This window comes from Marinobacter sp. (genome assembly GCF_048266785.1).
GTDB lineage: Bacteria > Pseudomonadota > Gammaproteobacteria > Pseudomonadales > Oleiphilaceae > Marinobacter.
In genome coordinates, this window is the sequence record NZ_JBLWYX010000009.1 from 1 (window position 1) to 57,671 (window position 57,671).

Below are 57,671 nucleotides of genomic sequence, written 5' to 3' on the forward strand. Positions count from 1 at the left end.
CCTGGTCATCAGACACCTCACTTATGGTGGCGATATTACCACCTACGTTGGTGTCCGGAATCATTGAACCACTACACAGAGCACCTTAAAACGTTATCGTTTAAGGAGGCGTCGATCTTTTACCAGGCTTTGAACTTACCCCCAGATTCATGCTTTTCGCATCCAGCGGAAGTGATTACTACCGGTCTTCCATACCTGATCCTGCCAGTTGACGGAAACCTGGAGGCCATTGAATTTATGGTTCAGGATCTGAGTTCACTTCTTTCTAAACACGGCGCCAAATTCATTTATGTCCTGGATACAGGCACCTTTGAAGGGCGAACCTGGGACAACGCCGGGAAAGTTGAGGACATAGCAACGGGAAGCGCTGCTGGGCCAGCGGCCGTCTACCTTTTTCGCCAAGGTTTGATCAGGAAAAATCCGGTTACGATTCATCAAGGACGCTTCTCAGAAAGGCCAAGTGAGATTGAAGTGGCGCTGGAATTCGAAGGGCACGACATAACGAATGTCCAGGTTTCCGGGCATGTTGTGGATGTGGCCGAGATTAGATTCGCTAAGCGATAGACCTACGAAAGGAGAGAGTCATGCAATCAGAACAATTAGTTGCCTTCACATTTAAGGGCACGCATAAGCAAGATTTTATGGGCATTCCCGCCACTGGGAAGTCTGTAGAGGTTCAGGGCATGGTCATTAGTCGAATTAAGGACAGCAAAATTCTGGAAGATAGAGAGATCATTGATAATTTGACCTTCTTCCAACAGCTTGGTGTCGTAGCAGAAATGTCGTAGCCGAGTGCCTCAGGAACATTTTGATCGACTTTGCCGCCAGCATCCTGCCCTATGGGACAAACGGTGATACAAGGTGCTAAAAGTTGGCACCACGCCATAAGCAATAATCGGTACGATAATGCCCACCGCAGTTATGACATGCAGTAGCTTGTTGGCCGGTAAAAAAGGTTCAATAAGCTCCGGGATCCAGTACACCAGAGGCACCAGAGCAATAAAAGTAACCAAAGCCATCAGATGTTGGTTGGGTGTATTGGTATTCATCATGAGATACTTTTTTCGTTGATAAAAAAGGGGCACCCGGCTATTGCTAACACTGATACCGTTCGTGATCAGGCTCGGATAACCAGCATATTTACAGGGTCTTTGGCTTCAATCCGCAAGTCGTTAGCTCGAATCAGATCGCCATCTTTTACCTCAGTGCTTTGTTGCTTTTCACTGACTTGGGCGCTACCTGAGTAAACATATACCAAGGTCTCGCCGCCGAGTTGTGCGATGTGCCCTGGTTGCAGACGTACGATATCTATTTTGGTTTGGCTATCGAAGGTCTGTTCCTGAGCTTTGTCGCCACCATAGATGCGGGTTGTTTCACCATCGGCAGGGCTGTAGTGCTTGTAACCGGCAGGCTGGCCCGCTTGCTCTGGTAATACCCAGATCTGCAGCAGACGGCTGCGGAAATCGTCGGGGTTGATTTCATTATGGGCAAATCCTTCACCGCCAGCCCTTTGAGCCTGAACCTCGCCAGCCAGCAAATCTCGACCGTGCTCCAATGAACCTTCATGGGCGATGCGACCTTCAACCATGACAGAGATAACATCCAGTTCTTTATGTGAGTGCATGCCTGTTTCACCAAAAGGCTGGTATCTGGCATCTGCCAGGTAGACAAAGTTGCCTAAACCTTCCCAGGTTTGCGGGGGCTTTCGGCCGTTAAATACGTGCGAATCTGTCACCAGTCTGTGCTCGGTTAAACCCGCGAAGCCGCCCAGGGGTAGGGTGTCTCTTGATAGTATTTTCATCGGTTTTTTTCCACTTGTTGATTGCTATGGTGAAATCATAGGCCTCGCCCATTGTTTGATAAATAGTCAAAATTGGATAAGATTATCTCCATTATGACAACAGTATGGAAAGGTTGAGGGGAAATCGGTGGCACTGGATATTAATGATATGTTGATTTTCCTGACGGTCGTGGAAGCCGGTAGTTTTACTCTTGCTGCTGACCGGCTGGATATGCCCAAAGCCAATGTCAGTCGCAAGGTTTCGCGGCTGGAAGACAGATTGGGCGTGCGGCTGCTGGAGCGTACCACCCGTTCCCAGCATCTGACGGAGGCTGGTAAACGCTACCTCGCGCACTGCAAACGTATTCAGGAGCAAGTGGATCTGGCCGAAGCGTCTGTCTCCGAACTGATGAGTTCATATAAAGGTTCGTTGCGCATCGGTACTTCCGTCGGCATAGGACAGGAAATTCTCAAACCTGAGCTAGGACGTTTTCTGCATCAGTATCCGGAGCTGAATCTGCAGTTGAGCCTGCTTAATCGCCGGGTCGATCTGATTGAAGAAGGTTTTGATATGCTGATCAGGGTCGGTCAGTTGGATGATTCCCGGTTAATCGCCAAGCGCCTGGGCAGGGTGGAGCGTAAACTCTATGCCAGCCCCGACTATTTTAAGGACAAAGCCCTTCCCAAGCGTGTCGATCAGTTGCTTGATTGCGATATCCTGATGATGACTGATAGTCAGAGGCGACATCAGCTTAAGTTGAGCAAGGGGAACAAGCGCCAACAACTGGAGATCCAGCCGCGTATGTTAGTGGATGATTTTAATATCGTCAGACAAGGCGTGCTGGATGGTTTAGGTGTGGCGGTCTTTCCTACCTATATGTGTGGCGAAGCAGTGTCAGCCGGGCGACTGATCAATATTTTGCCCGAGTGGCACATGGATGCTGTGGATGTTCATGCCTTGTACACGCCACACAGGGTTAAAATCCCCAAGGTAAGGGCGTTTCTGGATTTTATTTTGGATATCTTTCAGGAGAGGCTTGCGCAATGAAAGCCTGACAGTTCAGCACCTATTACAAAAGATACTCATCCTCATACGCCACATTTTCATGAGCTATCTGTCGATGAAAAAATCAAGAGGCCAGGAGACATTCTCGTTAAGCCAAAACCAAATGTCACATATTCCACATAAAGTGCTAAATTCTTCGTCCACCGCAAGAGCCGAATTTTGCTTACTCTGGACGAACCTAACACGGGGTCAGGGTCAGCACAGTCAAACAACTTTATGCGCGTGTTCTCCGCTAGGGAGAACATGATAAGCAACAGACACTTAAGTACCGCTAGAAAACGATTTCCTTTATCTCCTTGATCGCGCCTCGGCCGCCAGCGTAGAGGTTTTTGATCTTACCGTCGGCGTCTAGCGCCAGCCGCACAGTAATAACGCTGGGAGAGGGCGGTGACATCCAGTGTCCCTGCTCGATGGCGAATTCCTGTTTGTCGATGCCGAGATTATCGTGGAGGTAACAGGCAAGTGGGCCAGCAGCCATACCGGTTGCAGACTCTTCCCGAATTCCATATCGAGGTGCAAACATTCGAGCCCCAGCGTCTCTTCCATGCCCGACGCCATCGTAAGAAAAAACGTAGAACCCGATCAGATCAAGAGCGTCACTGATTTTCTCGATCAACCCGAAGTCCGGTTGAAGACGCATAATTGTCTCGACATCGCGAATGCCGACCAGAAGAAAACTATTCCCCGTGTTTACGATTTTTGGATCAGCGCCATCAATCAGATCAGACTGAGTTATCCCGAGGGCCAGTAGCGTTGATCGTAGATCCACATCGCTGAGTGGCTCAGAGCGGGGCGCCATCTGCTCCATAAACGCGGCGTCGCTCTCCATATGGATTGACCTGCAACCGTCAATAGTTTCTTTCGACGAACGATCGCTTGTTAACAGACCGTTTTGACGCAGGTAACTGAATGCGGCAATCGTCGCGTGACCGCAGTGAGCGATCTGCTGGGTTGGCGTAAAAAATTCGAGTTTTATATCGGCTGAATCCGATGGAGACACGAACGCCGTCTCTGACAAACCAACTGCTGCTGCAATGCACTGTTTTTGTTCAACAGTGAAACTCTTGGCGTTCAGGACAACTCCCGCCGGATTTCCGCCTGAATCGCCGTCAACAAAAGCACTTACAATTGGGACTTCAATTTTCATGGTAGTTGTTCCTTCAGTTTTCCCAGAATGACTTAGCGTATTCCTGTTCGACCTGGCTCCTGGAAATTCCTAGATCCTTAAGCACGAAATCTGGCAGGGTGGCGAGCTGTTTACGGCCTCGGTAGTTCATTCGCCATTTTGTAAGCATAGCGGTTACGTTGAATTTAACTGCGTTCGCCCGTGATGGAGCTCCAGCTCCTAGCATTGAGTGGCATTTGGTGTTCCTCTAATTGTTTGTGTCCCTTGAATTCTTTCAACGACTGGTACCTGGAACAAACAGATAAAAACCGTCTATGCTTAAATAAAAATTAACCGTAAGCAGAATGGAGCCAATGCAAAAACTACCTCCGCTAAGGGCATTGCAGGCATTTCGATACGCTGCGAGAGAACTAAGCTTCAAGTCGGCCGCTGAGGCCCTGAACATTTCCCAGGCAGCCGTCAGCACCCACATTCGTGGCCTAGAAGATTTTCTGGGTTTGAAGCTCTTTGTTCGTTTAACCCGCGAAGTGAAATTGACGCATGAAGGCAGGGCGCTTTCAGGGTATGTGGAGACGGGCTTTCAGGAGCTGGAAAGGGGCATAGCGCTGTTTGCGCCAAACTCTGATCCCGGACGTTTAACGGTGGCAACTGTGCCATCCTTTGCCAGTCGGTGGCTTGTACCCAGAATTGATTCGTTTCAGAAAGCTCACCCTGAGATCCAGCTAAGTCTGCAACCCAACCTTCAGTTGGTCAGTTTTCAGGGTGATGGTGTCGATCTCGCGATCCGTTTTGGTAGCGGTGATTACTCCGGGCTCGAATCTAGGCTGTTGCTCGAAGAAAAACTGCTGCCGGTGTGTCACAGCATGCTCGTTGATAATAGGCCTGTGACGCCCGAGAGTTTGGCAGGACTTCCTTGGCTTATCGATGAATCGATGGACATGCAAAGCTCTTGGATAGCGTTTCAGGAAGAACTCGGCATCAAAATACCTGACAGCTCCATAACCCTTCGAGTTACAGAGGGAACGACGCTTGTAGAAGCAGTGCTTGCCGGCAGAGGTATTGCTTTGATGCGATACAGCCTCGTTGCCAATCTCCTTAAAGCCGGCTTGCTTCAGTGCCCGATCGACATTTCGGTCCCGGCGGAATACCAATATTACCTGATTGCACCAGAAGCAAAATTTCGCACGGATAAAGTTCGTGCATTTGTTTCGTGGATTATCGGGGAAGTACGTTCCGGGTAAGACTTTACGAGTGCGTCCTCCAACATCCGTGCTCGGAAAATGATATTTGCTCTCGAAGACTAAAGAAAGTGCTAGGCAGCATTGTCGCCACAATGACCGGCCGCACTCATGCTACTCACCAGGCGGTTGTTGCCGAGATATCGCTGGTAGTCGCCGCTGGTAAATTGACTGCCTCAATCGGAGTGTAAGACCACCGGGACTTTCCCCTGGCGCTGCCAAACGGCCATCGATTGTTGCTTTTGTGTTCACGCCGTTCTTTTAGAGATCAGCTCTGATTCCGGGTTTCCCATTCTAAGCAGGCGGTTTGCCTCTCAGAATCAGAACAGTTGAGCCGAAAGTCTTTAGGTAATAACCCCGTGTTCCAAGCGGCCTATTAACGTTCGAAGCTTTTCGACACCCTCGCACGCAGATCAACTGTACTTTCCAGTGGGGTACTCATAATCGATCCAGCCTTATGTGAAGTTACTCTTGGTATTCATTTCTCTTTTATAGCCGCATTGGGGCGTACGAAGCAATCATGGAGGAGCGATTCCTTTGGACGACCACAGAAAGTGCCAAACTCACGCAACCAAATATCAGTGACTTAGCCGTCAAGTTCCACGCAAAGTGCTAAAAAAACTTAAAGTAATTTCTAGAATAGGGAGCTGATTCCGATTTTCACACAAAGTACTCAATTTGTCGTCCTCGCCAATAGTTAAAGCTTTTCCAAATTTGAGTTGACCTTGTGCGGGTCCGTACGGGTTCAGGTCGATTCCCGCATTCTCAGATCCGAAGAATTCCTCGATTTGAAGCTTTTCGTCCAAACGCCTCACTGAGAGAAATTGGCACCACCCTGATCTGTCTTTTATTAAGCTAGCGGCTCAACCGACGGAAAATCAACATCAGTCGCTAAAACCCGGTTGATGTAGTTTGTCAGAACGTTAAGGGCGACATTGCCGATGATTTCGACCAACTCGGCGTCGCTATATCCAGCGTCACGAACCTTTTCAGCGCCAGCAGGTTCCCCGTTCACCAAGTCTTTAATGCATCATCCACACCAGCATCTTGGCATAACCAACCATATGTCGGGTCATCCCGCCAAAGATTTGCTCATGAACTCTTCGGTGGGTAAAGGCGCCCATAACGATAAGATCACATCCAATAGATTCTGAAAGACGCAAAAGTCCGTCGCCCGCAGAGTAGCGACGACTATCGAATTTCTTGCCAACAGCCGTTACCCCATGATGGGCGAGGTAATGAACAAGCTTATCAATACCTGGTTCACGAAAAGCGGAGCGATTACTGCATGCAACTACAACTTCTTTTGCTTGTTTTAGTACTGTAAGGGCGCTTGTTACAGCGCGCGCGCTCTCAGTACTACCATTCCATGCGACCAGAACGCGATCTGCCGAAAAAGTCGTCAAGGTACGGGGAACCAAGAGCACGGGCTTTCCACTGAGCATAATAGCGGCTTCGAATGTTGATGTCGGGTTACCGGACTTGGGTTGAGGAACAATGATCAGGTCACTGACTTTGCCCCGTTCACCCACAAGCTCACTTCGTAAGCCATTTATCTCATGCCAGTACGCTGACGGACCGTCATGGGAGAAACGTTCACTGTGAAGAATATGATGCTGCTCGCATAATGACAGAAATAACTGTTTAAGGTCGGAAGCTTCGGTTACCGAATGCTTTTTAGCCAATGTTTCCAGTTCATGCAGTAAATGCCGCGGCATGCGCCTTGCAACGACCTCGTCCGGAATGAACTGACGCGGGTTCAGGGTTGCGTGAAGGATTTCCAGGTGTGCGTTGAAGTGCGCTGCCACGGATAACGCACTGAGAATCCGTTCTCTTTCCTGGCCGCTGCTGGACAGCGGCATAAGGATCAATTTCGGTACTGACATTCTGTTCTCCAGGTCCGGATTCAACGAATTTTGCAAAGGGTTCAGCCAAGTGGCCAAGGCAACTCAACAGCACTTTGCAGCAGTCCATGTGGCAGATCCAAAACCAGGATGTGCGCCAGGCTAGCCATGAATACCACGATTGTGGATGTCAGAACGGCAGTCCTCACCAATGAGGTTCTGGCTTTTACCAACAGGAAGGTGACAAAAAATCCGATGATAGATATCAGGAAGCCGAGCAGGTAACAGCTAACCACCAATCCGGTAATCCAGTAGAGATAGTGGAATAGACTAGCGATACCTTGATTGCCGATGTGCCCTTCTATGACCTCATTATCGTGGTTAACGGGATCATCGACGCGGCCTATCGCCAGCTTGAACAGCACGGCGCCACTTATTACCAGCATGACAGCACATAGAGATGCGGTGAATACGCTACCAAGAAATGATTGCTGGAAGGAATCGTAAAGACCGTAACTGAACGTAACGAACACACCGCCAGCAAACAAAACCTGTGGTTGTAAGTTAGTAGCTCGCACTGGTCGTGACCCAGTACCTTCCTGCTCTTCGCTTTTGACAGTTTTGTTCTTCGATTTCCCGGACGCATGGCGCGCGGCGAAGTAAATGGAGATCAGGGTAAGAGCACCGATAACGAGTACGCCGGGCTTGGTCAGGAATCCCCAACCGTCGAACTGCACCGCCTGATAGAGATAGGTTTCCATACCGCTGGCCAATACGAAGCCAATCAGGAATGCGGGCCGGGGCCAATCGAATCGCTTCATCAAAACGCCGAGCGCTCCGATTCCGACCAGTGCCACAAGGTCATTCAGATCACGTGTCGCCTGAAAGGCAGCGAAGCAGATAATGGTGATCATGAATGGCGCCATCAGGGCGTAAGGTATGGTAGTAATCTTCGCTACCCATTTCGAAAGGAGCAGGCAGGCACCGGCGCCAACAAGATTAGCCAATGCCAGGGACCACACGATGGTGTAGGTAATGTCCAGGTTTGTAGTGACCATGGAGGGGCCGGGCTCAATACCAATAAGCACCATTCCACCCAGAAACACAGCCATACTGCCTGACCCGGGGATACCGAACAGCAGCGTTGGGATTAACGCACCACCTTCCTTCGCATTGTTAGAGGATTCCGGCGCAATAACGCCGCGCACATCGCCATTTCCGAAGTTGTCCTTGTTTTTGGTGGTTTGCACCGCATGACCGTAGGAAATCCAGTCAACAACACTTCCTCCAAGGCCGGGAAGAGCACCAACGATACACCCCAGAACGGCACATCGTAACGCGAGCCATTTGTTCTTTATCAGGTCACGGACACCTGTTAACCAACCCTTGCCCAGCTCAGAAGCTTCTGAGATGGCGCGATTCTGGCGCAACAGGTCGACAATTTCCGGTAAGGCAAAAATGCCGAGGCCAACGACCACTAGAGGAAGGCCGTCCATCAGGTAAAAGTTACCGAAGGTCATTCGGTACTCTCCGGTTGCCGGAGCACCGCCAACGCTTCCGAGCAACAATCCAATTCCACAGGCACCCAGGCCCTTGAGCAAGCTATTGCCGGCCAACACACCAACCATGCTCAAACCCAGCAGTGTCAGCATGAATAATTCGGCTGAGCCAAAAGCGAGAATCACAGGGCGAGCTATAAGAACAAAACCTGTAAGGACAATGGCGCCGAAAACTCCGCCAAAAAGCGAAGAAGAAAACGCTGCCGCCAATGCCCGGGCAGCTTCTCCACGCTTCGCCATCGGGAAGCCGTCAAGAACCGTTGCCTGTGACCCGCTGGAGCCCGGTATCCCCATCAGTACGGATGTGAATGTATCGGATGTTGGAATCACTGCGACCAGACCGATCAGCATTGCAAGAGCGGTAGTTGGCTCCATGCCGTAGAGGAAAGGAAGTAATAGCGATAGGCCGGCTATTCCTCCTAATCCCGGGAAAATGCCAATTGCGAGCCCCAGTGCTACACCACCGGCAAGATACAGCAAATGGGCGCCGGTAGTAGCCGTTGCCAGAGCAGCCAAGAATGCGTCAATCATGGTGCATTACCTCAAGGTTGCGTTGAGGCGGGCTCCAAGGGGCCCGCCCGCAAGACGATTGTTGGAGAGTCGTTTAGAACCGAACGTGATAACGGGTACTGAGCCAATCGCGGACCCACGCACGTTCAGACTCATCCATGTCCAGTGCAACCTGAAAAGCCTTGGCGGCTTTCGCCTGAACCGCTTGCGGGTAATTTCCCAGAACCGCTTCGGACCGGCTCTTAAACTCTTCAGAGGCCACAGTGTCCTTAACCGCCTTGGCCCACGCTTCAATCACTTCGGGGTTAGTATCGCGTGGCAGGAATATCCCTTTCTGAGCGGCAAAGCCGGCCACGAAGAACGCCTTCCAGACCTTGAAAGCGGTGCCTTCTGGCTTCGTGCCGTGGATCATCTCGTAGACTTCGGCAAAGTGGGGAAGATCCGGAAAGGTTGGATCCCGTTGCAGGTTGCCATCTTCATCAAGAACGCCCCAGGACATAATTGGCACTGCTTTGCCTTCCTCAACCAGGGGGGCGACTTTCTGCAGGTAGGCGGAGGTTGTCTGATAGTCAACATTCACCTCACCCCGTTCAAATGCCAGCCGACCAGCACCACGGCCCTTCATGCCGAAGATTGCATGAACATCAATATCCAGAATCTCAAGAGCGAGAAGGGGGACCAGGTCGAGGGAAGTAGCGCCCTGGCTGGCATACTTGATCGACTCGCCGCGAAGCTTGACCAGGTCTTTTGCGGAATCGATTCCCAGTTCCGGGCTCACATAGAACACGCCGCCAGTGGGAGACGCCAGTACGGGGGTCCAATTCTTGTAATCGTAGTTCACCCGGCGATCACCCAACAGAAAAGGAAACTGGGTTGACCCAGAGGTACCCAGAACCTCAAGACCAGTTGCCTCGGCGCGGCGATCGAAATAATTGGCACCCTTTGTGGAACCACCCCCGGGAATGTTTTTAACGACGACAGGAGGCTGACCTGGCAAGTTCTCTGAGATCAGAGGTGCGAAAAAACGGGCCCAAGTGTCGGAACCGCCTCCTTCTTTAAAGGGAATGACCCATTCAACCCTTTCATCAGTGAAATCAACATTAGCTTGCACTGATGCTGCAGTACCAAGGGTTAATGAAACGGCAGCAATGGCAGCGATGCCTTTCATTGCTTTGATCCACGAACGTTGTTGTGTTTGTTGGTTCATAATTATCCTCTCTATTCTGTATTGCTTTGTTTTTGTCTTTGGTGCCGGATACTGTTGAGAGTCATAACCGGGCTTGGTTTCTAATTTAGGGAGTCAACCTGTCAGTAACCTGTCATCAACAGGATTCGTTGCGTATTCGTCTGATTGCTCATGAGTGCCGGTTAAGAGGCCTGGCTTCTTGAGTAAGACCAGATGCGGGACGACACATAGAGATCGCCTTGAAATAGCTTGCGTGCGGTGCGGATCAGTCCGGCTCGCTGAATTTGAGGGCCGGTCGTCGTATAGTTAACTTCAAGGGCCAGATCAATCTTTCCGCTCGGGTGTTCGATCCGAATGGCCTGTTTGGTTCCCTCGGGGCGCGCTACCAATTCGTCAGTGATGGAGCCGGGCAGGGCAACGGAGCTGGCCACACAGATCGCACCGGTGACCGCGTGGGCGCCGTGACAGCTGTGGGGAACAAAATAACGGGAGGTAATGGTTCCACCATGACGGGGCTTGGACAAAAGAGCTAGTTTTGGAATGACTTTCCCGGTTGCATCCCCAAGCCCCATTTTCCAGGAGGCTTCCTGTCGGATCGCTTCGAGTCGGCGAAGTAATTCGGTATCGCCATCAAGCTCTTCTTTGGATTCGTCACCCCGCTTGCCTAGCGATGATGCTGGAATGAGCACCATAGGCACGGCCGCATCGATGCAACTCACCTCTATGCCATCAATGCGATCTCTCAGATTACCGGTCGGTAAAAGTTGTCCTGTCTTGCTTCCTGCGACATTTAGGAAATTGAGCAGAATTGGCGCTGCCGTACCTTCGACCCCATCGATGGAAGCTTCACCGTCGTATTCGACGATGCCGTTGGGCGTCTTTACCACAGCCTCAATAAAGGAATTCGTGTTGATATTCCGTACGCGCACCAATGTTTCTTCAACGTCTGCGGGTACCAGCCCCTTTTCTATGGCAAACGGCCCGACCCCTGAGAGAATATTTCCGCAGGATGGTGATGTATCAACGATGGATTCCTCAACAGAAACCTGGGCAAACAAAAAGTCGACATCTGCATCTGGGTGCTGTGATTGCGACACGATTGCTACTTTGCTTGTCAGGCTGGATCCGCCGCCAATACCATTGATCTGTAGAGCGTTCCCTGATCCCATTGCAGCAAGGATGACGCGCTCCTGGGTTGCTCTGTCCTCCGGTAGATCACTTGCCAGGAAATAAGGTCCTCGCGACGTACCTCCCCGCATCATGGTGCAGGGTATTGCGGTTTGAGTGGGCATAACGATTCTCCTGTTTGGAGTGGACTTTTCACAGCCAGGTGGGCTGAGCTTCGGAGTCTGGCAGCGATAAAAAGTCCGGTAGCGAAGCTCCGTCTGGAACACCGCTACCGGCGAATGACAATCAGTTGGTACTCAAGATCGCAACGTGTTCGACGTCATCGGATAGGTCTGCCCCGTCTGAATCGGAGGCTGCTAACTGAAAGGGGTTGAACCGGGGAATGATCCAGGAAACGAGTTTCGTAACTTCGGATGTGGACATTGTTTTTGTTGCAAACATCGATATCGCTCCTGACCGCTGTCGCTGTCTCATTGATCAGTTCAAGATGAGGCGCATTAACTTGCGCGATAGGATCAATTTAATGCGCCAAACTGTCATCAACCTGTCACCGCTAGTGATGTGAAGGCTTTATTTCAAGAAGAGGAGGGAAATCCCATCCAACCAGTTCAAACAGTGACTTTCCGGCCACTGTTTGAACTGGTTGGATGCTTAGAAATTGAATGCGTAGGAATAATCCAGGTATACACGTATGTCTGTCTGGTCGGGTTTGACACCGTCGACACTGCCAACTTCGTCGGAATTGTAGTCGTGCCAAATGGCTTTGAATTTCAGCCCCTTAATGGCTGGCACCTTGTAACCAACGACCAACTCACGCCAGTCTTCATCAGCGCTTCCCAACGATCGGTTGGCCGAGTTTTCTGCGTCCCATCCCTGGCCTGCTGCCACAGTGGTTTGCAGGCCGGGAACGTAGTCTTTCCAGTCGTATTTGAGGGCCAGCATCACCGCGGTTTCATTGGTATTCGCGACGTCGGGTCCAATGCGAGAGCGAGTAGGGAAGGGGTTCGTTCCATGATCACCGGAAAAGTTATCTTCAATCCAGAGGTCATCGAATTTAGACACTGCGGCCGTCAATTCCAAGTTGTTCACGGCCCACTGCGCTTCAATATAGGCACCTAGTCCGCTGTTTTCACTATCTGTCACACCAGCGATGCTGCCCGTTGCGTCCTCATCATCCAGGTCTCCGCCTTCGGCTCCTGTAACGAAGAGATTGCCGTTGTCAGCGGAGGTAAATAGTCCGGCGGTCAGTTTCAGGCTTGAATTATCGAAACTGGTTCTGTTACTCACTCTCAGGCCAAGCTTGCTGAGATAGTCTTTTGCACTGAGGTATTCCATATCGGCTTGAAACGTATCCAGGCGGTAACCGATGCCGACGACTGAAACGAAGTCAATATCACCTTGACGAGACTGGTCCGTGGCAAAACCTTCAAAGCTGTCACTTGCACGGGGCGACCATTTGTCGTAAACGGCGCCGAACAGGGAAACGTTGTTGTTTATATGAAACTGAGTGTTTAAACCCTGAAAAGTATTCGGAACGGCACGGCTCCCGGAACTGCTCAGGAGCATAGACTTGTGGGTTTGCCTACCAAGTTTGATGGCGAGATTGTCTGAGGGAGTCAGTGTTACAAAAGCCTGTCCGAGTAATGCGAAGCCCTGCGCTTTATCATCCTTAACCGTTAAAACGTCTTCGCGAACTCGCCCTCCGGCGTGAAGATCTTCAACGAAATAAGGCGAAACTCCAAATCCGATCCAGTCCCCGAACCCTGGTGACGTCCAGTCGGCAGTGATAGCAAAAGCTGACTGCGACCGGTCGTTGGCGGGATTTTCGTATTCCCTATCGAAATGCACCAAGCGACTCTTGGTTTTCAATTGATAACCGTTGTCAATGTCGGCTGCCATAGCCTGGCCGGCGACAAGTGCTGTGATAATACCCGTACCTATCCAACTGGCTGTTTTTGTTTTTAACATGACCGTCCTCTCTTAAATTGGTGTTTTTATTGCTGAAATTTCAGAATTCCAGTAAACACACCCTAACGACGGAACCTGTCATCAACCTGTCATCCGGTGACTTTGTCTCGGCTGTTGGTGGAGCATGCATTAGATTGCTCGCTGCCCAACCGAATACGAGCCATTTGCGCCGCGCGAATGTGCTCTCTTGCTGCACTTTCCGCGGCCCTCGGGTCTCTGTGTTCAATGGCCTCAACGATGGCTGCATGTTCTGACAGTGCGGTTTGAGCTCTGCTATCCAGCATGTATGTGGTTGGCCCGAGCAGTGCCATGGCATCTCTCAAGCTATTCAGGGATTTGAGTAGGTACCGGTTGTGGGCAGCGAGGTAAATCGCATTGTGAAATGCGCGGTTCTTGACCGCCTGATCAGCTGCATGGTGTTGGGATCGCTGTTCCTGGCTCAACAACTCGCGGAGGTTATATATCTCTGCCTCCGAACACTGTTGCGCAGCCAGACGCGCAGCAGTGCCTTCAAGCACCTCGCGCATCTGATAAAGCTCCATAATCGCCTGTATATCCAACTGGGCAATGACCATACCCCGGCGGGGCGCATTACAGATCAATCCTTCTGATTCAAGCCGTTTCAACGCTTCTCGAATGGGAGTCCGGCTTATTCCAAGCCAGTTGGCCAAATCAACCTCAAGAATTCGTCCACCTGGCTTTAGGCTCCCGTCGATAATGGCTTGCAATAATCTTTGATAAGCATGTTCTGCCCGGGACATCCTGCTTTCCCCTTCCTAACCGTCGGTTTTCGTCTGTTCGTCTCGGATCAGTGCTGCCACCCGGTAGAACCCATGCACCATCTTCGAAAATGGCAAGAGTACGAAGAACGCAAGCACGGTGCCCAAATGCAGCGCCAGCAACTCTGGCAACCAGCTACTATTGGCAAAGGCGTATAACAGAAGCCCGGTACTACTCACGGCAAAAAGCAAAAGAATAAACCCCATTTCTCCACCCCAGACATGTTGAGCGGACAATTCCGGGTCTGCTTTGGTTTTCAGGTAGGCCAGGCCGAGAGTACCTATACAGAGTAAAATGCCGCCACTAATGCCCAGTAGTTTCGGAACAGAAAACAGGCTGTAGGGGGCAGGCAGGTCAAACGCGTAATGCATGATCGTGCCAGCGCTTGTGGCTGCGAAACAGAGTAAAAAACCATACATTGTTGCTTGATGTAAAAGACGGCGTTTATTCGAGAAACGATCTTCGTCTTCAAAGTTGCACCCATCACCATGGCCTGCAGCCAGGTTTTTCATTGTCGCAACTGAGCCCATGGCGGCTCGAAGGTGCGCTAGAGTAATTCTCTTGCCGCCGATACCTTGCCAGTAACGCCGAAGCCCGACAGCCACGGCAATCAGGGGCAAAATAAACGCTGGAAGAAACACTGCCACCATTACATTGTGCGGGAGTACTGCATAGAAACCCGCACCATCGCCACCTGACTGCCATTGCGCGAGCCACAGTAAAAGCCCAAAAGCCAGAGACGCGATAGCGGCAATTGCTGCACCACTGCGGTGGAACAGCCGCGCCAGCCACCTAGGCGAAGCGTTGTCCTGCCAAACCTGTTGCCGCACTTCTGCAAGTGCCGCTGGAACATTTATCGCAAATTCGTGGGGTGCTGTGTATTGACACGCATAGTGGCAAGCACGGCAGTTGTGGCAAAGGTTCGCGAGTTGCTGCAGCTCGCCGTCTTCAAGTTCGCGTTGCCGATGCAAGGCAGGAAAGACCGAACAATAGCTTTCGCAGTATCGGCATGCGTTGCATATCTGAAACTGGCGACGGGCCTCTTCGAGGGCCTGGTTTCGAATAGGTTCATCGTTTGTTTGAATATTTACTACTTCAATTGGTTGCATAACGTGCTGCCTCCTCGCCGGCAATACGACCGAATACGGTCCCGATGGTCATGCCAAAACCAGCCAGGTACCCTTCGCCGAGAATTGATCCAGCCATGATTTCACCCGCAGCCCAGAGGTTGTCGAGCGAACCACCCTGTTTGGTTTGAACTTTCGCTCTATCGTCCACTTTCAAACCCAGGTAGGTGAAAGTAACTCCGGTGCGTAGGCTATAACCGTAGTAGGGTGGGCTATCGAGAGGGCGTGCCCAGTTTGTTTTCGCAGGAGCAATCCCCTTCGTCGCGAGGCCGTCGAGTTCAGTAGGATGGAAATCTCCACCACGGCAGGCGTTGTTGAATTCGTCAACCGTTTTCCGTAATGCCCCAGGATCCAGATCCATCTTCAAGGCGAGTTCTTCTATGCTATCGGCCTTCAGGGGAGGAAATACCGAGGGCATGAAGAGATTGATGGATTTGCTATCGATGATCACATGACCAACCTGATTCGACTGCGCCGCTACGAGCCGCCCCCAGATGGCATAGCGCTTTGGCCAGACGTCTTCACCTTCGTCGTAAAAACGCTCTGCTTTTTCATTGACAACAATAGAGAAGGGCACACAGTCGAGACGGGTAACTATTCCACCATCGAATTTGGGTGCGCGACCATCGATGGCCACAGCGTGGCATTGGGTTGGATCGCCAACCTGCTCAGTTCCCTGATCGAGCAAATCACGCAACACAACGCCACGATTGTAGGGTGTGCCCCGTATCAGGAAATTTTGGGCCGCAGGTCCCCAGGCGCGGGCGAGCCAGTCAAGATCTGCCTGAAATCCGCCGGAGGCTACAACCACAGCTTTCGGAGTGAGCTGCTCACGGCAATCGTTGTAGATGAATTCGACCGAGACAATAACGTTGTCCTGGCGCTCCAGATGGGTCACTTCAGCTTCGTAAAGGACATCAACCCCAAGGCTCTCGGCTACGCGATAGTAGGCATTGACCAGCGATTTACCGCCACCCATGAAGAATGCATTTGTCCGTGACAGCGATAAGGTGCCTGACAAAGAGGGTTGAAAATGAACCCCGTGTTTCTGCATCCATCGGTAGCTCCCTTCAGTACCTCTTATTGCCAGCCGCGCCAAGGTTTCATCGGTTTTACCTTTTGTGACTTTGAGCAAATCCTGAAAGTATTCTTCTTCGTCATACCTTCCTGTCAGAACTTCCATTGGCGAGTTATGCATACAGCGAAAGTTGCGGGTGTGGCGCGAATTGCCTCCGCGATAGGTCTTGGGGGCGCCCTCAAGTATCAACACTCGTGCACCTTGCTCCGCAGCAGTTATTGCGGCGCACAGTGCCGCATTGCCGCCACCGACGACCACCAAGTCATAATTTTTGTTGATGACTGACATGGTTTGTTTAACTCCTGTTTGTATACAAATGAATACACAGGGAGCTAAAGTTAACCGGTGAACCTGTCACCAGCCTGTCACAACACGCAAAGCCCTCTACACTTCATAACGGGTATAGATTTTGTTCCTGAATTGGCCGCATGTGCTGTTAGTATAATGATTAAGGCATGAACTAATTTCTTATCATTTTATATATAACAATAAGATAGAGTAGACTCTTAATGCGATTATTGATTGTTGAGGACGATGAGATCCTGGGAGAGGCTCTCCACCGACACGCCACTAAACAAGGCCATGGCGTTGATCTGGTAGCAACGGGGAATTCCGCAAACGACATTCTGAAACACACGGCCTACGATCTTGTGATTCTGGACCTTAATCTGCCGGGCCTGGGTGGTGACCGAGTGCTGGAAAATCTACGCAGCCGGAACACCAATACACCCGTATTGATACTCACCGCCCGCGACCAGATTCATGACCGGATTCAGCTTCTTGATCTTGGGGCAGACGATTACCTTACAAAACCGTTCGATTTCGGTGAGCTCGAAGCGAGAAGCCGCGCGTTGCTCAGACGTAGTCAGGGCCAAGCTGACAATACAATCACTTACGGTAACCTTGTACTGGATCGTAGCGCCTGTACAGTCACAATTGATCAGCAACCAATCGACCTTAAACAGAGAGAGTTCCGTTTACTGGAGATTTTTCTCAGTCATCTTGGACGCGTGTTGAGCAAAGAGGAGTTGCTTGACCATCTTTATTGCTTTGATGATTCCCCCAGTCCTAATGCAATTGAAACCTATGTCGCGCGGCTCAGAAAAAAACTTCAGACCAGCACCGTAGAGATCCGAACACTTCGCGGATTGGGTTATTTGTTGGACAGGGACAATGGTTGACCCGCTTAGCTACTCGATTAAGCAGCAGCTTGCAACGATGACAATTGTACTGCTGTTCATATTGGCAGCAGTGAGCTACTGGGGCGCAAACAAATATGGCCAGAGAGCGGCGCAGTTGTCCTATGACCGCCTGCTCACCGGCGCTGCATTTCAAATGGCGGAGAATATAAGGCTGCAAGACGGGCGGGTGTTGGTAGACCTGCCACGATCAGCCTTTGATACCCTCGCCCTCGCACCTGAAGATCGTGTCTTTTACTCGGTCGAGATTGTCGGTGGTAATCACTTGACTGGTTATGAAGGGCTGCCTGCGTCAAATAGTCAGGAAACTACTCCCAACGCAGAAAGTTCAGTGGGCCAACTTCCGGTGAGTTTTTTTGAGGCCATCTACAGCGATGAACCAGTCCGCTTCGTTACTGTCGAGCGTGTACTGAAGGATCTGGGAGTTGCCAAAAAAGTACGGGTTAAAATTGGCCAGACTTTGCTTGCTCGCAATGAACTAGCTGACGGTATTAGCTGGCGAGCCCTACAGGCGGCGGGTGGATTCATTGCGGTGGCTCTGGTGCTGATAATGTTTGGTATATGGCTGATTCTCCGGCCCCTGAATAAGTTGAATGCCGCATTAAGCAAACGGTCACCCGTCGATCTGAAACCCCTTACTTTGAACGTGCCACAGGAAATACGCCCACTTCTGCAGACCATTAATCATTTCATGTTGCAACTGGCGTCGACGTTGGACGGATTAAAAAGGTATACCGGGGAAGCCGCGCACCAGATTCGTACGCCCTTGGCGGGCCTGAAATCTCAGGCCCAGAATGCGATGGCAGAACATGATCCAGAATTGCGTCAGGAGCAGATCAAACGTGTGGTTGAGTGCACAGACATGCTTTCCACTACGGTCAGTCACCTCTTGATCCGAGCTCAGTTGGCACACCGTTTACGAAGTGAGTTGTTTGGTGAAGTAGCGTTGCGCAGCCTGATAGAAGAGGTCTGCCGAGAGATAGCTGTATCCGCGCTGCATCGTGGAGTGGAGGTAGCATACCTGGGAAAAGCCGAGGTTGTTGTATTGGGTGATGCGTTTTCCCTTAAACAGATGCTCCGGAATATTGTTGAAAACGCCATTAAGTACAGCCCCGAAAATAGTGTAGTTGAGGTGGACCTCCTGAGCGGCGAGGGTTTCGACGGCCCCATGCTCAGAGTCAGCGACAATGGCCCGGGAATTTCTGAAGATGAACGGGAACATGTTTTCGAGCAGTTCTATCGCAGCCCGAATAATCCGCGATCGGGAAGCGGGTTGGGGTTGGCGATAGCGCAAGAGGTTGCAGCCCACCATGATGCCCACCTGCAACTCAAGGACAACGTCCCCCACGGGCTCACAGTGGAAATTCACTTCCATCAGGAAGCAAATCGATGAAGTTTCATAGACAGTTGGTGCTGCTGTTAGTCCTCTGGGCCAGTCCGGTGGTTTCTGAAGAGGTCTTTCATTTACCTGCCATTGGCGATGAAGCGACCCTGCTGCAACTATATGCCGCTGCCGATTTTCCGGTCTTTGAGCCAGTGTTGGCAGAGTTCCAGAAGCGCCACCCTGATGTTGCAATCCGCTACTCAGAGTTTAATACACGGGTTCTCTATGAGAGCTATCTGGAAAGACTGCCTCGAAGCCCGGATCTCATATTGAGTTCCGCAATGGATCTTCAGATCAAACTGGTCAATGACGGACACGCGAGGACACACAGGTCGGATGAGACCCAGGCTTTACCAATGTGGGCCAAGTGGCGCAACGAAATCTTTGGGTTTACGTACGAACCGGTGGTAATCGCTATCAACAATAAATTTCTGTCTGAAGATCAGCAGCCGGCAACTCGTTCAGAATTGCTTGATCTTATTCGTCAGGAGAGTGATCGACTGATGGGTCGGATAGGAACCTTCGATATTGAAAACGTTGGCGTAGGGTATCTAACCTGGGCGCACGATCGTCAGCAATCGGGTAGTTATGGGCGATTGCTTGAGGCCTTTGGCACAAATCGCGCCCGACGTTTCCCGAGCAGTTCTTCCATGCTGCGAAACGTAAATGGCGGTGAGATTCTCATTGCCTATAACGTTCTTGGGTCTTATGCCAAATCCTGGGCTGAACTTTACCCTAATGTTTCTGTGGTGATGCCTGACGACTATACAGCGTTGATTATGCGCTCCGCTTTCATACCGAAAAGAGCTCCGAACCCGGAGATTGCCCATCTATTTCTGGATTTTTTACTCTCTGTTGATGGTCAGCAATTGTTGGCTGATGAAGCCGACCTGTTTCCAATTCGTGAGGAGGTGGTTGGCGAGTTACCTGCTCATTCATTAAACCAGCAGCCGGATACGCGTTTCCAGCCGATCCCTTTAAGCCTGTCGTTATTGATGTATACCGACCAGGCGAAGCGACGCTTAATATTTGAGGAGTGGGAAGCTGCAATGAGAACCTTCGACTAGTGTTCCGTGCTTCTTTTTATCATGGTATTCCAAAACGCTTTGCCAAGTTCGCTCAGAGGATTCTGGCGTAGGCGAATCAAGTGAATTGGCACGTCGTTTCTCGATGTGAAGTTCTCTATTTCCAACGGCACCAGATCGCGACACCTTAGCTCAGCTGCAACCATATGGAGCGGGATTCGCGCCCAGCCCATTCCACTGAGAATCAATGCCTTTTTCACCTGATAGTCTTTTACAAACCAGCGGCGACCACCGGAAAGTATGTTGATGTTGTCGAGTGGCGAAAGCGAACCGGTATCAGCGACCAGTATATGCGGTCGGTTACGAAGTGCGGCCTGCTTGATGATCTCTCCGTCGTTGTGGTTGATAAATTCGGGTGAGGCAACCGTCACCATGGTGACCTTTCCGATTTCAACGAAATCGTAGCGGCTGTCCAACCCGATATCCGGGCCAATTGCGACATCGGCTTTTTCCAGATGGAGCAGCTCCAGAATCCCGGATAAATGCTCTGTGGAAATCGTTAATTGTAAGTCGGGGTAACTATCGCAGAATAGCTTTATTTCGTTCAGTCTGGGAGGTAACGCACACATCGCGCTCATGGATATCGAAAGGGTAGGGGGCGCACCTTTAGCCAGATGATGGCCCAAAGTTTCCAGTTTTGTCACTTGCTTCAACAACCGCCTGGCTTCCTGGTAGAAGGTTTTCCCTTCGGCAGTCAGGACAGGGCGGTATCCCTCTCTGGTGAACAAATAAAAACCAAACTCGTCTTCCAGGGCCGCGACTGCTGCACTGATTGTTGGCTGAGTTTTATGAACATGCGAAGCCGCCGAGCGGAAGCTTCCGTGTTCCACTACTGCAATAAATGCTTTGAGCTGATCGTTGGTCATGAAAGGTATTATCGATCATATTGAAAGTAATTAATAGTTATCTTCTTTTCATTCGTCTGGCTAGTATAACGTTCTCCCAAAGCTTCTAACTTCAACCATCCACAAGGGGGACTGGTGGAGAGCGCAACACTTATTTTGCTGACGGCTGCATTGATCACCGGCTTTTCAAAGTTCTCGGTCGGTGGCATGGGCATGCTTATAGTACCGGTTCTGATGCTAGCGTACCCCGGACTAGAAGCACTGGGCATTCTGGTTCCTATTTATATATTCGCCGACCTCATAGCTGTTTTCATTTATCGCAATTCCGTGAACTGGACGGTGTTGTTTCGCCTGTTACCTTTGTTGGTGATAGGAATGGGAGTGGGGGCATGGTTCTTGTCCCAAATGAGTGGAGATCAGTTTGCCCTGTTAATCGGATCAACCATCTTAGGAATGCTGCTTCTCGGTATCTGGCTGGACTATCACGAAGCAGCATTTATGCGACACCCATTCACTGCAAAAACTGTTGGCTTGGTCGCTGGCACCATTAGCATGACAGCCAGTGCAGCCGGCCCCATACTCAGCCTATATATGATGGAACAGCGATTAGACAAGGAATCCTATGTGAGCACGCGGGCTTGGCTGTTCCTGATGATTGATCTGGCTAAGGTTCCGCTTCTATACAAACTGGGATTTGTGAACGCTGAAACCACGTTGCTGGGTTTGCAGTCTATTCCGGCGATGTTGGTCGGTGGGCTGATTGGTTATCTACTGTTGAGAAAAATGCAGTTCCAACAGTTCAAATGGCTGATTCGAATGGTGGCCGCAATTGCCGCAGTTAAAATCTTCCTGTTTTAGGGAGAATAGGAGCCTCCTTTTTGAGTCAGGAATAGAGGATCCGTCTTTCTCACCCAGGGGTGCGCTGCCAAGCGGTTCGCAAGGTGATTTTCTATAGCCGTTCTCAGCGAAACGTCATTCATTGGAAGATCGCGCGATTTACCCCGATGCTTTTTGACCTCAGGATAAAAATCCTCCGGTTTGATGTCGGCGCCGGCCTTAGCCATCGTCTCAATTTGCCGTACGACTTGGTCGAAATCATACACGCTGAAGCTTATCCGGCGCCGTTGATACGTTGATTTTGACCGCTTCAGTGCATCGGCACCCTTGGTGTAAGCCGCAGGCAGCGCCAGGATTTCTTTAAGTTTGAACGAACGTTGGCCAGCAGTTTCTGGACCCAGTTCGGCTACGTCTTTGATCTGGAGAAGCGCGATTTCCTGAACTCGCAGTCCCAGCTTGAAGCTGATCTGAACCAGTGCTGTGTTCTTTTCCGGATAACGATGCTCTTGGATAACCCACAAGAGGTGAGCGAACTGTTCGGGCGTGAGCACGCGAGCTTGGCCGGTCTTACTCATCAGAAAAGCTCCTGGTAAACCGCGGGAATGCAAAGAGAGGGCGAAACAAAAATAGACGACCACACAAAGTACTAAAGTCTGCAAAGAAATATCAGTATCTTACCCACCAACATCCACAAAAAGTGCTAAACAAACTTAAAGTAGATTCGAGAATAGGGGGTTCATTCCGGTTTCCACACAAAGTGCTAAATTCGTCGTCCAACTCGGAGTTCGAAATAGTCTCGCTGGAACCGAAAGACTGGAGTCGAGCAACAGGCCTTGTTAGTAGGGGACGCCATTAAACAAAAGCGAACATTCGCGTCGACCCGCACTAGTCCCAAAAATCCAATCAAACGCACTCACTTTTCTCCGAAGCCGGATTTTTCCAACTCTGGGTGGACCTAATACGGGGTTAGGGTCACACTATAATCAGGGGCAGTTTTCAAAGGTGCGCGTAATGAGGCCTGATAAACAACGAATCAAACCCGAATTCGAATGGGTTGATCAGCGCGGAGATGAATCGATCCGGTATTTGGATCACGGCTACCCGAGCCCTTTGGTACGTTGGCATTACCACGAGGAATACGAGCTTCACCTTATCACTGAGACTTCCGGCAAGGTCTTTGTCGGTGATTATATTGGTAACTTTTCTCCCAACAGTCTGATCCTGGTCGGTCCAAACCTGCCGCATAACTGGATCAGCCACATTGAGAAAGGAGAACGGGTGGCACTGCGTGACCGGGTGATCAACTTCTCCCATGATTTGATCAATGCCGGAGAGGCTGTATTTCCCGAAACGCGCGCTTTGGCGCCATTCTGGCAGCGGGCAGCCTATGGTATTGAATTTCTGGAGGCAACTGAGATACCAAAAGCCGTTTCGCTGTTTGAAGAGGTTGCCGAATCCACCGGGTTCCGACGTTTGACCCGCTTCTGGTCGCTGATTGAAGTCCTGGCGGCTATGAGTCACTACCGCGTACTGTCCTCTTCAACCTACCTGCCCATTACCGATGAAAAAATCCTCAACCGGCTGAATCAGGCTTTGGATCTTATTTTCGAGCACTACCACACCGGTATTTCCCTCGAAGAAGTGGCGGCTCATGTGAACGTCAGCCCTACCTATTTCTCGAAGTTCTTCAAGAAAGCCACGGGCCATCGGTTCATTGAGTTCATTAACAGTCTCCGCATAAACAAAGCCTGCGAGCACCTGGCTCACAGCGATGAACCGATCACCGAAATCTGTTTTTTGGTGGGCTTCAACAACATCGCTAACTTCAACCGTCGCTTTTACGACGTGAAGAAGATGACGCCATCGGAATATCGAAAAACCTCCCTGGATGCCCTGTACCAGAGCTGATTACTTCTGTTCTTCCACCTGTTTTTTGGTCAGTTTGCCCTTTCTAAATAATACTTTTTGGTGATAGCTGTTTCGCTAATTTTTGGGGCGAATCACCCTGATCAGCCCTGGTGGGGGGCGGCACGGGCTTCATTCAGGTGCAGAACCAGTAGTGAGGGGGAGTCATTGACAGCAAAAAAGTATAGAAAAATGACAAGGTACGTATTTGTCCGGTTTGCACATACAGCGTGTAATTGACTCATACGACAAGCCGTGCCCACACGTGGTGCGTATGGCGGGTCTACAGTAAAAAGTTCCACGATAACAGAGCATTTTGATCGACCTACTCCAAAAACAAACAGAGGTTCGAGCATGAACAAAAAACGATATCTGGCTGCTGTTATGGCAGTTGGCATGACTGCTGCCGCGTCCTCCGCTATAGCTGCGACCAAAGTGACCATTGGCACTGTGAACAATGGCGACATGGTTCGCATGCAGGGCCTCTCCGATGAATTTGAAAAACTGTATCCGCATATTGATCTCAACTGGGTGGTGCTTGAGGAAAACGTACTGCGCCAACGCCTGACGACCGATATTGCGACGGACGGTGGTCAATTTGATGTAATGACGATCGGAATGTACGAAGCACCTATCTGGGGCGAGAAGGGCTGGTTGACTCCGATGGAGGATCTCCCTTCGGATTACGACCTGGACGATATTTTCCCCTCAGTCCTTGGCGGTCTATCGTTCGACGGTACCCTGTACGCACTACCGTTCTACGCCGAAAGTTCGATGACCTTCTATCGCAAGGATCTTTTTGAAGCCAACGGGCTGAGCATGCCGCGACAGCCTTCCTGGGATCAAATGAAAACCTTCGCAGAGAAGCTCCATAAACCGGAGGAAGATCAGTACGGTATCTGCCTGCGTGGTAAAGCAGGTTGGGGCGAGAATATGGCTCTGATCACAACCATGGGTAACGCCTTTGGCGCACGCTGGTTCGATGAAAACTGGAAGCCCGAATTCACCGGTCCTGAGTGGCAGAATGCCATCAGCTTCTACGTTGACCTACTCAGCAACTATGGCCCTCCCGGTGCCAGCTCCAACGGGTTCAATGAAAACCTGGCGCTGTTCAACAGTGGCAAGTGCGCCATGTGGGTGGATGCGACTGTCGCCGGATCATTTCTTACCGACGAGTCTCAAAGCAGGGTGGCGGAACACGTCGGCTTTGCGTTGGCGCCAGAACAGGTAACGTCAAAGGGTTCTGGATGGTTGTGGGCCTGGGCCCTTGCCGTTCCAGTGAGCTCAGACTCCAAGGATGCGGCAAAAACCTTCATCACCTGGGCAACCTCTCGGGCATACAGCCAGTTGGTTGAGGAAACCTATGGCATTGCCAGTGTGCCGCCGGGCACACGCACCTCTACCTACGACAACGAGGAATATCTGGCGGCTGCGCCGTTTGCGAGCCGGACCCTGGAAGCAATCGGCAACGCGGACCCCAACAATTCCACGTTGAATCCTTCCCCCTATGTGGGCGTTCAGTTTGCGGCCATCCCTGAGTTTCAGTCGATCGCAACCCAGGTCGGCAAGCTGATCTCGGGCGCCCTGGCAGGGTCGATGTCGGTCGATCATGCACTGAAGGCAGCCCAATCGATCACCCTTCGTGAGATGACTCGGGCGCGCTACTACTCCAACTGAGTACCCGGCCAAGACGAAACACCAATAACCTGATGCAGGGACCGCCTCGGCGGGACCTGTTTGGGGTCACTGGAGAACGGATATGAAATCAACCGCTCTGAATGCAGGTCCCGCGAGCGCCGCCGCGGAACCCATGCAGGACAGTCGCCAGGGAGGTATTCGAAAGACCTCCCGCATCAATCGTTTCATGGTGTCGCCGTCGGTGATCGTCCTGGCACTGTGGATGGTGGTTCCGCTGTCCATGACCATCTACTTTTCACTGATTCGCTATAACCTGCTGTACCCCGGCGATAACGAATTTGTGGGGCTGGAAAATTTCCAGTTCTTTGTCACCGATTTCGGTTTCATGGCGGGAATGAGCAACACCCTGCTGTTGGTCGGTTCCGTGCTGTTAATCACGGTGGTTCTGGGTGTATTGATTTCACTGCTCGTAAACCAGGCATTCTGGGGGCGTGGCATCGTGCGGATCCTCCTCATTTCCCCGTTCTTTATTATGCCGACCGTGAACGCACTGATCTGGAAGAACCTGCTGCTGCACCCGGTATCCGGCGTATTTGCAGCGATCTGGAAATTTTTTGGCGCCACGCCGATTGACTGGTTTTCCGAGTTTCCGTTGTTCTCGATCATCATGATTGTGTCGTGGCAATGGCTGCCTTTTGCCATCCTGCTGCTGATGACCGCACTGCAGTCGCTGGATCAGGAACAACAGGAAGCAGCACGCCTCGACGGCGCCGGTCCCTGTGCGCTGTTCTTCCATCTCACCTTGCCGCACCTTGCTCGCCCGATCGCGGTGGTGGTGATGATCGAAACCATCTTCCTGCTGTCGATCTTCGCGGAGATCTTCACCACCACGGGCGGTGGGCCGGGTTACGAGACCACCAACCTTGCGTACCTCATCTACAGCCAGGCGCTGTTGCAGTTCGACGTTGGACTGGCCTCAGCCGGTGGTCTGATCGCCGTTGTGCTGGCCAACATTGCCGCCTTCTTTCTGGTTCGGCTGATCGGCAAAAGCCTGACAGAAAAACAATGATTCCCGGAGGTTACAACATGCTTAGCCTGAAACAACGACGTAGCCTGAACACCCTGCTTTTGGGGGTGTTGGCGTGGGGGGTGGCCCTGGCCATCTTCTTCCCGATTTTCTGGATGCTGCTGACCAGCTTCAAAACAGAAATCGATGCCTTCGCCACACCGCCGCAATTGTTCTTCTCGCCGACCCTCGAGAATTACACGCTGGTTAATGAACGCAGTGACTATCTGCACTTTGCCTGGAATTCGGTGGTGGTGTCTTTCGGCTCCACGATCATCGGAATGATGCTCGCCGTACCCGCCGCCTATTCCATGGCCTTTTTTGAGACCAAGCGTACCAAAGGGACACTGCTGTGGATGCTGTCCACCAAAATGCTACCGCCGGTTGGCGTGCTGGTGCCGATCTATCTGATTTTCAAAGATACCGGTTTGCTCGATACCAAAACCGGACTGGTGATCATCTACACCCTGATCAATCTGCCGATCATGATCTGGATGGCCTACACCTATTTCAAAGAGATTCCCAAAGAAGTACTTGAGGCAGCTCGCATGGACGGCTCCTCGCTTTTCCAGGAGCTCTGGCGGGTGCTGCTGCCCATGAGCAAGGGCGGTCTGGCGGCAACCGTGCTGTTGTCACTGATCCTGAGTTGGAACGAGGCGTTCTGGTCACTCAACCTCACGGCCTCGGAAGCGGCCCCGTTGACGGCGCTGATTGCATCCTATTCGAGCCCGGAGGGCCTTTTCTGGGCCAAATTGTCAGCGGTATCGACTCTCGCCTGTGCCCCCATTCTTATCTTTGGCTGGATCAGCCAGAAACAGCTGGTTCGCGGTCTGTCTTTTGGCGCCGTCAAATAACGGAGATTACTCTCATGGCTAACTTAACAATAAAAAACCTTAAGAAATCCTTCGAAGCGACTGAAATTCTTAAAGGTATTGATCTTGAAATCAAAGACAACGAATTCGTGGTCTTCGTTGGTCCTTCAGGTTGTGGCAAGTCCACACTGCTACGGTCCATCGCCGGATTGGAAGAGGTCACTAGCGGCCATATCCTGCTGGACCACAAAGAGATCACGGATCTGGCCCCTGCCAAACGGAATCTGGCAATGGTGTTCCAGAGTTACGCCCTTTACCCACACATGTCTGTGCGCAAGAACATGTCTTTTGCGTTGGAGTTGGCGAAAGAGAAAAAAGACGTTATTAACCAAAAAGTCGCGGAAGCGGCTCGCATTCTGGAACTTGAACCCCTTCTGGATCGCAAACCAAAAGAACTGTCGGGCGGCCAGCGGCAGCGAGTAGCCATTGGGCGTGCAATCGTGCGCCAGCCGAAGGTGTTCCTGTTCGACGAGCCGCTATCGAATCTGGATGCCGCGCTGCGGGTGCAGATGCGCCTTGAACTGGCGCGGCTTCACCACGACCTGAATGCCACCATGATTTACGTAACCCATGACCAGGTCGAGGCCATGACGCTGGCGGACAAAGTAGTGGTGTTGCGGCACGGGCAGATTGAGCAGGTGGGCACACCTCTGGAACTGTATCGCAACCCCGCCAATCGATTTGTGGCCGGGTTCCTGGGCATGCCGAAGATGAGTTTTCTGCCGGGCACGGTAACCGCGCTCGATGCGTCAAGTGTCACAGTTGAGCTGACGTTCGGTGGTTCGGTGACCTTGCCTGCGGCCGGCGAACACCTGCGTCGTGGTAGTGAGGTCACCGTAGGTGTCCGCCCGGAGAACATTGATCTGGTTGATGCCAGCGAGGCTTCACTGACCGGCTTCATGGATATCGCCGAAAATCTGGGCAGCGATACTTACTGCTATGTGAAGACGGACGGGCAGGAGACACTGACGGTCCGTATGCCCGGCAATTTCACCTGCAATTACGGTGATCGTATCGGTCTGCAGCTGCACGCGGATGAATGTCATTTGTTCGACGAACACGGCAACGCCATTCAGAAACCCACCCAAATGGCAGCGTGACAGCTTATGAGACTGAATAATTCAGCATTGGACCAGTTAAGCCCGGCGGTGTCCGTGCCTGCCTATGATCGGTCAAAACTTCGGCACGGCATCGTTCACATTGGCGTGGGCGGATTTCACCGCTCCCATGAAGCGGTCTACACTCATCAGTTGTTGCAGGCCGGCGGGAGCGGAGATTGGTCGATTTGCGGTGTGGGACTGCGTGAAGGCGATCGAGCCATGCAGCAGGTGTTATCCGGGCAGGACTACCTCTACACCCTGATCGAACTGGGCGCCGACAACACCAATGCACTGAGCGTTATTGGCTCCATCACGGATTTCCTGTTTGCGCCTGAGGAGCAGGACGCCGTGATCGAAAAACTGGCGAGCCCGCAGGTGAAAATTGTTTCACTGACCATCACTGAGGGTGGTTATAACGTTGATGACAATACCGGTCGCTTCAACGAAAGCCATCCGGATATCCTGCACGACCTTGAAAACCCACAGCAGCCGCGAACTGTATTCGGTTACCTGAGCAAAGCGTTGGACCTGCGCCGGGCGCGCAATCTGCCGCCGTTCACGGTGATGTCTTGCGACAATTTGCCCGAGAATGGCCACGTTGCACGTTCAGCCTTGCTGGCTTTTGCCAACCTCAGGGATGCTGAGCTGGCAAGCTGGATTGATGCCAAGGTCAGCTTTCCGAGCAGCATGGTTGACCGCATCACACCGGGAACTAACGACAAACACCGCCAGTGGCTGACGGCGAATTACGATCTCGAAGACGGCTGGCCAGTAATCTGCGAGCCCTTTTACCAATGGGTGCTCGAGGATGACTTCTGCAACGGTCGCCCGGAGTGGGAAAAGGTCGGCGTTCAGTTCACGGACAACGTAGCACCGTACGAACGCATGAAAATTCGCCTGCTGAATGCCAGCCACTCTGCTATGGCGTATCTCGGGTATCTGGCCGGTTATCGTTACACCCACGAGGTGATGGCCGATGAGCGGTTCAGTCACTTTATCCGCAGCTTTATGGACGAGGACGTAACGCCGATCCTGGGCGAAATCTCCGGCATCGATATTACCGCCTATAAGCAGACCCTGATCGAGCGCTTCTCCAATCCTCAAATGGGCGACCAGCTGGCTCGCCTTTGTATGGATGGCTCCAGCAAAATTCCAAAGTTTTTGGTGCCGACGGTTCAGACGCTGGTGAGCGAAGGCCGACCGCTGTCACGGGTGGCCATGATCATTGCCAGCTGGGCGCTTTACCTCCGAGGCCTAGATGAGCAGGGCCAGCGCCACGAGATTAACGATCCGATGGCTGCGCGGCTGCAATCGGCCGTTGAAGACAGGGCCAAGCTGTCCCCGGAATTCCTGAGGATGGCGGACATTTTCGGGACCACGCTCGCCAGCTCCAGCGACTTTGAAGAGGCCTTTGATGCGGCACTCGACAAGCTGGAAACCAACGGTGTTTTTGCAGGCCTTCAGTCACTTCAAGACGCCTGAAGTATCAGGGAGCACAGATATGAACGCACTGGGCACATCCATGTCCTGGAGCAAGCTTGAACAACTCGCCAATGAGACCGGGAACGATCGGATCGCGGATTATTTCAGAGCCGATCCGGATCGTTTCGAGAAGATGACTCTGCGTGTGGGCGAGCTGTTTCTGGATTATTCCAAGAACAAAATCTCGCCGCAGGTAATGGACGCTCTACTAGAAATGGTCGAACACTCGCCGCTGCAACGGCGCCGGGAACAGATGTTTTCCGGGGCTGCCATCAACGTCACCGAAGAGCGTCCCGTGCTGCACATAGCTCTGCGAAACCTCGGTGATAAGCCGATTTTGGTCAATGGCCGCGACGTAATGGCGGACGTCCGGGCCAGCCTGGAAAAGCTTAAATCGTTTACCGAGCAGGTCAGGAGCGGGCAATGGCTGGGCTACACCGGCAAACGCATTCGGGACGTTGTAAATATCGGGATTGGCGGTTCAGACCTTGGGCCCAGCATGGTGTGCCGGGCGCTGCTTGATTATCAGCACCCGGACCTCAGCATTCACTTTATGTCCAACGTCGACGGCCGGCACCTGAAGAAGTTGCTGAAAGGGCTGGACCCGGAAACCACGCTGTTCGTTGTTTCAACCAAGACCTTCTCTACCCAGGAAACCCTGTTAAACGCCAACAGCGCCAAGCGCTGGTTCCAGGAGCAGACCCAGAGCACCGCGGCCGACATGGGCCAGCATTTTGTAGCGGTTTCGACCAATATCACGGCGGCGACGGAATTCGGCATCCGCGAGGACAGCATCTTCGAATTCTGGGACTGGGTGGGTGGGCGCTATTCGCTCTGGTCGAGCATCGGCTTGCCCATTGCCTTGAGCATCGGGTACGACGCGTTTATCGATCTGCTCGACGGCGCCTTCACCATGGACCAGCACTTCCTGAGCGCGCCGCTGGAATCGAACATGCCAGTCCTTCTGGCCCTTATCGGTATCTGGAACATCAATTTCCTGCGCGCCGAAACCCAGGCAATCATTCCTTACGATCAGGCCTTGCACCAACTGCCGGCATTCCTACAGCAGCTGGATATGGAGAGCAATGGCAAGTCCGTGGACATTGATGGCAATCCGGTCGGTCATGCCACCGGTCCCATTGTTTGGGGGCAAACCGGTTCCAACGGCCAGCATGCATTTTTTCAACTGCTTCATCAGGGCACTCGTTTCGTACCCATCGACTTCATTGCGACTCTGAAACCCGATAGGGAGACCAGAGGTCATCACTTTGCCCTGCTAACCAACATGTTGGCACAAGCCAATGCCTTTATGAATGGCGACGCTCAGAACGATCAATACGCCAGTTGTCCTGGCAATCGCCCAAGCAACGTGCTTCTGATCGACGAATTGACGCCCCGAAATCTTGGCGCCCTGATTGCCCTATACGAACACAAGGTATTCGTGCAGGGTGCCATCTGGAACATCAATTCCTTTGATCAGTGGGGAGTTCAGCTTGGGAAACGGCTGGCCAACGATATCAGCCGTGATATTGAACAAAAGACGGACGGGTACGATTCGTCAACGCGGGGGCTTATGGAAATTGTCAAAAAGCATCTGCACACAGGTACAGCCGATTCGGACCCAGCGATGGAAGAGGGGAGCAGTCAATGATCAAGGTTATTTCATTCGGTGAAGCCCTGGTGGACATGCTCTCAAGCAGGGTGGGTGAAGACCAATCTGAACACTCTGGTTCTGTAAACGAACGCTTCACAAAGTTTCCGGGTGGTGCACCGGCAAACGTAGCGGCCGCAATCGGTAAGCTCGGCGGATACAGCTATTTCGCCGGCAAGGTGGGCGCTGACATGTTCGGTGATTTTCTCATTGAGTCGCTGGAAGCCTTGGATGTGCGAACAGATTATGTGAAGCAAACCAGCGAGGCGAAAACCGCCTTGGCCTTTGTGTCACTGGATAGCACCGGTGAGCGAAGCTTTGAGTTTTACCGGGGACCGTCGGCGGACCTTTTATTCACCCCAAATGAGTTTCAGCCAGAATGGTTCAACGGCCAAGGCATTTTCCATTTTTGCTCCAACACGTTGACTGAACCTGGCATTCTGGAAGCAACCCAGGCAGGACTGGAAAAGGCTAGAGCAGCTGGATGGCTGGTGAGCTTTGACATGAACCTCAGAAATAACCTCTGGCCCAAAGGCACAGATGCATTTGCTCCGGTGTGGGCCTGTGTAGAGCAAGCCGATCTTGTAAAGCTATCCACCGAAGAACTGACTTTTCTATGTAGAGATAAGAACGAAACTGAGGTATTGCAGCGAATCTTAAACTCGAGAGCTTCTTTAGTGTTGGTCACGGATGGCGAAAAACCACTGCGTTACTTCACCCCATGCCATTACGGCTCCATCGAGCCACGAAACGTCCAGATGGTTGATAGCACCGCCGCTGGCGATGCGTTCATTGGTGGGCTGCTCTATCAGCTGTCGGATCGGGATATAACCGCTGCCAATCTTAAGGCGTTGGGCGAAGACCCCGAAAAACTCGATGACATACTGACCTTTGCCAGTGCCTGTGGTGCTCACGCGGTAACTCATGCTGGAGCCTTCACTTCTTTGCCAAACCTCGAGGAAGTTTCGGCTTACCTATCCTGATAGGGACACGCGCGACGCAGCGTGATCAGGGTTACGATGCTTCAAACGAAGGTGTTAGATTCGCTCTGGATGATTTCGTGGGCCTGGTAGAGGTTCAGCAGGCCCGAGCCACACAAAAGGCGCTCTGCAGACACGCGGCCGAAGCGGGCTTTTAGTAGTTTTAGGATGGCCACTTCCATGTCATCTGTCGGTGCAAAGTCCACATCTCCACCCAGAGTCGTCAGCGGTGCCCAGCCCTCTTTGAGGGGTACCAGCCCCGATACGCCCAGTCCGGTTCCCGGACCTATTACAAGCCTGGGACGTCGCCCGTCGCCGGGTCCGCCACAGACATGAACCAGCTTGTCCGCACTAACATGCGGAATTCCCAGAGCCATGCCGGTGAAGTCATTGATGACCTTGAGGCTGCTCCAGCCGAAACAACGTCGCACTTCCCCGCTGTTGAAATGCCAGTGGCTGTTGGTCATCCTCACCCGGGTGACGGACACAGGCGGCGCCACCGCCAGGCAGACCTCCTGCACGGTTTCCACGCCGCTCCGTCGAAGGTAATCGCTGCAGGGCAGAACCTCGATCGCTTCCGGCGTTACCTCACCGGACCGGATCAGGGCGAAGCGAGCATTCGTGCCGCCGATATCGCCGACTAGTGAATAGTGGTCTGTGGTCATGCGTCATGATTCCAGAAAAAGCTGGCACCTTCCTCCGCGGTGCTAGCGGCCTTACGCATCCAGCCAAACAGCTCCCGCCCCAGGCCATGACGGTTGGCAACCAGATCTGGCTTCCCGACGGGCCGCTGGGCAAGCTCGGATGCCGGAACATTCACCTCAAGCACACCCCTAACCGCATCCAGAGTGATCACGTCACCGCTTTTCACTCTGGACAGCGGACCATCATTGGCCGCTTCGGGATAGACGTGGATCGCTGCGGGTACCTTGCCGGATGCTCCCGACATTCTGCCGTCTGTCACCAGGCCCACTTTGAAACCGCGGTCCTGCAACACACCCAGATAGGGAGTGAGCTTGTGCAACTCCGGCATGCCATTGGCCTTCGGGCCCTGGAAGCGAACCACCACAATGCAGTCCCGGTCCAGATCACCGGCCTCGAACGCGGCTTTCAGCTCATTCTGATCGTCAAAAACGACCGCCGGTGCTTTCACATTGCGGTGCTCCTCGGCAACGGCAGACACCTTGATGACGCCCCGGCCGAGGTTGCCATCCAGAACCCGCAGGCCGCCATCCGGGGCAAACGGCGATGTCGCCGGGCTGAGCACCTCCGGCCAGGCAGTTTCTTTTAGAGCGGGTTTCCAGACCAGTTTGTCACCGTCCATCTCCGGCATTTGCGCATACCGCTCAAGACCGTGGCCGACCACGGTTTCCACATCGTTGTGCAGCAGCCCGGCATCGAGCAATTCACGGATCAGGAAAGGCGTACCACCGGCGTCATGGAAGGCATTGATGTCTTCCTGGCCGTTGGGATAGATCCGGGTCATGGACGGCACTGCCGACGACAGCTCGGCAAAGTCGTTCCAGTCAATGATAATACCTGCCGCCCGCGCAATAGCGATCCAGTGAATCGTGTGGTTGGTGGAACCGCCGGTGACCAGCAAGGCGATCAGAGCGTTCACGATGCTTTTCTCGTCCACCATGTCGCCCAGGCCAAGCTGACCTCCGTGGGGCTTTGACAGCCGAATAACCTGCTCCGTCGCGGCACGGGTCAGCGCATCCCGCAGAGGAGTGCCCGGATTCACAAAAGCCGACCCCGGCAGATGCAGCCCCATCACTTCCACCAATAGCTGGTTGCTGTTGGCCGTGCCGTAGAAGGTGCAGGTACCAGGACTATGGTAGGACTTCGATTCCGCTTCAAGCAGCTCGTCCTTACCGACCTTACCTTCGGCATACAACTGGCGAATACGCTGTTTTTCCTTGTTGGGCAGCCCGGAAGGCATTGGGCCTGCGGGTACCAGCACCGTTGGGAGATATCCAAAACTGAGCGAACCAATCAGCAGGCCCGGCACAATCTTGTCGCAGATGCCGAGTAGCAGCGTGGCATCAAACATGTTGTGGCTCAGCGCCACGGACGTGCTCATGGCAATGGTATCGCGGGAAAATAGGCTCAGTTCCATACCCGGCTGACCCTGGGTCACACCGTCACACATGGCCGGCGTACCACCGGCAAACTGGGCCACCGACCCCATACCATTGGCTGCCTCGCGGATAACATCCGGGAAATCTTTGTAGGGTTGGTGCGCGGACAGCATGTCGTTATAAGCCGACACAATCGCCACGTTGGCCTTGTTCATGAACTTGAGCGTGTCCTTGTCGGACTGGTTACAGGCGGCAAAACCGTGCGCCAGGTTGCCGCAGGAAAGCGAGCTGCGATGTGGCGATTGCGCCTTCAGCGCTTCCATCCGCTGCAGATAGTCCTGCCGGGAGCCGCGGCTGCGCTCAATGATGCGCCGGGTAACCGCGTCTATGGTGGGGTGCATAGTGGGTCTCCTGAAATGTCGTTATTTAGATGCCTTTAAATTACGTAAGTTTACTGTCTTTTTTTGCCTATTTCACCCGTATAGCATTCATTTTTCCAGTTTATATTGTTATATTTACTACATAAATGAAAAAAACGAACAATAAACAACCAGATTTGGAGACCGATCATGACTATTCGTATCGCTATTAACGGCTTCGGACGCATTGGCCGCAATGTGCTCCGCGCACTTTATGAGAATGACTACCGCAACCAGGTCCAGGTGGTTGCCATCAACGACCTTGGCGATGCGGAAACCAACGCTCACCTGCTGAAGTACGACAGTGTGCACGGCCGCTTCAGTGGCAGCTTAAACCACGACTCCGAGTCGCTCTCGGTCAACGGCGACCGCATTGCCATTACCGCCATCCGCAGTCCGGAAGAACTGCCCTGGAAAGACTATCACGTGGATGTGGTGTTCGAATGCACAGGCCTGTTCACGTCCCGTGGCAAGGCCGAGGGCCACCTCAAGGCAGGCGCCCGCAAGGTCATCATATCGGCGCCCTCCCCTGATGCAGACGCCATGGTGGTCTTCGGGGTAAACGACAATACCCTGACCGCCGAACACAACATCATCTCCAATGCCTCCTGCACCACCAACTGCCTGGCACCGGTGGTTCAGGCTCTGCACGAAAAGATCGGTATCGAGAGTGGAGTGATGACGACGATCCATTCCTACACGAATGACCAGAAGCTGAGTGACGTCTATCACTCGGACCTCTACCGGGCACGCTCCGCCACTCAATCCATGATCCCCACCAAGACCGGCGCCGCGGCTGCCATTGGCAAGGTCATCCCGGAACTGGCGGGAAAATTTGAAGGGCTGGCCGTGAGAGTCCCTACTATCAACGTTTCGCTGGTGGATTTTGGCTTTATTGCCAGCCGTGACACCACGGTTGAGGAAATCAACGAAGTGCTCAGGGCAGCCGCTGAAAAGAGCCCGGTACTGGGCTACAACGACGAAAAGCTGGTCAGTGTGGATTTCAACCACAACGCCCTGTCCAGCATCTTCGACGCCAACCACACCCGGGCCATGGGGCGTCATGCAAAAGTCATGGCCTGGTACGACAATGAGTGGGGTTTCTCCAACCGAATGCTGGATAATGCCGTCGCCCTGATGAAAAAAGCGAACTGATTTTACGACTGAAAAACAAAAGGAATCTGCAACCATGCTACGGCGTACCAAGATCGTCGCCACACTAGGCCCCGCCACCGATTCGCCGGAATCACTGTCGGCTATTATTGCCGCCGGTGTCGACGTAACCCGGCTGAACTTTTCTCACGGCAGTGCGGAAGATCACATGGAACGCGCCCGCCGGGTACGGGAAAGCGAAAGGCCAACGGCCGTTTCGTCGCCCTGCTGGCCGACCTGCAGGGCCCCAAACTGCGCATTGCCCGTTTTGCCGACAACAAAGTCACCCTGAAAGCTGGTCAGCAGTTTGTTCTGGATGCGGCCGTGGACAAGGAAGCCGGCAATGACGAACGGGTGGGCATCGACTACGAGCAGCTGATCAAGGACGTCAAACCCGGAGATATCCTGGTGCTGGACGACGGCCGTATCGAGATGGAAGTGGAGTCGGTGGACGACACCAGCATTTCCTCCCGCGTTCTGATCGGCGGCCCCCTTTCCAACAACAAGGGCCTGAATAAGCGCGGCGGCCTGTCTGCAGAAGCGCTAACCGAAAAAGACAAGCAGGACATCGTCACCGCCGCCAAGCTGGGCGCGGATTACGTGGCGGTATCCTTCGTGCGTACCGCCGACGACATGCACGTCGCCCGTCGTTTGCTGAAAGACGCCGGTTCGGAAGCTCGCCTGGTGGCAAAAATCGAACGTGCGGAACTGGCCCATGACAATGCGGCGCTGGACGCTGTCATTGAAGCGTCTGACGCAGTGATGGTCGCCCGACCTGGCGGTGGAAATCGGCGACGCAGAGCTGGTGGGCGTGCAGAAGCACATCATCAACCGCGCACGGGCACTCAATACCGTGGTCATCACCGCGACCCAGATGATGGAATCCATGATCGAAAACCCAATGCCCACCCGGGCAGAGGTGTCGGACGTGGCAAACGCGGTGATGGACTACACCGATGCGGTGATGCTGTCCGCGGAAACGGCGGTGGGGGATTACCCGACCGAAGCAGTCCAGGCAATGGTGCGGATCTGCATCGGCGCCGAGAAGCAGCCTTCGATGCATCAGTCAAAGCATCGTATCCATGAAAGCATGGAACATGTGGACGAGGCGATTGCCCTGTCCGCCATGTACGCGGCAAACCATCTGGAAGGCGTGACGTCGATCATCTGCATGTCGGAAACCGGCGCAACGCCCCTGCTGATGTCCCGCATCAAATCGAGTCTGCCGATTTTCACCTTCTCCCGTCACCATTCCACGCAACATCGGGTCACCATGTTCCGTGGCGTGCAGACGGTTCCGCTTGATTCGGAAGCGATTGAGCCCGGTGAGACCAATGCGCGGGCGGTGGATGAACTGGTGAGGATGGGAGTAGTTAAAGACGGCGACCTGGTGGTGATCACCAAGGGTGATTACGTCAACGCCCAGGGCGGCACCAACACCATGAAGATTATTCGCGTCGGTGCGGATATTCGCTAGTGGTTTGAGTTAGGGAGTTGCCCTCTGTTTCGTAGCCTGCTGGCTTGGTGCTTGAAGGCCCCACCGCCAACCGCGAACGCACCGAAATACCAGGCTACCGAGGGCCAACTCAAAGGCCAGAAGTCAGAGGTCCAGAAGACTCCCCCGAACAATCTCCGAAATCTGGTCCCAGTCACCAGAGTCAACCGGCTCTCCCGGCGTCAGCCAGGTACCACCAACCGCCGCAACGTTGTCGAGGGCCAGGTAGTCTTTGGCTGTATGTCGGCGGATACCGCCGGTCGGGCAAAAGGTCACATCCGGGAAAGGGCCACCAAAGGCTTTCAAGGCCGGAATACCGCCAGAAACCTCCGCCGGGAAAAACTTGAATTCTCGGTAACCCAGGTTGTAGCCAATCATCAGCTCAGAAATCGTCGCAACACCGGGCAACAGCGGAGCATCGGAGGTCAGTCCGAATTCCAGGATGGGCTCTGTGACCCCCGGAGTAATCACAAACTGGGCACCGGCAGACTCTACCTCACGGTACTGGGCGATGCTGGTGACCGTGCCGGCGCCCACCCAGGCTTCTGGAATGGCTTTCCTTACCTGCTCGATAGCTTTCACTCCATGGGGAGTGCGCAGGGTAATTTCCAGAACGCGAATGCCACCGTCAACCAGCGCCTGGCATAAAGGCACTGCCTGGTCAGGATGATTGACGGTGATGACCGGAATCAGGGGCGAGGCATTGAGCACCGACTGGACCCGTTCGCGGTGAAAGTCAGACAGTTGATTGGAATCACGCGTCTTCATACCAGCTCCTTCCGTCCCGGGTAGTCATGGCAATGGACGCCACCGGGCCCCAGGTTCCCGCAGCGTAGCGCTTTGGCGGGGAGCCGCTGTCGTCCCAGTTGCGCATGATCTGATCCACCCACTGCCAGGCGTTTTCAACCTCGTCACGGCGAACGAACAGATACTGGTTTCCCTTCATTACCTCCCATAGCAGACGCTCATAAGCGTCCGGGATTCGATCGGTCTCGAAGGTTTCCGAAAAGGTCAGTTCCAGCGGTCCCTGGCGCAGGCGCATGCCCTTGTCCAGCCCCTGGTCCTTGGTCAGGATCTGTAGTGACATGCCCTCGTCCGGCTGCAGCCGGATGATCAGTTTGTTGTTGGCCAGGTGCTTCTGATCCGGGTCGAAAATATAGTGCGGTGCCGGTTTGAAATGGATGATGATCTGGGACAGCTTCTCCGGCAACCGTTTACCGGTGCGGATATAAAAAGGCACGCCAGACCAACGCCAGTTGTCGATCTCTACCTTGAGGGCCACGAAGGTTTCGGTCTTGCTGCCCTTGATGGCGCCTTCTTCTTCCAGATAGCCGGGCACAGGCTTGCCGGTGCTGGTGCCCGCGGTGTACTGGCCGCGCACCACGTGGGTTTCCATCAAGTCCGGGGTAATACGGCGCAGCGCTTTCAGCACTTTTACCTTTTCATTGCGGATACTGTCCGCCGACAGGTCTGACGGTGGGTCCATGGCGATCAGGCATAACAACTGCAACAGGTGGTTCTGCACCATGTCGCGAACTTGGCCCGCCTTGTCAAAGTAACCCCATCGGCCTTCAATGCCGACACTCTCGGCAACCGAAATTTCCACGTGGGAAATGTGGTTCTGATCCCACTGTGATGCGAACAGGTTGTTGGCAAAACGAAGCGCGATCAGATTCTGGACCGTTTCCTTGCCCAGATAATGATCGATACGGAACAGCTGGTTCTCGTTAAAGACTTCACCCAGCTCGTCATTGATCACCTTTGACGATTCAAGGTCATGCCCGATGGGCTTTTCAACCACAGCGCGGGTGTTGTGATCACAACAACCATTACGGTGAAGGTTGCGGGCGATTTCACCGTACATTGCCGGTGCTGTGGCCATATAGACAATCAGATTGCTCTGGTCGCTGCTGTGCCAGTCGTTGAGATGGGCAAACCCTTTTGGCTCATTGAAATCGAGGCAATGATAATCAACCCGCCCCAGAAAGCGTTCCGCGACAATGTCATCGAACTCTCCCGCTTTCACGTGTTCCCGAAGTTTGTCCTTTAAAAGGTTTCGGGCTCCGGCGGTATCGTATGTCTTCCGGTCAATGGCAAGAACGCGGCTCTTTCGGTGCAGCAGGCTGGCTCGTTCGAGCTGATAAAGCGCAGGAAAAAGCTTTCTCTGCGCGAGGTCGCCTAGGGCGCCGAACATCATCAGATCGCAACGTGTTTCGTTCCGGTCAGCCATCGATTTATCGTCTCCGTGATCTCGGGGGCATACAAGCAGGGGGTTTTGACTGCATTTTAATAGTAATTTTTATAAATAATTGCATAAAATACGCGACAATCCAAGGCATAAACCCATAAATGATATTTTTACTACCATATATTGCCGCTAAACACGCTGTAATCCCCATGATTTCCTGGACTGAGTCCATCAGCTTCAGGAGTGCCCGCGATGGCTGCTAAGAGACCCCAGCGCGACGACAATTTGCTTGAGGATATCCAGCGGCGACCGGAAACTCTGAATAAATCCGAGCGCAAGGTTGCCGAAGCCATTCTTCGCGACCCCACCGCCGCCAACCGCCGCAGTATCGCGGTGCTGGCACGGGCTGCCTATGACATGAAAATTGCGCAAGATGCCCTTGAAGACCAGTTTAAAAATATCCGGCCTTGGAGCTCAGGTTCGGGAATTGTGTACTGGGCATAACCGGGCGTTATGCGAGGCGTTCGTCTTGACGTGCGTACCTAAAGACGTCCACTTGGTGAAAAGTTGAGTACACGAAAGGTGCGTCATGACCGGAATCACAGCAACTGAGTCGCGCAGCAACCGATATCGGTTAATTGAAGAGACCGCCGAGTCCCACCAGCCAATCGTCATCATGGGTAGGCGGAACAAATTTTCCACCGCTTCGCGGGTGTGTCATGACGAAAGACTCCGGTCTTTCTTGCTGTACTCAAGATGAGGGAAGGCCCCTCGGTCTCGGTGACCAGACACTGGGATCAAACCGCCCTGTGCGGCTCGCATTAAGAGTGCGGGTCGTGAGCGACAGGGGAAAAGGCCGCCAAGAGCGGTCAGGTAAGTGCCCAAGGAGATGAACGAAAGTGAACCGCCGATGAGGTGTCGAAACGGTGAATGTTGCTGTCAAAACCGGGGTCCCCGCGAAATTCCGGGAAGAGCTACGACGCAGACTGGTGTCGGGCGTAGCGGCAGCCGGCATAGAGGCGGCATGACCTGGGTACAGGCTTGAGTATGGAACATGAGAACCTGTCGTCCTGATGTTAAGGGAGAAGCACAAGTGGTAACCCCACGAGGCGAGAGTACCGATGCAGGACACAGGGACGGATTGCCCCGTAGTAGTGTTGAAGCACCTGTAATGGGTGTGGAGCGAAGGGGGCAAATTATCCCGTCGTGTTCGGATGGCCAACCAGATTCCGGGAGGAGCCATGTGAATTCGACAAAACCGTATACCATCCGGAAAGGCTTGGTGTATCAGGCCTACAAACGGGTTCGGGCCAACAAAGGTAGCGCGGGCGTAGATCGTCAGAGTCTGGAAGACTTTGATGCTGACCTCCGCAATAACCTCTACAAGCTTTGGAACCGTTTATCCTCGGGAAGTTATCATCCACCACCGGTATTGCGTGTAGACATTGAGAAAGCAACGGGAGGAACACGTCCTCTGGGCATTCCAACCGTCGCGGATCGTATTGCACAGACGGTGGTTAAGCTGCAAATTGAACCGGAGCTGGAACGACACTTCCACCCAGACTCTTATGGCTATCGACCTGGAAAATCGGCGCATAATGCGTTGAAACAAGTTCAGGCTCGATGCTGGAAGAAAGCCTGGGTGTTGGATATGGACATCCAGGGCTTCTTCGACAACATCGACCATGAGTTGCTAATGAAGGCGGTGGACCGGCATGTGGTCGAAGGCTGGCAGAAGCTGTACATTCGGCGCTGGCTAAACGCACCGGTTCAGTTGGTGAATGGTTCCATCAAGTCGCGCGACCAGGGCACGCCGCAAGGCGGTGTGATCAGTCCACTGCTGGCGAATCTGTTCCTGCACTACGTCTTTGATCGCTGGGTGGAGAAGCGCTGGGGTGGCATTCAGTTCGAACGCTATGCGGACGATATTGTGTGTCACTGCTCCAGTGAACGAGAAGCTCAAGCGCTTAAAGCCGTTCTTGAGGAAAGGTTCAGGGCCTGCGGTCTGACGTTGCATCCAGAGAAGACGAAAATCGTCTATTGTAAGGGTGGACAGCATCGGCAGGATTACCCGGTATTCGCGTTCGACTTCCTCGGTTTCACCTTCCGGCCGCGCTGGATGCGCAATCGGCAGGGTCGTCGGGGAGTGTACTTCATGGGAGCTATTAGCCAGCGGGCAGCAAAAGAGATTCGTACCAAGATCACTGAGTGGCCCTGGAAACGGTGGCGGCAGCAGGAGTTTGGGCAGTTTGTCCGGTTCTGCCAGTCCCGAATCCGAGGCTGGATGCACTACTACGGTCTATTTGGTCGTCGCTATATTCGCAATGTGTTGTTTCACTTCGACTTGCGACTCAGCCGGTGGGCCAAAGGAAAGTACAAGAAGCTCAGGGGGCTGGTACAGGCAGCCCATCGGGTAAATACCTTGAGGTGGCGACACCCTCGGCTATTTGCGCATTGGGTGGGATAATAGGTAGCGGTTGGATAATAAGAGCCGTATGAATCGAGAGGTTCACGTACGGTTCTGTGAGAGGCTTTGGGGGCGGTTCCCATTGCCTACTCGACCTCCAAAAATTGCCGCAAAGCTTCGCGTTGATCGATCCTCGTGAATGTCCGCTTTGCGACCAGCGCATCCTCTGAACTCAGCTAAACAAAAGCGGACATTCGCTGCGATCAAAATTTGAACTCAGTTTGTACCGTTCGGAACCCTTTCTCAGATATCCCAGATTCCAAAGGCCGGCAGCTCGATTCCACAATAATGCCGGTGGGTGCTATGGTAAAAGCTAATGAGTTTTCTCCCTTGTAGTGCTTGGTCGCCTTCCAGCTTAGCGGGTAACCGCTGGGCTGGGAAAAAGGCTCAATCAGTATCAATTCGCGTCACACGGATGGTCTTTCTCCGCTCCCAAAGGACACCGGTGCGCTAATCGTTAGCCGGCGTGCAACAGTGTAAACTTGAATAGGATACTTCTGGTGGCTTGAAGGAGTTCTTAAAGCCACATCCGATAACAGAATTTGGACGATGCCCAATGGATGCTATTATCGAAGTCAATGTCCGGGTTGACCAGATAGAACTGAGAAACATGAGGCCGGTTTTTATCTCGGATAAATCCTACGAAAGGGCGATGCAACTAAAACAGGGATGTTTACACTGCCACTGTACCGCCAAGAACGCATTTTCCGTCGCGCTGGCGTTGAAATCCCACGATCCGCACTCGCCGAATGGGTCGGTGCCTGCGGTAATGCCGTGGCCGAAGCCGGCCTTGTAGCCGGCATAATCATCACAGAACAGCTTGTCTTGCCAGTCACGGGCCCTGAGGTGGTGTCTTTTTACAGCCCCTTCCAGAATCGGGTGTCCTCCCGCACGGTATTCCTGGCCAGAAAGCCGGTCAGTTGACCGGGCGACCGGTGTAGCCGGTGAAATCCGGCTTTTTCGGTTGGTGCTTGTCGTCGGTCATGTAGGCGGACGTCAGGATAAATTCGGCGGTGGCGTGGTTGCAGGCCACGGGAATATTCCATAATGCCGCGATGCGCAATAGCGCCTTGATATCCGGGTCGTGGGGCTGGGGCTCCAGTGGGTCCCAGAAGAATACCAGCAGGTCGACTTCCCCTTCCGCGATCTTGGCGCCAATCTGCTGGTCGCCTCCCAGTGGGCCACTGAGCAGGCACACGATATCATCCCTTTCCAGGTTCTCTTTCAGCAACCTGCCGGTAGTGCCGGAGGCATAAAGCCGCAGGGCGGCGAAGCGGGTCTGGTTCTCAGAGACCCAGTCCACCAGCTCTTTCTTCTTGTTGTCGTGGGCTACGAGGGCGACGGATTTAACAGCCATTTGCGGTAAAGTCTCCGTGTTGGGAAAGTGTCTGGTATTGGGCTTTAGTGTTTCATATCCATCATAAACGCGGAACACGAAACTGAACCGCCCCGGGTATCGCGGAGGCCCGTTGGTTTAAGTCACGCTGCCATAGCAGCCTGACTGTTAAGTTGCCGGTAGTAGTTTGCCTCAGCTTCTGCCGGCGGGATATCCTCAGTCGCCTTGCGAGTCGTGGTGATGGCGCTGTAGAGCGTCAAGGCCATGGCCAGGATCACCCGTGCCACCAGCACGACACCCGTCTGGGTCAGGCGCCGGGTGCGGATCGCGAGGTCAGGGGTCATGTCTGTCTCCTGGCGATGTATGAGCTGGTGCGAAACCTCACCATGAACATGTATAAAACTGTCTCTGTACGCTTCCGTACATAGGGCTTTTTCATGAGTCTGAAACATGAGTGGACCGGGGTAAGTCCAGGCTGAAACTCTCTAAGGAAAAGTGTCTGTCTATCCGCCTGAATGTTCGCTTTGCGACCACACCGAACTTCACGCTTCAGTCTGCACCATGGCCATTTGCCATGAAACTCACCTTTGGTGGGCCAGATCCGTCATATGAGTCGATCTACAAGGGCAGGGGAGCTATGGGTCCTGCGCTATGAAAAAAACTTAGAAAAGTGGGCTAAAAATTTTAACTTGTCAGGTAAGCAAACCAGTGGACTTCAAGGGGAGCATGAACAGTAATAATGACTGGGCTTTAAAGTCTATTGGTTGCTGGACTAACCAACATAGTGGTACCCGGCATCCTGCAACGCCTCCTTCAGTGACTCCTCGGGAGGTTCTTCGTAAATGAGCGTTGTTGACGGTGACACATGGCCAGCGATTTTTTGTGCAACTTTAACTGACTTCTTTTGTTCATGAATGATATTCGTCATTAAAGTCCTCCGGCCACTGTGGGAACTGGCTCGCTCAATACCTGCCCAATCCCTCTGCATGAGAGCAAAGTGTTCTTGGAGAGTATTTGGAGAATAAGGGCCTCCTTTTTGAGTCAGGAATAGGGGATCGCTTTTTTTGACTGGAGGATTACTGGCTAGGCGGATGGATAGATAGTTTTCTATAGCAGTTCTCAGAGCGGCGTCATTCATCGGAAGATCTCGCGATTTACCACGATGTTTATTGACCTCCGGATAGAAATCTTCCGGTCGAATCTCCGCACCGGCTTTCGCCATGGTCTCGATTTGCCGTATGAGTTGGTCAAAATCATGCACGCTGAAACTGATCCGACGCCGCTGGTATGTCGACTTGGATCGTTTCAAAGCATCAGCACCTTTAGTGTAGGCCGCCGGCAACGCCAGGATTTCTTTGAGCATGAACGAGCGGTTGCCAGAAGTTCGGATGCCAAGTTCGGCCACGTCCTTGATTTGAAGAAGCGCAACTTCCTGGACCCGCAGTCCGAGCTTGAAGCTAATCTGAACCAGCGCTGTGTTCTTTTCCGGGTAGCGGTGCTCCTGGATCACATTCAGGAGATGGCCGAACTGATGGGGCGTGAGTACGCGGGCTTGGCCGGTTTTGCTCATTAGCTAATGGGCTCCTGGTAACTCTTCGATGAAGAAGAAAAGGGCGAAAACTAAATCCGTAATAATGTTAGTTTAACGGATACTATACTGCGCATAATGTATATTATGTTAAATTAGATAATTACTTGTTACAGCCAGATCAGGTGGTTGAACGAACACAACAAGTACTGAACAAACTTTTCGCTTACTGGTGATAAACCAGCCTTCACACGTTGGTCCAGCGCTGACTGAAAAAGTCCAGGAACACATGAATACGTACAGCCAAGGTCGTATTCCTATAATAGACTGCGTTGACAAGCTCCCTTGGGTTGGGAGGTACCATGTGATCATTCAGCAGCTCCACAAGATCTCCTCGCTCGACATCTGCACCAATCATGAACCGGGAAAGGTAGGCTAACCCGTTCCCCCTCAGGCAAAGTTGGCGAACGGCTTCCCCACTGCTGGCCCTTATGCTGGGCTGGACTCTTACCCCCTCGCCTAGCTGCCAGACATTCAGTGATTCCGGGGCGGTGAAGCCAATAATATCATGGTTTTTGAGCGCAGCAGGCGTGTCGCATGCGCCCCTCCGTTTCAGATAATCAGGCGATGCCACTACCGACAACGGCGACCGACCAAGCGCCCGGGCGTGCAGGGTCGAATCCTCCAGCGAGCCGATCCGTATGGCGACATCAATCCGGCGTTCGATCAGGTCGACAATTTGATCACTGGCCGTTAGCTGCAGCTCAATGTCCGGGTAAGTCTCCCGGAAAGCCCGGACGTGGGGCACAATCTGATGCAGCAAAAATGGATTTGCTGCGTCTACCCGCAAACGGCCCGCCGGCCGTTGTTTTACGCCGCACTCCGTGTACGTTGCCTCAGGTCTGAATATCGCGGCGTTCAACATCGGTATTGCGGTAGGTGCCTGGCTTGGTGGGCACGTGGTCGAGGACATGGGGCTGATGAACACTCCCTGGATTGGTGGTGTGATAGTGCTGAGCGCCCTGCTCCTGACTCGCATCTCCGCAACGCTGGATAACCGCGAACGGGTCACGACCGCCTGATCCAAAAACGGCCTCCCGCAAGAGAGGCCGTACGAGGTGTGTTATGAATCTATCCAGAATGAGAAGACGAGAAATGTATTTCAGGAAGGCTCAATGGACACGTACAAATTGGTAATTCTGTCCATTTTCTTAAGCATGGACTCGGTAGTCACCTGAATAACGAAAGGTACATAGCGTCCGCTTTCGCCCAGCTCAAACCCCGATCGTGAGAATTCCCATTGGGCCGCCACTTCATTCAGGGCCTGGTTTATCTCGGCAGTGTTAAGGGAAGATTCAGTCAGGAGCTTCAGTGCCTGATCAAAGTCGCTGAGCGCCTGCTCAAACGCTTTGTCCAGCGACTCACTGGTGACTCGCCAACTCTTCGCCACATATAACATACCAATACGTTGTGACAACATACGCTGGCGCCCGGAGATATTAATCAGTTCGCCCTTCTCTTCGCCTGAATATGTCTCGAACAACTGAACATTTTTTTCACACAACTCAAGCAAACGGGAGCCGCCTTCGATCACGGAAAGCGCTTGGCGATGCTCTGGATTTCCAATCGCCAACTGACGGAATTTATTCCACTCCCGGCGAATGTTCTGCAGAGATGCGGTAATTGCTGGCGTAGGCGAGAAGCCTTCCAGCTCTCCGAGGTGCTCCTCGAAAAGAGCCACACTGGCGTCCAGCTGTTTCTGGGCCTTGTCGGCAGCGACGTCCTGGCCAGCCAATAGATAGGACTTGGCGATACGCTGTGTCAGCATCCGCTGCATGCCAGCCTTGTTAATCGCAGTGTCAATAGTCAGTACTTCTGCAGTAACGCTCGTCGGTAAAATAGATGAGAGCATGATCATCAGTATCGCGATCATTACCAAGGGCGGAATCACCGCTTGCGCAGGGTGTCCAGTAAACTGGTCACGCCTGAGCATCCTGAAACTGGGTCGCATCAAATATTCCTCTGTCAATGGTGTAGCCGAAAAGAGCCCGAAGAAGCATCGTCTGCACCAGGATCATGAAGTCGTGAAGCTACACTTCTTGCCGGAAAACATCTTTGACGATAGTCATTGGCCACTTTGCAGCTGCCGAATCATCTCTGGAATTTACTCCAGGTTTGGTTGGTACTTTGTGTGGTCGTCCGGTGGAACACAGAATTACAAACTACATTTGGTAACGATAATCGCGTCTTTATTAACCTAAGAATCCTGATTTTTGTCATGAAATGAATATATAGTCTTCGGTCCAAAATAAGAGGCAAAAAGGACGAGGGCCATAATAAATGAATAAGAAAGCAACTTTGCTTGCAGGATTTTTGATTTTTCTGTGCAGTTTTCCGATATTCGCAGACACCATCAAGCTTGGATTTAACTACCCGCAATCTGGCCGTTACAAGGACTTGGGCCTGCAGCAAAGACTGGCTGCTTTTCTGGCCGTCGAAGAAATAAACAAGGCTGGTGGGATTCTTGGTAAAAAGGTTGAACTGGTTATTCGCAACACAACCGGATCTCCTGAGCGTGGTGCCGCTAACACTGAAGAACTCATCACGCAGGAAAACGTAGACATGGTTTTTGGCGGCGCATCCAGCGCAGTGACTATTGCTTCAGGCAAAGTTGCGAAGAATCTGGGCCGTCTCTATTTTGGTACAACAACCTCAGCGAATGCCACGACTGGCAGTGAGGGCCATGATCACATGTTTCGTGAATACCCCAACGCCTGGATGACAGCAAACACTTTGGGGAACTATCTCACCTCGAATTTCAGTGATTCAAAATATTTTTACGTAACGGCCGATTATACTTGGGGCTGGTCCTCGGAAGAATCATTCCGAAAATTTACAAACACTACCGATAAAGAGGCTCATCCCCACGCCCTTACACCATTTCCTGCCGCTTTCATTAAGGATTTCAAGGAAGCACTTGGTGCCGCCGAAGAAAGCGGAGCGGATATCCTGCTTCTGGTTTTGTACGGTGACGATCTCGTGAGAGCGCTTAAGGTTGCCCACGAGATGGGTCTCAAAGATAAAATGCAGATAGTGCTGCCCAACATCACCGTCGGGATGGCTCAGGCTGTCGGGGCCACCATCATGGAAGGTGTGATTTCAACAACCCCGTGGGAATGGATGATCCCATACCAGTTGGACTTTGTTCGGGGCCAGGAGTTTGTGGAGGCATTTACCGAAAAATACAAAGTAAGGCCTACCTCCACTGCGGCAACGGCTTATAGCATCGTGTATCAGTACAAAGATGCAGTTGAGCGTGCCGGTACGACAAAAACCCAGAACCTTATAAAGGCGTTGGAGGGGCACGAATTCACCTTGCTCAAAGATCGTCAACAGTGGCGAGCCTTTGACCATCAGAATTTGCAAACACTATACGTAGTGCGCAGCAAAGAAAGAGAGGAAGTCGTCAAGGACCCGCTACGCAGTGATTTCTTTGAAGTCGTAGGCTCGCTTGAAGGGGAAAAAGCGGCACAGACACTCACGGAATGGCAGGCCGAGCGCGCAGCAGCCAATAAACCACCGCACTTGTGAGACCGTACTTCAGGCCCCTGTCGGGCGAGTGGACTCGTTGCTGCTCGTCTTGACCTTGCTTTCTTTGTAAGCCCGCTACAGCTGTTCGGGACAGCAATCAAACAACTTGAATGGTCGCTCAAAAAGTGCTCGAATGATTACCCGAAAATACTGGAGAGACCCATGATCAAATTGTTTTTTCACCCTAGCCCCAACCCTCTGAAAGTTGCACTCTACCTGGAAGAAGCAAGCCAGCCCTATGAGCTGGTGCCAGTCGATACGCTGAAAGGCGAGCAACATTTAGCTGCGTTTCGAAGTATCAACCCCAACGGGAAAGTGCCAGCCATTGACGATAATGGCGTACGGGTGTTCGACTCCACAGCCATTTTGCTCTATCTGGCCGAAAAATCCGGACAATTGGCCGGCGCGCCCCAGGATCGCCCAGAACTGCTGTCATGGATGATGTTTATCGCCAGTGGCGTCGGCCCTTATTCCGGCCAGGCGGTTCATTTCAAGCACATGGCGCCAGAGAAACTCCCTTATGCCATCAATCGCTACGAGCGCGAGACCCAGCGGCATTATGAGGTGCTGGATGCACATCTGGAAAACCGCCAATACCTCGTTGGCGACAGCTTTAGCATTGCCGATATCTCTGCCTGGGGGTGGATCGATAAGGGGCCTTTCATATTGGGTGAGGAAGCCATGGCGAGCTACCCGAACCTGCAGCGCTGGTTCGATGGTATTAACAGCCGTCCTGCCGTGGCACGCGTTCGGGAACTGGGCAAGGATCTTAACTTCAAGACCGAGCGTGACGAAGCCGCCAGGCGAGAGCTTTTCCCGCAGAATTACCCGAAAACATAAGGTACTATTACCCGTCATCCCTTAGTACATCCGATGGCGGAACAACCAACCGGCCAGCGCCAATGTCACCACACCAATGATTGCCATTGGCCAATACTGGTTGATCAGCAGCGCATAGCTATTACCTTCCAGCGTGACGCCACGAACGATCACCAGGAAATAGCGCAGCGGATCAAGATAGGTCAGCCACTGCACCACTTCCGGCATATTGGCAATCGGCGTGGAAAACCCGGAAAGGATGACGGCAGGAACCAGAAACAAAAAGGCACCGAGCACAGCCTGCTGCTGAGTAACCGAAATGGCCGAAATCATCAAACCCACTCCCACCGCAGATAGCAAGAACAACGCAATACCGAGATACAGCGCGCCCAGGCTCCCGCGCAACGGAATATCGAAAAGGATGCCCATCAACACAATAATCAGCGTGGCCTCCAACAAGCCGATGACAACACCGGGAATAGCTTTGCCGATGAGAATTTCCACCGGCCGAAGAGGCGTTACCAGTAACTGGTCGAAGGTACCGCTCTCGCGCTCACGAGCCACCGACAGCGCGGTCACCAGAAGTGTGACGACCAAGGTAAGCAGGCCGACAATGCCGGGTACGATAAACCAGCGTGACTGCAGATTTTCGTTATACCAGGCTCGCGTTTGCAAGGTTACCAGCAGGCCACTTTCACCCTGTGATGCCAGCCAGCCAAGGTTGTAATCCTGCACGATATTGCGCAGGTAGTTCATGGCGATCATTGCAGTGTTGGAATTGCGGCCATCCAGTATGGCTTGCAGGGTTGTCGTCGTACCCTGTATCAGGTCGGAACTGAAATTCTGGCCAATGTGCAGCACTACCAGCACGTCCCGGTTATTGATGAGCGGTGCGACTTCGCTATCACGGTCGATGTAAGCAACAACCTCAAAATTTGGCGAGCCTTCAATGCGGCTGACCAATTCCCGCGCCGCCCCGCCGCGATCCTCGTTGTAGATTGCCACCGCTACATTATTAAGGTCGTAGGTCGCGGCAAAACCAAACACCAGCAATTGCGCCAGAGGCGGACCGATGATGACAAAGCGGCTGCGTTTGTCGCGCAAAAGAGCCAGAAACTCCTTGATGGCCAGAGCAAAGATTTGTCTGAAATACATGCTTTACTCCAGCCGCTTGCGAAAATTTCGCCACACCAGCGCGAAAAAGAACAACGACATAATGAGCAATGCGCCCATGTTGGCCAGCACCACCGGCCACACATCGCCTGCGAGAAACAGGGTTTGCAGGATGGCAACGAAATAGCGTGCCGGCACTAGATGGGTGATGAACTGTATCCAGCCAGGCATTGTATTAATGTCAAACAGGAAACCAGACAGGATAAAGGCAGGCAGAAACGTGACGATTATGGCCAACTGCCCTGCTACAAACTGATTTTTCGAGACGATGGAAATCAGTAGGCCGATCGCCAGTGCCACCAGCATGAACAGCGCCGAGCTGAGCATCAGTACCCAGAAGGAACCAAGCAGGGGCACATCGAACTGCCACACGGCCAAGGCCACACTGAATAGCATTCCACCCATGCCCAGCACAAAATAAGGGATCAACTTTCCCGCCAGGATCTCGCGCCGGTGTAGCGGGGTCACCATCAGTGCCTCCATGGTGCCACGCTCCCATTCACGTGCTACCACCATGGCGGTAAGCAGCGAACCAATCAGGGTCATGATGATGGCGATCAAACCCGGCACCAGAAACATACGGCTGGATAACGCAGCATTGAACCACACTCGCTGTTCCAGGCTCACTGGCATAAGCAGTGTCTGGCCACGGCTTTCTGCATAATGGCTGAGCCATGCCTGCCAGGTTCCCTGGATGTAACTCTGGGTGATATTGGCCTGATTGGAGTCCACGCCGTTGACGATGACGCCGATGGGCGCTTCATCGCCAGACAATAACTGGGCGGAAAAGTTATTGCGCAGCCATACGATGCCGTCGATCTTGCGCTCCTTCAGTGCCTGCTGAGCTGTTTGAATGACAGCAAAGTACTGCGGGCGAAAAAACTCGGAACGCTCAAAAGCCCCGGCCAGGGACTGGGTCGTCGTATCCGGCTGTTCAATAACGATACCCACCGGTATATGTTTTGCATCCAGCGAGACTCCATAGCCAAAAAGAAACAGTAATACCACCGGCATAATGAAGGCGATGGCGATGCTTGACGGATCACGCAGGACCTGCAGGCTCTCCTTACGAATCATCGCCCACAGACGCATTCCGGCAAGCGATGTCATGTTGTTATCCCCGGATTTTGCTGGCGCTGTTCGATCAACTGAATGAAGGCATCCTCCATACTCGGGTCGGGGTTTTCCACCGTTCGTGCCTGGGTTTTCATCGCCAGCGGTGTACCTGCGGCCAGCACTTCACCTTCGGCCATGATCACCAGCCGGTCGCAATAATTGGCTTCTTCCATAAAATGTGTGGTGACCAGAACCGTGACACCGGCTTCTGCCAGTGCGTTGGTGCGCGCCCAGAATTCCCGCCGTGCGAGCGGATCAACCCCGGAAGTGGGTTCGTCGAGAAACAGAATTTCGGGTTCGTGCATCAGCGCCGCAGCAAAGGACAGGCGCTGTTTATACCCCAGCGGTAAATCCCCCGCGTTGGCATCATGGAACGGCTCCAACTCGAATGTAGTCAGTGCCCAGTCAATACGTGCCTTTTGCCGTTTCCCTCGCAGGCCATAGGCGCTGGAGAAAAAACGCAGGTTCTGCGCCACCGACAGGTTGGTATAAAGCGAAAATTTCTGTGCCATATAGCCAATGCGGCTCCGTGCTTTGGCAACTGCGCGACGCAGGTCGTGCCCCGCGACTGCCAGTTCGCCGCCGCTGGCAGGCAATAGCCCACAGAGCATACGGAATGTGGTGGATTTGCCGGCGCCGTTAGCTCCCAACAGGCCGAAAATTTCACCCCGGCGAACGCTGAAGCTGACATTATTTACCGCCATAAAATCACCAAAACGGCGTTGCAGCTTATTTACCCGAATGACCTCATCCCCATCGCTGGCCTGTATATGCAGCTTTAGCGAGAGAGCTTCTTCAGACTCAGGCCGGCGGGTTTTCAACTGCGCAATAAAAGCATCTTCAAAACGCGGTTCCACTGGGCCGATGTGAACACCTGCCTGCCCCGGCAAAAGTTCTTCCGGCGAGGGTGCCTGAGCGTTTGTCATTACCAGTCGCACTGCCTCGCCATCAATCAACGCATCCAGCACGCCGGGCGCCCGGCTCAATTGCTCCTGTAAGCGTCGGTGTTTCAATCCCTTGGCGGTCACTTGAAAGGTACGTCCCGCTACTGCCTGGCTGAATTCTTTTGGTTCACCCTGCCCTAACAGCTTGCCCTCGTGAATCAACACGACTTCGTCACAGCGTTCGGCTTCATCCAGATAGGCGGTACTCAGTAACACGCTCATGCCTGCCTCCTGCACCTGACGATACACAATCTGCCATAGCTCACGGCGCGACACCGGGTCGACGCCGACGGTGGGCTCGTCCAGTAACAGCAATCGCGGCGAACGTACGAGTGTGCAGGCCAAACCCAGCTTTTGTTTCATTCCCCCGGAAAGGTGACCTGCCAAACGCCGGGTGAATGGGCTCAGACCGGTCATCTGCATCAAGTCTGTGTAACGGGCCAGGCGCTCAGCCTTTGGGACACCTTGTAAGTCGGCGTAGAGGTCAAGGTTTTCCTGCACACTGAGATCTTCATAGAGGCCGAAGCGTTGCGGCATATAACCGACGCTGGACTGAACCGACAGCGGCTCTGCGAGTGCATCAATACCCAGCACCCGAATGCCACCCGTACCCGGTACTAACAGGCCTGCGGCAAGGCGCATGAGAGTCGTTTTCCCCGCGCCGTCCGGCCCCATCAAACCTGTTACCCGACCGGGTTTGATACTGAAACTCATATTCTCCAATGCCTGGACCTGCCGCCCACCGCTGGAGAAGGTTTTGCAGACGGATGAAAACGTGAGTGCGGCGGTACCCACCGCTATGGCTCGCAGTGGTTAGCGGTAGCGTCAGGCATCGTCTGGTCGAGTTCAATCGTAACAGTTGCCGGCATCCCCAGGCGCAGCTCTTCTTGCGGGTTACAGGCATAGATCCTTACTGAGTAGACCAGCCGGGTACGCAGTTCCGGTGTCTGTACGCTCTTGGGCGTGAATTCGGCGCTGGGGGAAATATAGCCGACCCAACCTTCGTAGGTTTTGTCGGGATAGCTATCGGTGGAAATAAGTGCTTTTGCCCCTAAAGCCACCCGTCCCATCATCGGTTCTGGCAGATAAGCACGTACCCAAACCGGGTCTATGAAAGCCAGTGTCAGCACGGGCGTTTGTGGGAAGGCCATATCTCCAGGCTCAAGAATACGTTTGCGGATGATACCGTCGGCAGGTGCATAGAGGTTGGAGTTTTCCAGTTGCTGCTGTGCCAACTCCAACCGTGCCTCAGTCGCAGCCAGTTGAGCGCGTGCTACGGCGATGTCTTCTTTGCGGGGGCCTGCCTGCAACAATGCCAATGCCTGTTTTGATGCCTCCATCTGGGCCTTGGCTGCATCCGCCAGGGAATAGGCGTTCTCCACATCTTCGGGCGAGGCCATCTTTTTCTCAAGTAAGCGCGCTATACGATTGTAACTGTCGCTGGTTGACTTTGCCGTCGCGCGGGTGGCATTAAACTCGGCCTGCCCCTTGCGAATTTCTTCCGGTCGACTCCCCGCCTCCAGTTTGGCCAGGGTGTGTTGTTGAGCGCGCAGAGCCGCTTCTGCCTCGGCTAATTGTGCGTCGAGTAATTCGGTGTGCAGACGGGCCAGAAGCTGCCCCTTGGTAACGCGATCCCCTTCCTGAACCCGGATCTCGAAAACGTGTTCACTGCTGTTGAACGCCAGTTGCGCCTCTCGGATGTCCACATTGCCGTAGAGATGCAACGTCGACTCATCACTCCCATCACGGTCGCGTTGCCACCAGAACATCGCGATGATGGCTATGAAAACCAGCGGCACGATCGCCGCAATGATTTTTTTCTTCTGCATCTTCGCTACCCATCACTGTTTCTGAGTCTGAACAGGCAGTATGTATTCTGTTGGCCTGGTGAGAAAGGGAATACCGCTTCCATGCACCTGTGCTGATCATCGATGCGGTGATTGCCTATCTCCACATACTAAATCCGCTGACACCAAACCACCAGTTCGAAAGCTTGCAAGGCGCCGGTGCGCCTCCGGTTGAATAAGCGAGCTGAACAAGCATCTGGTTATGCGAGGTATCTCGGAACCTGGGAGATAAAAGAGGGAGTCTGAATTTTCGCCACTAGCCCAGCGCAAGCCAAACGCCCACCAACATCATCAAGCTTCCGGAAATCCGGTTCGCCAGACGAACACTGCCGCCTTTTCTCAACGCACGACTCAGCGTTTTTCCGCCGTGGGCGTATATCTGCAGGCAGATAAACTCCAGCGTGAGAATAATAATGACCAGCGCGCCCAGTTGTGGCGCAATAGGCAGTGAGCTATCAATAAACGGCGGTAGCAGTACGACAAAAAACGCCCAGCCTTTGGGGTTGGCAATTGCCGTAATAAACCCCTGTGCCGCTAACTGCCAGTGCGATGCAGTATTGGGCGCCGCGTTTTCCTGGGGCATCGCCATTTTGCCTCGTGAACGCCACATTTGAACGCCTAACCAGATCAAGTAAGCCCCGCCGGCATACTTGAACAGTTCAAATGCCGCCGGGTAACGCAGCATAAACGTTGCGACACCTATTGCGGAGGCGGTTGCAACTATTGCAACGCCTACCAACTCCCCCGCCATCATCCACATTGCCCGCCGCACGCCGATAGTGATACCCAGTGACAATGCCAGAGTCATACACATGCCGGGTGTGATCGAGACTATAAAAAAGGTCGGGATAAAGGCTGATAACAACGACAGGTTCAAAAACGACACATCAGAGCACTCATAAATAAATTAGGACGGGTTCAGTAGAATCCATGGTAGTTCATCCATTCCTTCCATCCCAGCCAGTCCTGGACTATCTTACTCCCTGATCCGCATACGCTGTGACAGGAATCAAAAACCAATGCTTTCAATATCAGCAAACGAACGCTACGTTTCGACCTCTGCCGGTGAGCTCTATGTAAAGAGCTGGACGCCTTCAGCAGATTCCAGTACTGAAACCACCGCGCCGATCGTGCTATTCCACGACTCGCTTGGAAGCGTGGAGCTTTGGCGGGGTTTTCCAGAACAACTGGCTCGCTCTCTCGGTCGACAGGTCATCGCCTATGACCGGCCCGGGTTCGGGCGCTCCTATCCCCGCACGGACATTCTGGAGGCGGACTTCATTATTAACGAAGCAACCGGACCCTTCACAGCCATACGCGGTGAACTTGGCATAGTAGATTTTATCGCCTTCGGGCATAGCGTAGGTGGCGCCATGGCAGCAGTGTGTGCCGCAACCTTCCCCGCTCACTGTGTTGCGCTGATTACAGAAGCGGCTCAGGCGTTCGTTGAAGATCTTACGGTTCGGGGTATCCGCGATGCAAAGCAGGTTTTCGCTCAAGACGGCCAGATAGATCGACTTAAAAAATACCACGGTGAAAAAGCGGACTGGGTTCTGCGCGCCTGGACGGGCACCTGGCTATCAGACAATTTTCAGCACTGGACCCTGAACGAAACACTATCCAGAGTGAGCTGCCCTGTTCTGGCCATTCATGGTGAGGACGACGAGTTTGGTTCCGCAGCGCATCCGGAACTTTATACATCACTTCCGGCTGGTCCTTGTGTTTTGGAGATGCTCAAAGAATGCGGGCATGTTCCGCACAGGGAAAAACCGGATGTTGTTGTGCGTCTGGTGAATGATTTTATTGAGGGGCACTTGAAGCCCTGTTAATCAGGGCGCCAAGTGTCCCGGCTAATCAGCCTCGAAGCTTGTTCAGTATCTCCTCAGCAATATCCACCCTCACCTTCCCCATTTTAACCAGATCTTTTGCTACGGTTTCAATCTCCGCGCCAATCGCACCTGCCATCACCGCAATGTTCTTGGCGTGCAATGCCATGTGGCCTTTCTGGATTCCGGTGGTCGCCAGGGCTTTTAGGGCGGAAAAATTCTGAGCCAGGCCAACGGCCGCAATGGTGCGAGCTAGTTGATCTGCACTTTTCACCGCCATAATATCCAGCGCAATGCGTGCGGTCGGGTGGGATTTGGTGGCGCCTCCTATAAGCCCTACCGGCATGGGCATTTCGATCATGCCGGTCAGGTTGCCATCCCGGTCGGCTTCCCAATGGGTCAAAGAGCGATAGCGACCGGTTTGTGCCGCGTACGCGTGCGCCCCGGCTTCGACAGCACGGGTGTCGTTACCTGTAGCCAGAACCACGGCGCTGACTCCGTTCATAACACCTTTGTTGTGTGTTGCTGCACGGTACGGGTCGATGTCTGCAAACTCATAAGCGGCAAGAATGCCGTCCCGGACCGACTCGCCGCCGATAGCATCGAGTGTCCAGGTTGCACGGGCTCTCGCTAGCCTGCGATCCGCGAGATTCGAGAGAATGCGCAGGTAAGTTCGCCCACCGGTCCATTTTGCAATCAGCGGCGCTACGGCCTCTGCCATGGAGTTCACGGCATTAGCGCCCATGGCATCGCGAGTGTCGACGATGAGGTGGGTGATCACCATGGTGCCCGTGTGGCTGCCTTCCAGAACGCGCACTTCCACCTCACGAAATCCGCCCCCGTGCTTGAGCAGAACCGGATCGGTTTCGTCGCAAATCTGTTTGATGTCCGCTTTGTGCTCAAGAATCTGCAGGCGCGCAAACTCCGGGTTTGGCACATCAACCAATTGCACCTGGGCGATCATCAGCGAGCCCGACATGGAGGTGATAAAACCTCCGGAATTCCGGCACTGGCGCGCAGCGTTGCAGACTGCGGCGACCACCGACGATTCCTCTGTGGCCATCGGAATCAATGTGTCCTGCTGATCCACCACCATGTTGGTGGCAACACCAATGGGAATATTCATGGTGCCAATGGCGTTCTCGATCATCGAATCTGCGATCTCGCCGGTCAGGTTGCCGGTGTTGCCCATGTGATTGGCAACATCCGGGTTGAGGCCGGCCATTTCGATGACTTTCTCCAGGCGCTTGGCCAT

Annotated in this window: 49 protein-coding genes and 7 pseudogenes (1 of these 56 running past the window's edge); 26 read left to right on the top strand and 30 right to left on the bottom strand. The window is 53.1% G+C overall.

The genetic code is table 11. From position 1 onward, the window contains the following. Together ACN0V1_RS13185 and ACN0V1_RS13190 are read left to right on the top strand one after the other, a co-directional pair. Window positions 1-564 (top strand): PhzF family phenazine biosynthesis protein (locus ACN0V1_RS13185; RefSeq protein ID WP_417545439.1); only part of this gene is annotated, 564 nt, incomplete at its 5' end. A 20-nt stretch (window positions 565-584) separates the two neighbouring features. Next, window positions 585-788 carry an ester cyclase gene (locus ACN0V1_RS13190; protein ID WP_144776857.1) on the top strand — a complete coding sequence of 68 codons (204 nt, stop codon included), beginning with the start codon at window positions 585-587 and terminating at the stop codon, window positions 786-788. 9 nt (window positions 789-797) lie between these two features. On the opposite strand, the gene ACN0V1_RS13195 is transcribed toward ACN0V1_RS13190, so the two are convergent. After that, complete coding sequence (locus ACN0V1_RS13195; protein WP_417545440.1) at window positions 798-1,052, bottom strand: hypothetical protein; 255 nt, start codon at window positions 1,050-1,052, stop codon at window positions 798-800. Between the two features lie 65 nt (window positions 1,053-1,117). Then, on the bottom strand, window positions 1,118-1,801 hold the full coding sequence (locus tag ACN0V1_RS13200) for a pirin family protein (RefSeq protein ID WP_417545441.1): 684 nt from the start codon (window positions 1,799-1,801) through the stop codon (window positions 1,118-1,120). Window positions 1,802-1,928: 127 nt separating this feature from the next. On the opposite strand from ACN0V1_RS13200, the gene ACN0V1_RS13205 reads away from it, so the two are divergent. Then, window positions 1,929-2,828 (top strand): LysR family transcriptional regulator, encoded by a 900-nt coding sequence (locus tag ACN0V1_RS13205; protein ID WP_417545442.1) that lies wholly within the window; start codon window positions 1,929-1,931, stop codon window positions 2,826-2,828. Window positions 2,829-3,117: 289 nt separating this feature from the next. On the opposite strand, the gene ACN0V1_RS13210 is transcribed toward ACN0V1_RS13205, so the two are convergent. Together ACN0V1_RS13210 and ACN0V1_RS13215 are read right to left on the bottom strand one after the other, a co-directional pair. Further along, a complete protein-coding gene (locus tag ACN0V1_RS13210) occupies window positions 3,118-3,993 on the bottom strand; it encodes a PhzF family phenazine biosynthesis protein (RefSeq protein WP_417545443.1) in 876 nt (291 codons plus the stop codon). 13 nt (window positions 3,994-4,006) lie between these two features. Continuing rightward, window positions 4,007-4,198, bottom strand: coding sequence for a DUF1127 domain-containing protein (locus ACN0V1_RS13215; protein ID WP_417545444.1), 192 nt, complete (start codon window positions 4,196-4,198; stop codon window positions 4,007-4,009). Window positions 4,199-4,316: 118 nt separating this feature from the next. Here ACN0V1_RS13215 and ACN0V1_RS13220 point away from each other — a divergent pair, with 118 nt between their 5' ends. Continuing rightward, window positions 4,317-5,213 carry a LysR substrate-binding domain-containing protein gene (locus tag ACN0V1_RS13220; protein WP_417545445.1) on the top strand — a complete coding sequence of 299 codons (897 nt, stop codon included), beginning with the start codon at window positions 4,317-4,319 and terminating at the stop codon, window positions 5,211-5,213. Between the two features lie 74 nt (window positions 5,214-5,287). Here ACN0V1_RS13220 and ACN0V1_RS13225 read toward each other — a convergent pair. The 9 genes and pseudogenes from ACN0V1_RS13225 to tcuA all read right to left on the bottom strand — a co-directional run. After that, window positions 5,288-5,440, bottom strand: a pseudogene (locus ACN0V1_RS13225) (IS3 family transposase); the annotation flags it as partial. A gap of 792 nt (window positions 5,441-6,232) precedes the next feature. After that, entirely contained in the window at window positions 6,233-7,096 is an 864-nt protein-coding gene (locus ACN0V1_RS13230; RefSeq protein WP_417545446.1) for a universal stress protein, read from the bottom strand. Window positions 7,097-7,137: 41 nt separating this feature from the next. Next, window positions 7,138-9,144, bottom strand: a complete 2,007-nt coding sequence (locus tag ACN0V1_RS13235) for a tripartite tricarboxylate transporter permease (protein ID WP_417545447.1) — start codon at window positions 9,142-9,144, stop codon at window positions 7,138-7,140. Window positions 9,145-9,217: 73 nt separating this feature from the next. Continuing rightward, window positions 9,218-10,330 (bottom strand): Bug family tripartite tricarboxylate transporter substrate binding protein, encoded by a 1,113-nt coding sequence (locus tag ACN0V1_RS13240; protein WP_417545448.1) that lies wholly within the window; start codon window positions 10,328-10,330, stop codon window positions 9,218-9,220. Between the two features lie 161 nt (window positions 10,331-10,491). Then, window positions 10,492-11,601, bottom strand: a complete 1,110-nt coding sequence (locus ACN0V1_RS13245; RefSeq protein WP_417545449.1) for a 4-oxalomesaconate tautomerase — start codon at window positions 11,599-11,601, stop codon at window positions 10,492-10,494. A gap of 487 nt (window positions 11,602-12,088) precedes the next feature. Then, complete coding sequence (locus tag ACN0V1_RS13250) at window positions 12,089-13,405, bottom strand: OprD family outer membrane porin (RefSeq protein ID WP_417545450.1); 1,317 nt, start codon at window positions 13,403-13,405, stop codon at window positions 12,089-12,091. Window positions 13,406-13,494: 89 nt separating this feature from the next. Continuing rightward, window positions 13,495-14,166, bottom strand: a complete 672-nt coding sequence (locus ACN0V1_RS13255; RefSeq protein ID WP_417545451.1) for a GntR family transcriptional regulator — start codon at window positions 14,164-14,166, stop codon at window positions 13,495-13,497. Between the two features lie 15 nt (window positions 14,167-14,181). Continuing rightward, window positions 14,182-15,294: a tricarballylate utilization 4Fe-4S protein TcuB gene (tcuB, locus tag ACN0V1_RS13260; protein WP_417545452.1), complete on the bottom strand. Its 1,113-nt coding sequence runs from the start codon at window positions 15,292-15,294 to the stop codon at window positions 14,182-14,184. Further along, window positions 15,281-16,678, bottom strand: coding sequence for an FAD-dependent tricarballylate dehydrogenase TcuA (gene tcuA, locus ACN0V1_RS13265; protein ID WP_417545453.1), 1,398 nt, complete (start codon window positions 16,676-16,678; stop codon window positions 15,281-15,283). The genes tcuB and tcuA overlap by 14 nt, the downstream gene beginning before the upstream one ends. 221 nt (window positions 16,679-16,899) lie before the next feature. On the opposite strand from tcuA, the gene ACN0V1_RS13270 reads away from it, so the two are divergent. Genes ACN0V1_RS13270 through ACN0V1_RS13280 form a run of 3 tightly spaced genes read left to right on the top strand, consistent with a single transcriptional unit; the run spans window position 16,900 to window position 20,040 of the window. After that, window positions 16,900-17,571, top strand: coding sequence for a response regulator transcription factor (locus ACN0V1_RS13270; RefSeq protein WP_417545454.1), 672 nt, complete (start codon window positions 16,900-16,902; stop codon window positions 17,569-17,571). Between the two features lie 37 nt (window positions 17,572-17,608). Further along, on the top strand, window positions 17,609-18,982 hold the full coding sequence (locus tag ACN0V1_RS13275; protein WP_417545455.1) for a sensor histidine kinase: 1,374 nt from the start codon (window positions 17,609-17,611) through the stop codon (window positions 18,980-18,982). Next, complete coding sequence (locus ACN0V1_RS13280; RefSeq protein WP_417545456.1) at window positions 18,979-20,040, top strand: extracellular solute-binding protein; 1,062 nt, start codon at window positions 18,979-18,981, stop codon at window positions 20,038-20,040. The genes ACN0V1_RS13275 and ACN0V1_RS13280 overlap by 4 nt, the downstream gene beginning before the upstream one ends. Here ACN0V1_RS13280 and ACN0V1_RS13285 read toward each other — a convergent pair. Continuing rightward, window positions 20,037-20,924 carry a LysR family transcriptional regulator gene (locus ACN0V1_RS13285; protein WP_417545457.1) on the bottom strand — a complete coding sequence of 296 codons (888 nt, stop codon included), beginning with the start codon at window positions 20,922-20,924 and terminating at the stop codon, window positions 20,037-20,039. The two genes, ACN0V1_RS13280 and ACN0V1_RS13285, sit on opposite strands and share 4 nt — an antisense overlap. A gap of 114 nt (window positions 20,925-21,038) precedes the next feature. On the opposite strand from ACN0V1_RS13285, the gene ACN0V1_RS13290 reads away from it, so the two are divergent. After that, the gene (locus tag ACN0V1_RS13290) at window positions 21,039-21,761 is read left to right on the top strand and encodes a sulfite exporter TauE/SafE family protein (protein WP_417545458.1); all 723 of its coding nucleotides are present in this window, start codon (window positions 21,039-21,041) and stop codon (window positions 21,759-21,761) included. On the opposite strand, the gene ACN0V1_RS13295 is transcribed toward ACN0V1_RS13290, so the two are convergent. Further along, window positions 21,758-22,315 carry a hypothetical protein gene (locus ACN0V1_RS13295; protein WP_417545459.1) on the bottom strand — a complete coding sequence of 186 codons (558 nt, stop codon included), beginning with the start codon at window positions 22,313-22,315 and terminating at the stop codon, window positions 21,758-21,760. The two genes, ACN0V1_RS13290 and ACN0V1_RS13295, sit on opposite strands and share 4 nt — an antisense overlap. 436 nt (window positions 22,316-22,751) lie before the next feature. Between ACN0V1_RS13295 and ACN0V1_RS13300 the strand changes: the two genes are divergently transcribed. The 8 genes from ACN0V1_RS13300 (at window position 22,752) to ACN0V1_RS13335 (ending at window position 32,437) form a co-directional block, all read left to right on the top strand. After that, window positions 22,752-23,648 (top strand): AraC family transcriptional regulator, encoded by an 897-nt coding sequence (locus tag ACN0V1_RS13300; protein ID WP_144776852.1) that lies wholly within the window; start codon window positions 22,752-22,754, stop codon window positions 23,646-23,648. Window positions 23,649-24,029: 381 nt separating this feature from the next. Beyond that, on the top strand, window positions 24,030-25,322 hold the full coding sequence (locus tag ACN0V1_RS13305) for an ABC transporter substrate-binding protein (RefSeq protein WP_417545556.1): 1,293 nt from the start codon (window positions 24,030-24,032) through the stop codon (window positions 25,320-25,322). A 133-nt stretch (window positions 25,323-25,455) separates the two neighbouring features. Next, window positions 25,456-26,352 (top strand): carbohydrate ABC transporter permease, encoded by an 897-nt coding sequence (locus ACN0V1_RS13310; RefSeq protein WP_222120494.1) that lies wholly within the window; start codon window positions 25,456-25,458, stop codon window positions 26,350-26,352. 17 nt (window positions 26,353-26,369) lie between these two features. Continuing rightward, window positions 26,370-27,203: a carbohydrate ABC transporter permease gene (locus tag ACN0V1_RS13315; RefSeq protein WP_144776849.1), complete on the top strand. Its 834-nt coding sequence runs from the start codon at window positions 26,370-26,372 to the stop codon at window positions 27,201-27,203. A 14-nt stretch (window positions 27,204-27,217) separates the two neighbouring features. Next, window positions 27,218-28,321, top strand: a complete 1,104-nt coding sequence (locus ACN0V1_RS13320; RefSeq protein WP_144776848.1) for an ABC transporter ATP-binding protein — start codon at window positions 27,218-27,220, stop codon at window positions 28,319-28,321. A 6-nt stretch (window positions 28,322-28,327) separates the two neighbouring features. Further along, on the top strand, window positions 28,328-29,803 hold the full coding sequence (locus ACN0V1_RS13325; protein WP_417545460.1) for a mannitol dehydrogenase family protein: 1,476 nt from the start codon (window positions 28,328-28,330) through the stop codon (window positions 29,801-29,803). After that, window positions 29,736-31,454, top strand: a complete 1,719-nt coding sequence (gene pgi / locus ACN0V1_RS13330; RefSeq protein ID WP_417545461.1) for a glucose-6-phosphate isomerase — start codon at window positions 29,736-29,738, stop codon at window positions 31,452-31,454. Before ACN0V1_RS13325 ends, pgi begins: the two co-directional genes overlap by 68 nt. Next, window positions 31,451-32,437, top strand: a complete 987-nt coding sequence (locus ACN0V1_RS13335) for a carbohydrate kinase family protein (protein WP_417545462.1) — start codon at window positions 31,451-31,453, stop codon at window positions 32,435-32,437. The genes pgi and ACN0V1_RS13335 overlap by 4 nt, the downstream gene beginning before the upstream one ends. Before the next feature lie 65 nt (window positions 32,438-32,502). On the opposite strand, the pseudogene ACN0V1_RS13340 reads toward ACN0V1_RS13335, so the two are convergent. Both ACN0V1_RS13340 and edd read right to left on the bottom strand, forming a co-directional pair. Continuing rightward, a pseudogene (locus ACN0V1_RS13340) lies at window positions 32,503-33,099 on the bottom strand (glucokinase); the annotation flags it as partial. After that, the gene (gene edd, locus ACN0V1_RS13345; RefSeq protein ID WP_144776844.1) at window positions 33,096-34,916 is read right to left on the bottom strand and encodes a phosphogluconate dehydratase; all 1,821 of its coding nucleotides are present in this window, start codon (window positions 34,914-34,916) and stop codon (window positions 33,096-33,098) included. The gene edd and the pseudogene ACN0V1_RS13340, both read right to left, overlap by 4 nt. Before the next feature lie 168 nt (window positions 34,917-35,084). Here edd and gap point away from each other — a divergent pair, with 168 nt between their 5' ends. Together gap and pyk are read left to right on the top strand one after the other, a co-directional pair. After that, window positions 35,085-36,089: a type I glyceraldehyde-3-phosphate dehydrogenase gene (gene gap, locus ACN0V1_RS13350; RefSeq protein ID WP_417545463.1), complete on the top strand. Its 1,005-nt coding sequence runs from the start codon at window positions 35,085-35,087 to the stop codon at window positions 36,087-36,089. 34 nt (window positions 36,090-36,123) lie between these two features. Next, window positions 36,124-37,563: pseudogene (gene pyk, locus ACN0V1_RS13355) on the top strand (pyruvate kinase). A 123-nt stretch (window positions 37,564-37,686) separates the two neighbouring features. Here pyk and ACN0V1_RS13360 read toward each other — a convergent pair. Together ACN0V1_RS13360 and zwf are read right to left on the bottom strand one after the other, a co-directional pair. Beyond that, on the bottom strand, window positions 37,687-38,349 hold the full coding sequence (locus ACN0V1_RS13360; RefSeq protein ID WP_144776842.1) for a bifunctional 4-hydroxy-2-oxoglutarate aldolase/2-dehydro-3-deoxy-phosphogluconate aldolase: 663 nt from the start codon (window positions 38,347-38,349) through the stop codon (window positions 37,687-37,689). Further along, complete coding sequence (zwf, locus tag ACN0V1_RS13365; protein WP_417545464.1) at window positions 38,336-39,811, bottom strand: glucose-6-phosphate dehydrogenase; 1,476 nt, start codon at window positions 39,809-39,811, stop codon at window positions 38,336-38,338. The genes ACN0V1_RS13360 and zwf overlap by 14 nt, the downstream gene beginning before the upstream one ends. Window positions 39,812-40,021: 210 nt before the next feature. Between zwf and ACN0V1_RS13370 the strand changes: the two are divergent. From ACN0V1_RS13370 to ACN0V1_RS13385, 4 genes and pseudogenes are all read left to right on the top strand, one after another. Next, window positions 40,022-40,180, top strand: a pseudogene (locus ACN0V1_RS13370) (transcriptional regulator HexR); the annotation flags it as partial. 178 nt (window positions 40,181-40,358) lie between these two features. Further along, a pseudogene (locus tag ACN0V1_RS13375) lies at window positions 40,359-40,463 on the top strand (type II toxin-antitoxin system prevent-host-death family antitoxin); the annotation flags it as partial. Window positions 40,464-41,012: 549 nt separating this feature from the next. Then, on the top strand, window positions 41,013-42,236 hold the full coding sequence (gene ltrA, locus ACN0V1_RS13380; protein ID WP_417545465.1) for a group II intron reverse transcriptase/maturase: 1,224 nt from the start codon (window positions 41,013-41,015) through the stop codon (window positions 42,234-42,236). 678 nt (window positions 42,237-42,914) lie between these two features. Next, window positions 42,915-43,004: pseudogene (locus tag ACN0V1_RS13385) on the top strand (IS66 family transposase); the annotation flags it as partial. A gap of 148 nt (window positions 43,005-43,152) precedes the next feature. Here the strand turns inward: ACN0V1_RS13385 and ACN0V1_RS13390 are convergent. From ACN0V1_RS13390 to ACN0V1_RS13405, 4 genes are all read right to left on the bottom strand, one after another. After that, window positions 43,153-43,593, bottom strand: a complete 441-nt coding sequence (locus tag ACN0V1_RS13390; protein ID WP_144776839.1) for a methylglyoxal synthase — start codon at window positions 43,591-43,593, stop codon at window positions 43,153-43,155. Between the two features lie 122 nt (window positions 43,594-43,715). After that, entirely contained in the window at window positions 43,716-43,916 is a 201-nt protein-coding gene (locus ACN0V1_RS13395) for a hypothetical protein (protein ID WP_144776838.1), read from the bottom strand. A 428-nt stretch (window positions 43,917-44,344) separates the two neighbouring features. Beyond that, window positions 44,345-45,142, bottom strand: a complete 798-nt coding sequence (locus tag ACN0V1_RS13400) for a site-specific integrase (RefSeq protein WP_144776837.1) — start codon at window positions 45,140-45,142, stop codon at window positions 44,345-44,347. A gap of 205 nt (window positions 45,143-45,347) precedes the next feature. Beyond that, a complete protein-coding gene (locus ACN0V1_RS13405; RefSeq protein ID WP_417545466.1) occupies window positions 45,348-46,073 on the bottom strand; it encodes a LysR substrate-binding domain-containing protein in 726 nt (241 codons plus the stop codon). On the opposite strand from ACN0V1_RS13405, the pseudogene ACN0V1_RS13410 reads away from it, so the two are divergent. Then, a pseudogene (locus ACN0V1_RS13410) lies at window positions 45,973-46,182 on the top strand (MFS sugar transporter); the annotation flags it as partial. The gene ACN0V1_RS13405 and the pseudogene ACN0V1_RS13410 overlap by 101 nt on opposite strands. A gap of 80 nt (window positions 46,183-46,262) precedes the next feature. On the opposite strand, the gene ACN0V1_RS13415 reads toward ACN0V1_RS13410, so the two are convergent. Further along, window positions 46,263-47,111 carry a type IV pili methyl-accepting chemotaxis transducer N-terminal domain-containing protein gene (locus ACN0V1_RS13415; protein ID WP_417545467.1) on the bottom strand — a complete coding sequence of 283 codons (849 nt, stop codon included), beginning with the start codon at window positions 47,109-47,111 and terminating at the stop codon, window positions 46,263-46,265. Between the two features lie 329 nt (window positions 47,112-47,440). Between ACN0V1_RS13415 and ACN0V1_RS13420 the strand changes: the two genes are divergently transcribed. Both ACN0V1_RS13420 and ACN0V1_RS13425 read left to right on the top strand, forming a co-directional pair. After that, complete coding sequence (locus ACN0V1_RS13420; RefSeq protein ID WP_417545468.1) at window positions 47,441-48,691, top strand: ABC transporter substrate-binding protein; 1,251 nt, start codon at window positions 47,441-47,443, stop codon at window positions 48,689-48,691. Window positions 48,692-48,853: 162 nt separating this feature from the next. Continuing rightward, window positions 48,854-49,531, top strand: coding sequence for a glutathione S-transferase family protein (locus tag ACN0V1_RS13425; protein WP_417545469.1), 678 nt, complete (start codon window positions 48,854-48,856; stop codon window positions 49,529-49,531). Window positions 49,532-49,552: 21 nt separating this feature from the next. Here ACN0V1_RS13425 and ACN0V1_RS13430 read toward each other — a convergent pair whose 3' ends face one another. From ACN0V1_RS13430 to ACN0V1_RS13450, 5 genes are all read right to left on the bottom strand, one after another. Beyond that, window positions 49,553-50,665: an ABC transporter permease gene (locus ACN0V1_RS13430; RefSeq protein WP_417545470.1), complete on the bottom strand. Its 1,113-nt coding sequence runs from the start codon at window positions 50,663-50,665 to the stop codon at window positions 49,553-49,555. Between the two features lie 3 nt (window positions 50,666-50,668). After that, window positions 50,669-51,793, bottom strand: coding sequence for an ABC transporter permease (locus ACN0V1_RS13435; protein ID WP_417545471.1), 1,125 nt, complete (start codon window positions 51,791-51,793; stop codon window positions 50,669-50,671). Beyond that, window positions 51,790-53,457, bottom strand: coding sequence for an ATP-binding cassette domain-containing protein (locus tag ACN0V1_RS13440; protein WP_417545472.1), 1,668 nt, complete (start codon window positions 53,455-53,457; stop codon window positions 51,790-51,792). The genes ACN0V1_RS13435 and ACN0V1_RS13440 overlap by 4 nt, the downstream gene beginning before the upstream one ends. A gap of 83 nt (window positions 53,458-53,540) precedes the next feature. Continuing rightward, window positions 53,541-54,572 (bottom strand): efflux RND transporter periplasmic adaptor subunit, encoded by a 1,032-nt coding sequence (locus tag ACN0V1_RS13445; RefSeq protein ID WP_417545473.1) that lies wholly within the window; start codon window positions 54,570-54,572, stop codon window positions 53,541-53,543. Window positions 54,573-54,846: 274 nt separating this feature from the next. Further along, window positions 54,847-55,476, bottom strand: a complete 630-nt coding sequence (locus tag ACN0V1_RS13450; RefSeq protein WP_417545474.1) for a LysE family translocator — start codon at window positions 55,474-55,476, stop codon at window positions 54,847-54,849. Window positions 55,477-55,609: 133 nt separating this feature from the next. On the opposite strand from ACN0V1_RS13450, the gene ACN0V1_RS13455 reads away from it, so the two are divergent. Further along, window positions 55,610-56,419 (top strand): alpha/beta fold hydrolase, encoded by an 810-nt coding sequence (locus tag ACN0V1_RS13455; RefSeq protein ID WP_417545475.1) that lies wholly within the window; start codon window positions 55,610-55,612, stop codon window positions 56,417-56,419. A gap of 25 nt (window positions 56,420-56,444) precedes the next feature. Here the strand turns inward: ACN0V1_RS13455 and ACN0V1_RS13460 are convergent, their stop codons facing one another. Next, window positions 56,445-57,671 carry the 3' portion of a hydroxymethylglutaryl-CoA reductase, degradative gene (locus ACN0V1_RS13460; protein ID WP_417545476.1) on the bottom strand. Its footprint extends 45 nt past the window's final position, so only the last 1,227 of its 1,272 coding nucleotides appear in the window; its start codon lies beyond the right edge, outside the window; its stop codon occupies window positions 56,445-56,447.

Coding starts and splice junctions, on each gene's coding strand:
- ACN0V1_RS13190 (WP_144776857.1), top strand. CDS start 585: ATGCAATCAGAACAATTAGTTGCCTTCACATTTAAGGGCACGCATAAG.
- ACN0V1_RS13195 (WP_417545440.1), bottom strand. CDS start 1,052: ATGATGAATACCAATACACCCAACCAACATCTGATGGCTTTGGTTACT.
- ACN0V1_RS13200 (WP_417545441.1), bottom strand. CDS start 1,801: ATGAAAATACTATCAAGAGACACCCTACCCCTGGGCGGCTTCGCGGGT.
- ACN0V1_RS13210 (WP_417545443.1), bottom strand. CDS start 3,993: ATGAAAATTGAAGTCCCAATTGTAAGTGCTTTTGTTGACGGCGATTCA.
- ACN0V1_RS13215 (WP_417545444.1), bottom strand. CDS start 4,198: ATGCTAGGAGCTGGAGCTCCATCACGGGCGAACGCAGTTAAATTCAAC.
- ACN0V1_RS13220 (WP_417545445.1), top strand. CDS start 4,317: ATGGAGCCAATGCAAAAACTACCTCCGCTAAGGGCATTGCAGGCATTT.
- ACN0V1_RS13230 (WP_417545446.1), bottom strand. CDS start 7,096: ATGTCAGTACCGAAATTGATCCTTATGCCGCTGTCCAGCAGCGGCCAG.
- ACN0V1_RS13235 (WP_417545447.1), bottom strand. CDS start 9,144: ATGATTGACGCATTCTTGGCTGCTCTGGCAACGGCTACTACCGGCGCC.
- ACN0V1_RS13240 (WP_417545448.1), bottom strand. CDS start 10,330: ATGAACCAACAAACACAACAACGTTCGTGGATCAAAGCAATGAAAGGC.
- ACN0V1_RS13245 (WP_417545449.1), bottom strand. CDS start 11,601: ATGCCCACTCAAACCGCAATACCCTGCACCATGATGCGGGGAGGTACG.
- ACN0V1_RS13250 (WP_417545450.1), bottom strand. CDS start 13,405: ATGTTAAAAACAAAAACAGCCAGTTGGATAGGTACGGGTATTATCACA.
- ACN0V1_RS13255 (WP_417545451.1), bottom strand. CDS start 14,166: ATGTCCCGGGCAGAACATGCTTATCAAAGATTATTGCAAGCCATTATC.
- tcuB (WP_417545452.1), bottom strand. CDS start 15,294: ATGCAACCAATTGAAGTAGTAAATATTCAAACAAACGATGAACCTATT.
- tcuA (WP_417545453.1), bottom strand. CDS start 16,678: ATGTCAGTCATCAACAAAAATTATGACTTGGTGGTCGTCGGTGGCGGC.
- ACN0V1_RS13270 (WP_417545454.1), top strand. CDS start 16,900: ATGCGATTATTGATTGTTGAGGACGATGAGATCCTGGGAGAGGCTCTC.
- ACN0V1_RS13275 (WP_417545455.1), top strand. CDS start 17,609: ATGACAATTGTACTGCTGTTCATATTGGCAGCAGTGAGCTACTGGGGC.
- ACN0V1_RS13280 (WP_417545456.1), top strand. CDS start 18,979: ATGAAGTTTCATAGACAGTTGGTGCTGCTGTTAGTCCTCTGGGCCAGT.
- ACN0V1_RS13285 (WP_417545457.1), bottom strand. CDS start 20,924: ATGACCAACGATCAGCTCAAAGCATTTATTGCAGTAGTGGAACACGGA.
- ACN0V1_RS13295 (WP_417545459.1), bottom strand. CDS start 22,315: ATGAGTAAGACCGGCCAAGCTCGCGTGCTCACGCCCGAACAGTTCGCT.
- ACN0V1_RS13300 (WP_144776852.1), top strand. CDS start 22,752: ATGAGGCCTGATAAACAACGAATCAAACCCGAATTCGAATGGGTTGAT.
- ACN0V1_RS13305 (WP_417545556.1), top strand. CDS start 24,030: ATGGCAGTTGGCATGACTGCTGCCGCGTCCTCCGCTATAGCTGCGACC.
- ACN0V1_RS13310 (WP_222120494.1), top strand. CDS start 25,456: ATGCAGGACAGTCGCCAGGGAGGTATTCGAAAGACCTCCCGCATCAAT.
- ACN0V1_RS13315 (WP_144776849.1), top strand. CDS start 26,370: ATGCTTAGCCTGAAACAACGACGTAGCCTGAACACCCTGCTTTTGGGG.
- ACN0V1_RS13320 (WP_144776848.1), top strand. CDS start 27,218: ATGGCTAACTTAACAATAAAAAACCTTAAGAAATCCTTCGAAGCGACT.
- ACN0V1_RS13325 (WP_417545460.1), top strand. CDS start 28,328: ATGAGACTGAATAATTCAGCATTGGACCAGTTAAGCCCGGCGGTGTCC.
- pgi (WP_417545461.1), top strand. CDS start 29,736: ATGCGGCACTCGACAAGCTGGAAACCAACGGTGTTTTTGCAGGCCTTC.
- ACN0V1_RS13335 (WP_417545462.1), top strand. CDS start 31,451: ATGATCAAGGTTATTTCATTCGGTGAAGCCCTGGTGGACATGCTCTCA.
- edd (WP_144776844.1), bottom strand. CDS start 34,916: ATGCACCCCACCATAGACGCGGTTACCCGGCGCATCATTGAGCGCAGC.
- gap (WP_417545463.1), top strand. CDS start 35,085: ATGACTATTCGTATCGCTATTAACGGCTTCGGACGCATTGGCCGCAAT.
- ACN0V1_RS13360 (WP_144776842.1), bottom strand. CDS start 38,349: ATGAAGACGCGTGATTCCAATCAACTGTCTGACTTTCACCGCGAACGG.
- zwf (WP_417545464.1), bottom strand. CDS start 39,811: ATGGCTGACCGGAACGAAACACGTTGCGATCTGATGATGTTCGGCGCC.
- ACN0V1_RS13390 (WP_144776839.1), bottom strand. CDS start 43,593: ATGGCTGTTAAATCCGTCGCCCTCGTAGCCCACGACAACAAGAAGAAA.
- ACN0V1_RS13395 (WP_144776838.1), bottom strand. CDS start 43,916: ATGACCCCTGACCTCGCGATCCGCACCCGGCGCCTGACCCAGACGGGT.
- ACN0V1_RS13400 (WP_144776837.1), bottom strand. CDS start 45,142: ATGAGCAAAACCGGCCAAGCCCGCGTACTCACGCCCCATCAGTTCGGC.
- ACN0V1_RS13405 (WP_417545466.1), bottom strand. CDS start 46,073: ATGTCCTCGACCACGTGCCCACCAAGCCAGGCACCTACCGCAATACCG.
- ACN0V1_RS13415 (WP_417545467.1), bottom strand. CDS start 47,111: ATGCGACCCAGTTTCAGGATGCTCAGGCGTGACCAGTTTACTGGACAC.
- ACN0V1_RS13420 (WP_417545468.1), top strand. CDS start 47,441: ATGAATAAGAAAGCAACTTTGCTTGCAGGATTTTTGATTTTTCTGTGC.
- ACN0V1_RS13425 (WP_417545469.1), top strand. CDS start 48,854: ATGATCAAATTGTTTTTTCACCCTAGCCCCAACCCTCTGAAAGTTGCA.
- ACN0V1_RS13430 (WP_417545470.1), bottom strand. CDS start 50,665: ATGTATTTCAGACAAATCTTTGCTCTGGCCATCAAGGAGTTTCTGGCT.
- ACN0V1_RS13435 (WP_417545471.1), bottom strand. CDS start 51,793: ATGACATCGCTTGCCGGAATGCGTCTGTGGGCGATGATTCGTAAGGAG.
- ACN0V1_RS13440 (WP_417545472.1), bottom strand. CDS start 53,457: ATGAGTTTCAGTATCAAACCCGGTCGGGTAACAGGTTTGATGGGGCCG.
- ACN0V1_RS13445 (WP_417545473.1), bottom strand. CDS start 54,572: ATGCAGAAGAAAAAAATCATTGCGGCGATCGTGCCGCTGGTTTTCATA.
- ACN0V1_RS13455 (WP_417545475.1), top strand. CDS start 55,610: ATGCTTTCAATATCAGCAAACGAACGCTACGTTTCGACCTCTGCCGGT.